General features: G+C 62.3%; 53 protein-coding genes, 1 tRNA gene and 1 pseudogene (1 of these 55 running past the window's edge). 28 read left to right on the top strand and 27 right to left on the bottom strand.

The window, feature by feature from the left end; all coding sequences use genetic code 11:
- The 5 genes from NKH54_RS14175 to NKH54_RS14155 all read right to left on the bottom strand — a co-directional run.
- Nucleotides 1–1,250: the 5' portion of an ABC transporter substrate-binding protein gene (locus NKH54_RS14175; RefSeq protein WP_353028426.1), read on the bottom strand. It extends 391 nt beyond the left edge of the window; only the first 1,250 of its 1,641 coding nucleotides appear in the window; its start codon is at nt 1,248–1,250; the stop codon falls past the left edge of the window.
- Between the two features lie 415 nt (nt 1,251–1,665).
- Nucleotides 1,666–2,652, bottom strand: a complete 987-nt coding sequence (locus NKH54_RS14170) for an alpha/beta hydrolase (protein WP_352535502.1) — start codon at nt 2,650–2,652, stop codon at nt 1,666–1,668.
- A 3-nt stretch (nt 2,653–2,655) separates the two neighbouring features.
- A complete protein-coding gene (locus NKH54_RS14165; protein ID WP_353028425.1) occupies nt 2,656–3,333 on the bottom strand; it encodes an isochorismatase family protein in 678 nt (225 codons plus the stop codon).
- Nucleotides 3,334–3,715: 382 nt separating this feature from the next.
- Complete coding sequence (locus NKH54_RS14160) at nt 3,716–5,020, bottom strand: M24 family metallopeptidase (RefSeq protein WP_353028424.1); 1,305 nt, start codon at nt 5,018–5,020, stop codon at nt 3,716–3,718.
- Nucleotides 5,021–5,340: 320 nt separating this feature from the next.
- Nucleotides 5,341–6,237 carry a GlxA family transcriptional regulator gene (locus NKH54_RS14155; RefSeq protein WP_245265733.1) on the bottom strand — a complete coding sequence of 299 codons (897 nt, stop codon included), beginning with the start codon at nt 6,235–6,237 and terminating at the stop codon, nt 5,341–5,343.
- Between the two features lie 183 nt (nt 6,238–6,420).
- On the opposite strand from NKH54_RS14155, the gene msrC reads away from it, so the two are divergent.
- Complete coding sequence (gene msrC, locus NKH54_RS14150) at nt 6,421–6,918, top strand: free L-methionine (R)-S-oxide reductase MsrC (protein ID WP_023711594.1); 498 nt, start codon at nt 6,421–6,423, stop codon at nt 6,916–6,918.
- Here the strand turns inward: msrC and NKH54_RS14145 are convergent.
- The gene (locus NKH54_RS14145) at nt 6,915–7,949 is read right to left on the bottom strand and encodes a YeiH family protein (RefSeq protein WP_353028542.1); all 1,035 of its coding nucleotides are present in this window, start codon (nt 7,947–7,949) and stop codon (nt 6,915–6,917) included. The genes msrC and NKH54_RS14145 overlap by 4 nt on opposite strands.
- Before the next feature lie 248 nt (nt 7,950–8,197).
- Nucleotides 8,198–10,924, bottom strand: coding sequence for an autotransporter domain-containing protein (locus tag NKH54_RS14140; RefSeq protein WP_353028423.1), 2,727 nt, complete (start codon nt 10,922–10,924; stop codon nt 8,198–8,200).
- A 344-nt stretch (nt 10,925–11,268) separates the two neighbouring features.
- On the opposite strand from NKH54_RS14140, the gene NKH54_RS14135 reads away from it, so the two are divergent.
- The 4 genes from NKH54_RS14135 (at nt 11,269) to NKH54_RS14120 (ending at nt 14,081) form a co-directional block, all read left to right on the top strand.
- Nucleotides 11,269–11,592 carry a hypothetical protein gene (locus NKH54_RS14135; RefSeq protein ID WP_352917106.1) on the top strand — a complete coding sequence of 108 codons (324 nt, stop codon included), beginning with the start codon at nt 11,269–11,271 and terminating at the stop codon, nt 11,590–11,592.
- 72 nt (nt 11,593–11,664) lie between these two features.
- On the top strand, nt 11,665–12,135 hold the full coding sequence (locus tag NKH54_RS14130; protein WP_023705797.1) for a GNAT family N-acetyltransferase: 471 nt from the start codon (nt 11,665–11,667) through the stop codon (nt 12,133–12,135).
- A gap of 13 nt (nt 12,136–12,148) precedes the next feature.
- A complete protein-coding gene (locus NKH54_RS14125; protein ID WP_023705798.1) occupies nt 12,149–12,532 on the top strand; it encodes an ACT domain-containing protein in 384 nt (127 codons plus the stop codon).
- Between the two features lie 115 nt (nt 12,533–12,647).
- The gene (locus NKH54_RS14120; protein ID WP_353028422.1) at nt 12,648–14,081 is read left to right on the top strand and encodes an aldehyde dehydrogenase family protein; all 1,434 of its coding nucleotides are present in this window, start codon (nt 12,648–12,650) and stop codon (nt 14,079–14,081) included.
- A gap of 63 nt (nt 14,082–14,144) precedes the next feature.
- Here the strand turns inward: NKH54_RS14120 and NKH54_RS14115 are convergent, their stop codons facing one another.
- The 4 genes from NKH54_RS14115 to NKH54_RS14100 form a co-directional block, all read right to left on the bottom strand.
- Nucleotides 14,145–15,455 carry an HlyD family type I secretion periplasmic adaptor subunit gene (locus NKH54_RS14115; protein WP_352520888.1) on the bottom strand — a complete coding sequence of 437 codons (1,311 nt, stop codon included), beginning with the start codon at nt 15,453–15,455 and terminating at the stop codon, nt 14,145–14,147.
- A complete protein-coding gene (locus tag NKH54_RS14110; RefSeq protein WP_352813324.1) occupies nt 15,452–17,188 on the bottom strand; it encodes a type I secretion system permease/ATPase in 1,737 nt (578 codons plus the stop codon). The genes NKH54_RS14115 and NKH54_RS14110 overlap by 4 nt, the downstream gene beginning before the upstream one ends.
- A 35-nt stretch (nt 17,189–17,223) precedes the next feature.
- Entirely contained in the window at nt 17,224–17,646 is a 423-nt protein-coding gene (locus tag NKH54_RS14105; RefSeq protein WP_353028421.1) for a hypothetical protein, read from the bottom strand.
- A gap of 72 nt (nt 17,647–17,718) precedes the next feature.
- Entirely contained in the window at nt 17,719–21,060 is a 3,342-nt protein-coding gene (locus NKH54_RS14100; RefSeq protein ID WP_352669754.1) for a M10 family metallopeptidase C-terminal domain-containing protein, read from the bottom strand.
- 502 nt (nt 21,061–21,562) lie between these two features.
- Between NKH54_RS14100 and NKH54_RS14095 the strand changes: the two genes are divergently transcribed.
- Nucleotides 21,563–23,095: a tetratricopeptide repeat protein gene (locus NKH54_RS14095; RefSeq protein ID WP_353028420.1), complete on the top strand. Its 1,533-nt coding sequence runs from the start codon at nt 21,563–21,565 to the stop codon at nt 23,093–23,095.
- An 89-nt stretch (nt 23,096–23,184) separates the two neighbouring features.
- Here NKH54_RS14095 and NKH54_RS14090 read toward each other — a convergent pair whose 3' ends face one another.
- The 6 genes from NKH54_RS14090 to NKH54_RS14065 all read right to left on the bottom strand — a co-directional run bounded on the left by NKH54_RS14090 (nt 23,185) and on the right by NKH54_RS14065 (nt 27,855).
- Nucleotides 23,185–23,649, bottom strand: a complete 465-nt coding sequence (locus tag NKH54_RS14090; RefSeq protein WP_023700593.1) for a hypothetical protein — start codon at nt 23,647–23,649, stop codon at nt 23,185–23,187.
- A gap of 79 nt (nt 23,650–23,728) precedes the next feature.
- Nucleotides 23,729–24,082 (bottom strand): hypothetical protein, encoded by a 354-nt coding sequence (locus NKH54_RS14085; protein WP_353028419.1) that lies wholly within the window; start codon nt 24,080–24,082, stop codon nt 23,729–23,731.
- 434 nt (nt 24,083–24,516) lie between these two features.
- The gene (locus NKH54_RS14080; RefSeq protein WP_353028418.1) at nt 24,517–24,693 is read right to left on the bottom strand and encodes a hypothetical protein; all 177 of its coding nucleotides are present in this window, start codon (nt 24,691–24,693) and stop codon (nt 24,517–24,519) included.
- 568 nt (nt 24,694–25,261) lie between these two features.
- Entirely contained in the window at nt 25,262–25,888 is a 627-nt protein-coding gene (locus NKH54_RS14075; protein WP_353028417.1) for a hypothetical protein, read from the bottom strand.
- 119 nt (nt 25,889–26,007) lie between these two features.
- Entirely contained in the window at nt 26,008–27,147 is a 1,140-nt protein-coding gene (locus NKH54_RS14070) for a tyrosine-type recombinase/integrase (RefSeq protein WP_353028416.1), read from the bottom strand.
- Nucleotides 27,148–27,300: 153 nt separating this feature from the next.
- Nucleotides 27,301–27,855 (bottom strand): hypothetical protein, encoded by a 555-nt coding sequence (locus NKH54_RS14065; protein ID WP_353028415.1) that lies wholly within the window; start codon nt 27,853–27,855, stop codon nt 27,301–27,303.
- A gap of 63 nt (nt 27,856–27,918) precedes the next feature.
- Between NKH54_RS14065 and NKH54_RS14060 the strand changes: the two genes are divergently transcribed.
- The 13 genes and pseudogenes from NKH54_RS14060 to NKH54_RS14000 all read left to right on the top strand — a co-directional run bounded on the left by NKH54_RS14060 (nt 27,919) and on the right by NKH54_RS14000 (nt 34,463).
- The gene (locus NKH54_RS14060; protein ID WP_353028414.1) at nt 27,919–28,164 is read left to right on the top strand and encodes a helix-turn-helix domain-containing protein; all 246 of its coding nucleotides are present in this window, start codon (nt 27,919–27,921) and stop codon (nt 28,162–28,164) included.
- A complete protein-coding gene (locus tag NKH54_RS14055; RefSeq protein ID WP_353028413.1) occupies nt 28,165–28,350 on the top strand; it encodes a hypothetical protein in 186 nt (61 codons plus the stop codon).
- Complete coding sequence (locus NKH54_RS14050; protein WP_353028412.1) at nt 28,350–28,535, top strand: hypothetical protein; 186 nt, start codon at nt 28,350–28,352, stop codon at nt 28,533–28,535. The genes NKH54_RS14055 and NKH54_RS14050 overlap by 1 nt, the downstream gene beginning before the upstream one ends.
- Nucleotides 28,536–28,882: 347 nt before the next feature.
- Nucleotides 28,883–29,053 (top strand): annotated as a pseudogene (locus tag NKH54_RS14045) (hypothetical protein); the annotation flags it as partial.
- A 457-nt stretch (nt 29,054–29,510) separates the two neighbouring features.
- A complete protein-coding gene (locus tag NKH54_RS14040; protein ID WP_353028544.1) occupies nt 29,511–29,666 on the top strand; it encodes a hypothetical protein in 156 nt (51 codons plus the stop codon).
- A 48-nt stretch (nt 29,667–29,714) separates the two neighbouring features.
- Nucleotides 29,715–30,170 (top strand): hypothetical protein, encoded by a 456-nt coding sequence (locus NKH54_RS14035; RefSeq protein WP_353028411.1) that lies wholly within the window; start codon nt 29,715–29,717, stop codon nt 30,168–30,170.
- Nucleotides 30,171–30,245: 75 nt separating this feature from the next.
- The gene (locus NKH54_RS14030) at nt 30,246–31,643 is read left to right on the top strand and encodes an AAA family ATPase (RefSeq protein WP_353028410.1); all 1,398 of its coding nucleotides are present in this window, start codon (nt 30,246–30,248) and stop codon (nt 31,641–31,643) included.
- On the top strand, nt 31,640–32,257 hold the full coding sequence (locus NKH54_RS14025; RefSeq protein ID WP_353028409.1) for a hypothetical protein: 618 nt from the start codon (nt 31,640–31,642) through the stop codon (nt 32,255–32,257). Before NKH54_RS14030 ends, NKH54_RS14025 begins: the two co-directional genes overlap by 4 nt.
- Nucleotides 32,254–32,511 carry a hypothetical protein gene (locus NKH54_RS14020; RefSeq protein WP_353028408.1) on the top strand — a complete coding sequence of 86 codons (258 nt, stop codon included), beginning with the start codon at nt 32,254–32,256 and terminating at the stop codon, nt 32,509–32,511. The genes NKH54_RS14025 and NKH54_RS14020 overlap by 4 nt, the downstream gene beginning before the upstream one ends.
- Nucleotides 32,508–32,993, top strand: a complete 486-nt coding sequence (locus NKH54_RS14015; protein ID WP_353028407.1) for a hypothetical protein — start codon at nt 32,508–32,510, stop codon at nt 32,991–32,993. The genes NKH54_RS14020 and NKH54_RS14015 overlap by 4 nt, the downstream gene beginning before the upstream one ends.
- Nucleotides 32,956–33,219, top strand: a complete 264-nt coding sequence (locus NKH54_RS14010) for a hypothetical protein (RefSeq protein ID WP_353028406.1) — start codon at nt 32,956–32,958, stop codon at nt 33,217–33,219. The genes NKH54_RS14015 and NKH54_RS14010 overlap by 38 nt, the downstream gene beginning before the upstream one ends.
- 1 nt (nt 33,220) lies before the next feature.
- The gene (locus NKH54_RS14005) at nt 33,221–33,961 is read left to right on the top strand and encodes a hypothetical protein (RefSeq protein WP_353028405.1); all 741 of its coding nucleotides are present in this window, start codon (nt 33,221–33,223) and stop codon (nt 33,959–33,961) included.
- Nucleotides 33,962–34,148: 187 nt separating this feature from the next.
- Nucleotides 34,149–34,463, top strand: a complete 315-nt coding sequence (locus NKH54_RS14000) for a hypothetical protein (protein ID WP_353028404.1) — start codon at nt 34,149–34,151, stop codon at nt 34,461–34,463.
- 282 nt (nt 34,464–34,745) lie between these two features.
- On the opposite strand, the gene NKH54_RS13995 is transcribed toward NKH54_RS14000, so the two are convergent.
- The gene (locus NKH54_RS13995; RefSeq protein WP_353028541.1) at nt 34,746–35,279 is read right to left on the bottom strand and encodes a J domain-containing protein; all 534 of its coding nucleotides are present in this window, start codon (nt 35,277–35,279) and stop codon (nt 34,746–34,748) included.
- Between the two features lie 427 nt (nt 35,280–35,706).
- On the opposite strand from NKH54_RS13995, the gene NKH54_RS13990 reads away from it, so the two are divergent.
- On the top strand, nt 35,707–36,219 hold the full coding sequence (locus NKH54_RS13990; RefSeq protein ID WP_353028403.1) for a hypothetical protein: 513 nt from the start codon (nt 35,707–35,709) through the stop codon (nt 36,217–36,219).
- A 547-nt stretch (nt 36,220–36,766) separates the two neighbouring features.
- Here the strand turns inward: NKH54_RS13990 and NKH54_RS13985 are convergent.
- From NKH54_RS13985 to NKH54_RS13975, 3 genes are all read right to left on the bottom strand, one after another.
- Nucleotides 36,767–37,186, bottom strand: coding sequence for a hypothetical protein (locus NKH54_RS13985; protein WP_353028402.1), 420 nt, complete (start codon nt 37,184–37,186; stop codon nt 36,767–36,769).
- A 292-nt stretch (nt 37,187–37,478) separates the two neighbouring features.
- Nucleotides 37,479–37,552 (bottom strand) — tRNA-Gln (locus NKH54_RS13980).
- Nucleotides 37,553–37,699: 147 nt separating this feature from the next.
- Nucleotides 37,700–38,647 carry a lysylphosphatidylglycerol synthase domain-containing protein gene (locus tag NKH54_RS13975; protein WP_353028401.1) on the bottom strand — a complete coding sequence of 316 codons (948 nt, stop codon included), beginning with the start codon at nt 38,645–38,647 and terminating at the stop codon, nt 37,700–37,702.
- A gap of 350 nt (nt 38,648–38,997) precedes the next feature.
- On the opposite strand from NKH54_RS13975, the gene NKH54_RS13970 reads away from it, so the two are divergent.
- On the top strand, nt 38,998–40,341 hold the full coding sequence (locus tag NKH54_RS13970) for a Ppx/GppA phosphatase family protein (protein ID WP_353028400.1): 1,344 nt from the start codon (nt 38,998–39,000) through the stop codon (nt 40,339–40,341).
- A 247-nt stretch (nt 40,342–40,588) separates the two neighbouring features.
- On the top strand, nt 40,589–41,299 hold the full coding sequence (locus NKH54_RS13965) for an RlmE family RNA methyltransferase (protein WP_023694903.1): 711 nt from the start codon (nt 40,589–40,591) through the stop codon (nt 41,297–41,299).
- A 217-nt stretch (nt 41,300–41,516) separates the two neighbouring features.
- Here the strand turns inward: NKH54_RS13965 and NKH54_RS13960 are convergent, their stop codons facing one another.
- The gene (locus tag NKH54_RS13960; protein WP_353028399.1) at nt 41,517–42,938 is read right to left on the bottom strand and encodes an MFS transporter; all 1,422 of its coding nucleotides are present in this window, start codon (nt 42,936–42,938) and stop codon (nt 41,517–41,519) included.
- 109 nt (nt 42,939–43,047) lie between these two features.
- On the bottom strand, nt 43,048–43,248 hold the full coding sequence (locus NKH54_RS13955) for a hypothetical protein (RefSeq protein ID WP_031198005.1): 201 nt from the start codon (nt 43,246–43,248) through the stop codon (nt 43,048–43,050).
- A gap of 56 nt (nt 43,249–43,304) precedes the next feature.
- Here NKH54_RS13955 and guaB point away from each other — a divergent pair, with 56 nt between their 5' ends.
- Genes guaB through NKH54_RS13940 form a run of 3 tightly spaced genes read left to right on the top strand, consistent with a single transcriptional unit; the run spans nt 43,305 to nt 45,838 of the window.
- Nucleotides 43,305–44,807, top strand: a complete 1,503-nt coding sequence (gene guaB / locus NKH54_RS13950) for an IMP dehydrogenase (protein WP_023734161.1) — start codon at nt 43,305–43,307, stop codon at nt 44,805–44,807.
- A gap of 19 nt (nt 44,808–44,826) precedes the next feature.
- On the top strand, nt 44,827–45,396 hold the full coding sequence (locus tag NKH54_RS13945; RefSeq protein ID WP_023749016.1) for a hypothetical protein: 570 nt from the start codon (nt 44,827–44,829) through the stop codon (nt 45,394–45,396).
- Nucleotides 45,397–45,418: 22 nt separating this feature from the next.
- Nucleotides 45,419–45,838: an MAPEG family protein gene (locus tag NKH54_RS13940; RefSeq protein WP_023673032.1), complete on the top strand. Its 420-nt coding sequence runs from the start codon at nt 45,419–45,421 to the stop codon at nt 45,836–45,838.
- Nucleotides 45,839–45,901: 63 nt separating this feature from the next.
- Here NKH54_RS13940 and rnd read toward each other — a convergent pair whose 3' ends face one another.
- From rnd to NKH54_RS13925, 3 genes are all read right to left on the bottom strand, one after another.
- Entirely contained in the window at nt 45,902–47,053 is a 1,152-nt protein-coding gene (gene rnd, locus NKH54_RS13935; RefSeq protein ID WP_023708785.1) for a ribonuclease D, read from the bottom strand.
- A gap of 75 nt (nt 47,054–47,128) precedes the next feature.
- Nucleotides 47,129–48,373 carry an MFS transporter gene (locus tag NKH54_RS13930; protein WP_023750462.1) on the bottom strand — a complete coding sequence of 415 codons (1,245 nt, stop codon included), beginning with the start codon at nt 48,371–48,373 and terminating at the stop codon, nt 47,129–47,131.
- A 206-nt stretch (nt 48,374–48,579) separates the two neighbouring features.
- Nucleotides 48,580–49,785, bottom strand: coding sequence for an MFS transporter (locus NKH54_RS13925; RefSeq protein ID WP_353028398.1), 1,206 nt, complete (start codon nt 49,783–49,785; stop codon nt 48,580–48,582).
- Between the two features lie 107 nt (nt 49,786–49,892).
- Here NKH54_RS13925 and NKH54_RS13920 point away from each other — a divergent pair, with 107 nt between their 5' ends.
- Nucleotides 49,893–50,651: a DeoR/GlpR family DNA-binding transcription regulator gene (locus tag NKH54_RS13920; protein WP_353028397.1), complete on the top strand. Its 759-nt coding sequence runs from the start codon at nt 49,893–49,895 to the stop codon at nt 50,649–50,651.
- A gap of 132 nt (nt 50,652–50,783) precedes the next feature.
- Nucleotides 50,784–52,571, top strand: coding sequence for an aspartate--tRNA ligase (gene aspS / locus NKH54_RS13915; RefSeq protein WP_023819607.1), 1,788 nt, complete (start codon nt 50,784–50,786; stop codon nt 52,569–52,571).
- 230 nt (nt 52,572–52,801) lie between these two features.
- Here the strand turns inward: aspS and NKH54_RS13910 are convergent, their stop codons facing one another.
- On the bottom strand, nt 52,802–53,992 hold the full coding sequence (locus tag NKH54_RS13910; RefSeq protein WP_023697470.1) for an aq_1923 C-terminal domain: 1,191 nt from the start codon (nt 53,990–53,992) through the stop codon (nt 52,802–52,804).
- Nucleotides 53,993–54,396: 404 nt separating this feature from the next.
- Here NKH54_RS13910 and parC point away from each other — a divergent pair, with 404 nt between their 5' ends.
- On the top strand, nt 54,397–56,649 hold the full coding sequence (parC, locus tag NKH54_RS13905) for a DNA topoisomerase IV subunit A (RefSeq protein ID WP_023673024.1): 2,253 nt from the start codon (nt 54,397–54,399) through the stop codon (nt 56,647–56,649).
- The last annotated feature ends 17 nt before the right edge of the window (nt 56,650–56,666 follow it).

Raw genomic sequence — 56,666 nt, 5'->3', positions numbered from 1 at the left:
CGCATCTGCGCGGCGATCGCATCGCCGGTGCTCTTTTGCCATTCGACGTCGACCGAGATCAGCTCGAATTCGTGGTCCGTCTTGCCGGCCTCGGCGAGCAATTTCTTGGCCTGTTCCGTGTCGCGCTTGGCCGGGCCGATATCGGCAAATTCCGGGTGCATCGGGCCGACATGGTGATTGTCGGCAGGCTTCCCGCGGCCGCCGAGGCCGAGCGCCAGCACGGCCGAATTGTCGACCGCAAGCTGGGCGGCGCGGCGCACCTTGACGTCGTCATAAGGCGCGTTGCCGACATTGAAGCGGGCAACGATGGTCGAGCCGGTGGCGATCTCGGAATTCAACAAGCCCATCTGTTCGGTCTGCGACACGGCGTCGGACGCGGTCTCATGGTCGGTGTCGATCTCGCCGGATTCGAACGCCGACAGCATCGCGTTGGGGTCGGAGCCGTAATCGACCCATTTGATGCCGTCGAGGTAGAAGTCGCCCTTCCACCAGGGCTTGTCCTTGCGCTTCACCTCCGCTCTGGACTCGGCATTCCAGCTGACCAGTTCGCAAGGGCCGGTGGTGATTGCGAGCGCCTTCATCGGATCGTCGCCGCCCTCATAGGAGCGGTGCATGATCAGCGCGGGATAGTCGGCCATCCCTGCAATCAGCGAAATGTCGGGTTTCGGCAGATTGAGCTTTACGGTGAAATCGTCGACCTTCTCGATGCCGCCATCGACCGGCTTCTTGGTGTCGGCATTGACCAGCGCGCCCATGCGCGCGGCGACCGAATTGCCGGGGACGGAAGCGTCGCACCAGCGGTTGAGATTGTGGATGACGTCATCGGCGTTGAAGGCGTCGCCATTCGACCAGGCGATGCCCTTGCGCACATGCAGCGTCAGCGTCTTGGCGTCGTCGCTGGTTTCCCAGCTTTCGAGCAGCCACGGCTCGAAGGTGAAGTCGCGGTTCCAGCGCACCAGATATTCGTTGCAATGGCGCGCTACATTGGACATTTCGACGCCGTCGAAAGTACGTGGATCCTTGAAGCCCTTGACGTTCATGGCGACGCGCAAGGTGCCGCCGCGTTTCGGCTCTTCGGCCCGGGCAGGCGAAGGGGAAAGGCCGCCCAGCGCCAGCGCGCCGGCGGCACTGACGCCAAAGCCGGCCATGATGGCGAGATATTCGCGGCGGTTGACACCGCCCTTCCTGAAATCATCGGCAACGGGCTTCGCCTGCGGGTGCAAATTACGGTCGGTCAGCATGAATTTCATCGTCGTTCCCTTTTTTGTTGGGCGCCCCGACGGTCCGCTTCCGCTGGGGGCGGATGCGATCGCCGAGGCGCCGTTGCCTGAGCAGGTGATGATAAAGCGGGCGGACACCGGGAAATGTTCGCTTTTCCGCAATTCTTGTGCACTGCTCCGCAGTGGTAGATGGCCAATCTCCCCCTTGTTGTGGGGGAGATGTCCGGCAGGACAGAGGGGGGCGCTGTCCCGCCATCCCGTCTGCCGACTGGAGTATCATCGCAGATAATCGTTGCGTTGATTTAGGATATTGAAGGGCCGCGATCCTTCGCGCCCCCCCTGGCCTGCCGGCTTTCGTCGTTCGGAAAGCCAAGCAATTGGCTTTCCATCCGCTACGCGGACCACTCCTCAACCCCCACGAGGGGGAGATCAGCGCTTCGCCGCCTCAATATGGCCAGTCGTTCTTGCCGAGCACGGCGACGGCGGCGATGGCTGCAAGCGTGCACACGAACGCCTCGCCGGCGCGCTGAACACTTTTGCGGGCGCGCAGAAAACTGTGCACCAGCCGCGGCTCCTCATACCACCAGGCGCGGCCGCCGGCGGCAACAATGCGGTCGCGATAGGTCTCGCCGTCCGATGACAGTGGATCGCACTGGGCAGTGATGATGACAGTCGGCGGCAGGCCGGAGAAGTCATTGTCGCTCAGCGGCGAAAAAGTCGGGTCGTCGGGCGACTGTGCCGGGGCAGCGCGAATGGTGCGGTAGAACGCGATGTCGCGCAGTGTCAACAGCGGTGCGTCGGCATGTTCGACATAGGAGCCGGCACTCTCGTCGCCGCCGAGGCCGGGATAGATCAGCACCTGGCCGACCGCCCGGCGCAGGTGGCGGCGCGAGGCGTGCGCGACCGCGGCGGCAAGGTTGCCGCCGGCGCTTTCGCCAACGAGCACGATCGGCAGGTCCGTTGTCACCGCCGCCCATTCGAACGCGGTCAGCGCGTCGTCGAAGGCGGCCGGGTGGGGATGTTCCGGCGCCAACCGGTAGTCGGCCGAGACAACGTCGAAACCGGTGCCGGCGCAGATCTCGGCGCAGATGTCGTCATGGCTGTCGAGCCCGCCCAGCACAAAGCCGCCGCCATGATAGTAGACGATGACGGCGCGCACGGGCTTGCCCGCCATCCGATAGTAGCGGATCGGGATGGCGTGTCCTTCATCGGCGGCGATGATGCCGTCGCTGGCCGAAACCCCCTTGGGATAACCCTGATGGAAGGCGCGGCACATCGCATCATAGACCGACCTTTGCTCGGCGATCGGAAGTTCGGCGATTTCGGGCGGGAACCAGTCATTGACCAGGTCGATATACTCCCACAGCGCCGGGTCGAGCAGGGTGGCGTATTTCCCCCGGCTGGCGATCTTGAGCTTGTGGACCGTGCCCATCTCTCAGAGCTCGCCGTAGAGCCGTTCAGCGTTTTCAAAGGTGAAGCGCAGCGGCACCGAGCCCTCGACCCGCCATGCATCGACGGTGTCGCCCGCCATCAGCCGGCACGCGTCTATCGTGTTGGTGACGGCGCCGCCATAGAGCCGGTTGGCAAGGTTGAGGATGGCGGTCTGGTGCATGGCGGCACTGCCGCTGCCGCAGGCATCCTTGACCAGAAGCACACGAAAGCCGGATGCGATCGCGTCCTTCACCGTGGCATCGATGCAGGCCTCGGTCCAGACGCCGGCGACGATCAGCCATTCGATGCCGCGCGCCTTGAGTTCGGTTGCGGCAGGCCCGCCGCCGAAGGCGCTGGCCTGCGTCTTGACCAGCATCGTCTCGCCGGCCGCGGGCGCCACTTCCGGGCAGATTTCCGTCAGCGGATCGCTCTTGTCGGAAAAAGCCGACTTGCCGTCGGCGTCGAGCGGATGGAACGGACGCGCTTTGGCGGTATCGACGACATAGGCCCAGTGATAGAGCGGCACGAAGTTGCGCCGCGCCGCCGCCTGCAGGCGCTGGACGTTGGCCAGCACCTCGCCAAAACCTTCGACCAGATAGCGCTTGTCCTGCCGATGCTCTTCCTGGAGGTCGATGAACGCCGCGGCGACCGTGCCACGTTTGATCGAGATGGGGCTTTTCATGCGGATAGGCCTTGGTTCGCGACCAACGCCGCCGCTCTTCTCGCAAGGGCAGCGCAAGCGGTGGAGATTGGTCGGCGTCCTCCGAACTTCGTCCTCCCAGGGCGAAGCAGCCGCGCAGCGGCGTCGCGGAGACCCTGGGATCCGTTCCGTGACGTCGACCGTGGAGTGCAACTGTGCAGGATCTGCACCGTTGCGGCGCTCTGGAGTCCATGCCGTGACATTGGCCAAGGAATGCGGCGGAGCAGAACTTGCACCGTTGCGGCGCGGATGAGTCCCGGCATGGATCCTAGGGTCTGCGCCGCGTCGCTGCGCTCCTTGCTTCGCCCTAGGATGACGACGGGATTGGCGTTCGCGCTGGTTGCCAAGGGATGCGAAACGACCATCAAACCTGCTTCTCCAGAAACTCATCCTCGTAGGGAAAGCGCGACAGAAGCTCGGTGCCGGTGTCGGTTATCAGGATTTCGTCCTCCAGCTTGACGCCCTCGCGGCCGCCTTTCTCGCCGATATAGCTTTCCACGCTCACCACCATGCCGGGCACGACAACACCGTCGCGGCCATAGGTCTCATAGTCCATGGCATGCGCGATGAACGGCGTCTCGCCATGCATGCCCACGCCATGCATCACCGAGGTATAGCGCTGGTCGACGAAACGGTCCGGGATTTTCCACGCTCTTTCGGCGATCTCGCGAAACGCCATGCCAGGTTTGACAATCGAAATGTTGTGCTGAACCTGGTCGTGCGCCATGCGGTAGAGCGATTTCTGATAGTCGGTCGGCTTGCCAGGCCCGCAGCGGAAGGTGCGCGAAAAATCGGAATAATAGCCATAGCAGCCGATCGTATCGGTATCGAGCGCCAGAAGCTCGCCCGGCCGGATCTTGCGGCCGCTGGCCTCGTTGAACCACGGATTGGTGCGCTGTCCCGAGGTGAGCAACCGCGTCTCGATAAACTCGCCGCCCTGGCGGATCACCTCGCCATACATGATGGCGAACAGCTCGTTTTCGGAGACGCCGGGCTTGATCGCCTCGCGCACGGCGTAGACGGCGGCTTCCGCGCCGGCCATCGATACCTGCAGGCATTTGACTTCCTCGGGTGTTTTCACCGCGCGCACCGCCAGGATTTCGCCCTGACAATCCCTGACGTCGCAGCCGCGCTTTTCCAGCGCCAGCGCCTGCAAATGGCTGCAGCGGTCGAGCCCGAGCTTCATCGAGCCGCCGCCGTGCTTCGTCAAAAGCTCGGCGATCTCGTCGGCGAAGGGGCCGGCGGTTTCGTCGTCGCGGCCCGACACCGAAGACCATACCAGCTTGGACGGGCGCGCCTCGTCGATCGTGTCGAGCACCATCGAGACATGGTAGCTCTGCGGGTATTCGAACAGCACGATCGGCCCGTCGGTCGGGATGAAGAAATACCGCGTCGAGTTGCGCAGGAAATAGCCGAACATGTTGCGCGAGCCGGTGGCATAGCGCTGGTTGTAGGGGTCGAACAAAACGACGCCGCCATAGCCCGCCTCGCGCATCCAGCCGCGCAGTTTCGCCAGCCGCCCTTTGCGCAAGGCGTCGGCATCGATGAAGGACGGCTCGGTGTCCGACAGCCACATGCCGCCGGCCGAGTCAGCCGCAACCGGGTGGCGCATGCGGTCCTTGAAATCCACATCCTCGGTGCTGTCGGGGTCGAAAACGACGATGCTCATGGTGCGCCTCCTGAAGGGCTAGACCATAGCCATGCGCCGAAAAATGTCTGTGCGAGAATCCGCAGATGTCGTGCGAAATGCCGCAAGAAGGGCATGGATACAAAGGGCAATGTTGCGATCCTTCGCGCCCCCTCTGTCCTGCCGGACATCTCCCCCACAAGGAGGGAGATTAGCAGCTTTCGCGTCCCGCTCGCTGCAACGTTGGTGATTGGCGAAAGCCGAGGCGACATCTGATCTCCCCCCGTGTGGGGGAGATGTCCGGCAGGACAGAGGGGGGCGCTGTCCCGCCAGCATCTCACCGCGTTAGCGCGCAGCGCCCTCTAACGCCGCCGCATCGCCTTCGGTGCATGCCCATGCTCTTCGCGAAAAGCCCGGGCAAAACTCGACATCGAGGCGAAGCCGCAGGCCAGCGCCACGTCTCGCACCATCAGCGTCGAATGGGCCAACAGGTCGGCGGCGCGTCGCAGCCGGAGCCGCCGGTAATATCCATTGGGCGAAATGCTGAGCTGGGCGCGGAAATTACGCTCCAGCTTGTCGGAGGAGACGCCGAGCCTTGCCGCCAGTTCCGTCATCCCAAGCCGCGCCTCGACCGCATCCTCCATGAGGGCGATGGCCGACAGCACCAGTTCGTTCTGGACGCCGGTGCGCAGGCGCAGCGGCATCAGCTTGCGGTCGACGCTCGAACGCAAGGGGCTGTGCACGAACCATTCGGCAACGCCCGCCGCGAGCTCGCCGCCATAATCGTTGGTGATGATCTCCAGCATCATGTCCAGGCTGCCGACGCCGCCGGCCGAGGTGAAGCGCTTGCGGTCGATGACGTAGAGATCGCGCCGAAGCTCGATATCCGGGAACGCCTCGGTGAAGGCGGCCTGGCTGGTCCAGTGCAAGGTGCAGGCATGGCCGTCGAGCAAGCCGGCCCTGGCGAGGAAGAAGGCGGCGTCGGCCACCGCGCCGATATGGGCGCCGGCGCGCAGGCTCCTGCGGATCCAGGCAACCGCATCGTCCGCGACAAGCAAGTCCGCGTTGCCGCCGGAGCAGACGACGATGCGGTCGACCTTCGGTGCGCTCGAGGCTGAGAATCCCGGTTGTATGACAACCCCATTGGACGCCTCGACCGTGCCCTGGTCGGCGCCGACGATCACCCAGCGGTAACAATCGCGCTTGGCCAGCACGTTGGCGGCGCGCAATGGCTCGATCACCGAACTGAACGCCATCATCGGAAAGCCGGGAAAGACCAGAACGGCGAAGGTGAGGGGACCTTCGCTCGCTGCGGGTTGCGCCCGGTCGTGTGTTTGGCTGGCACGGTCGGTATTCACAATTGTGTATTTCCTGGGAGCGTCATTGGTGGCAGACAGGAAATGTAACGGGCTTTTTGGCCCGCCGGCAATGGAGACGACGCCATGTTTGCGGCCCAAACCATCGACAGCACCGACAAGCCGGCCTTCTACCGCGAACTGGCCACCCACTTGAAGGCGCTGCTGGAAGGCGAGAGCGACTCCGTCGCTAACGCCGCCAACACATCGGCGCTGATCTTCCAGATGGTGCCCGATCTCAACTGGGCCGGCTTCTATTTCCTGGCGTCGGACGAGGAGCTGGTGCTTGGACCGTTCCAGGGCAAGCCGGCCTGCGTGCGCATCGCCGTCGGCAAGGGCGTGTGCGGCACCGCCATCGATCTCGAAATGTCGATGCTGGTCAAGGATGTGCATGAATTTGCCGGCCACATCGCTTGCGACGCCGACTCGCGCTCGGAACTCGTCGTGCTGCTGAGGGACAATGACGGCGTCTTCGGCCTGATCGACCTCGACAGCCCGACGCCCGGCCGCTTCGACAAGGACGACCAGGCCGGCATCGAGGCGCTTGCCGCGATCTATGTCGCGGCGAGTTCGTTCGAGGATTAAGCGAACTTCACCAGCATCAGGCTGAAGCAGCCGATGAACAGGAAGGCGCAGGAGGCGAGCGCCAGCGGGCGAAGGCCGCGCGAGCGCAGCTGCGAAATGTTGGCCTGCAGACCCATGGCGGCGAGCCCCATGGTCAGCATGATGGTGGTGGCGAACGCCATGGCCGACTTCACTTCGGCCGGCACGGCAAGCAGGCTGTTCAGCGCCACGACGGCGATGAAAGCGGCGACGAACCACGGCATCGGCGGCCGCGCACCGGATTGGTCGCTTGGGCGATCGCCATTGCTCTTGCGGCGCGCCATCAGGCCGAGCGCGATGACCATCGGCGCCAGCAGGGCGACGCGGGTCAGCTTGGCGACGGTGGCGATCTCGCCGGACTGGGCGCCGTTCTGGAAGCCGGCGCCGATGACCTGCGCCACCTCATGGATCGAGACGCCGGCCCACAGGCCGAATGCATGCTGGTCGAGGCCGAGCACCGGCGCCAGCAGCGGGAAGCCGAGCATGGAGACGGTGCCGAACAGCGTGATCGAGGCGACGGCGTAGGTGACATCCTCGTCACGCGCATCGGTGACGATGTTGGTGGCGACGATCGCCGAAGCGCCGCAGATCGAGGTGCCGGCGGCAATCAGCTGCGCCAGCTTGGCGTCGACGCCGAGCAGCCGGCCAAGCGTGATGGTGAAGACGAAGGTGGCGCCAAGGGTGGCTGCCACGATGCCGACGCCGCCGGCGCCGATGGAGACGACCTGGCCAAGCGTCAGCTGGAAGCCGAGCAGCACGACGGCAAAGCGCAGCAGGCGCTTCTGCGAGAATGCAATGCCGGCCTTGGCGTGGGCGGGCGTGCCGAGCACGTTGGAATAGATCATGCCGGCGACGACGGCGAGGATCATCGGGCTGAACAGCGCGAAGCCGGAGACATTATGGGCCGAGAAGGCCACCCCCGTAATCATCGCCACCAGCACGATCCCGGGGATGACGCCATTCCACACGGAACCGAGCCGCTTCCGGCCCACGGCCAGATCGGCGGAAATCATGCTGATCGGAATATCGTTCGCTAGCTGGGCGGCGGAAAACAATGCAATTCTCCACGCAAGTACCTCAGGAGAATGTCATTCCAGAATCGATCTTTCCAACGAATTGTTTTTGTTGAAATGATCGATTTTTGTGAACGTTTAGGGCGGCCGAGGTCAGAATGAGAAAGAGCGGCCGGGCGAAACCTGGAGCCGCCCTAGATCATGATGAATTCCCATCACGATCTAACCCCACTTTTTGGGCTCATGCCCTAGTATTTCATCCCAATTCGCGCGGCGATCGTATGGTCCTGGCTGTCGCTGTTGCTGCCGACCGCGGTGCTGTAGTTCAGCCCGAAGGCAATACCGCCGATTTGCGCATCGACGCCGAGCCCGATTGACAAATAGTCGTTGGAAAAGGCATCTGCGTCCAGCGCGTAGGGCGTGGTGCCGATATCGGCATAGCCGAGGCTGACGCGGCTGGAGCCGGCAAAGTCGTGCGTATACTCAAAGCGCGCGCGCGGTGTGAGCAGACCCCAGCTGGTAGGAATGTTGTTCTCGATGCGCAGGCCAAGGGTGCCCGACAGCGTGTCGACGGTCTGCTTGCCGAAGGTCAGATTATAGATGTCGCCATTCGTCTCGGTGAAGCCGTCAAGCGTGGAGTGGGACCCCGACAGACGTCCATAGGGTGATATCAGAGAGTCCGGCCGGCGAAATTCGTAGCCCGCCGTCAGCGACCCGAAGACCTGGCTTCCGTCGCGCGTTCCAGACGCGAAATCGCCGGTATCGGTCACATAGCGCTCACTGTCGAAATTGAGGGCGCCATAGCCGGCAAGGCCATCGACAAAAAAACCTGGCGCCGGGCGGTAGCTGCTATAGGCGGCGACCGAGATGGCATGGGCGCGGCTTTCGGTGCCGTTGCTCCCGACGTCGGTGACGTCATGGCCATAGCCAAACCCGAGACCGGCGGTGAAGGTCGGGGAAAAGCGGTAGTCGGCACCGACGCTCACGCCGACCAGCGTATGGTCGAGCTTGATGGCTCCATCGTCATCGGTGCCGAAATTGACGTAGCCGCCGCTCCAGAAGGCCAGTTCGCCAAATGGGTTCTCGGCCGGCAGTGACGACGTCTGGGTGTCCACGTCCGTGCCAGTTGAAGACTGTCCGGTCTTGATCGGCGACGCGCCGGTCGAGGTCCTGTCCTGCTTTGCGTTGGCGTTGGGCTGAATGCGCTCCGGATTGGGCGCTCCGTAAGTGGACTGCGACGATGCCGTGGCGATTGCGGCGAGCGCCGGATCGTTCGCCGCATTCTGCTGCTGAGCGTATGCGTCGGGATTGTCCGACGATTGCTGGACGGCAACGCTGAGGCCTATCGAATTGTGGCGCTGGTCGCCCTCATTGTGGAGCTGTTCCAGCCTCTGTCCAAATCCCTGGATCTGAATGTCGGCGAAGTGCTTTGCCGCCTCCACCTGTGCCCGAATCAGGCCGATCACTTCCGGATCGCGGGAGGGGTCGGGCCGTGCCGTGACGTTGATGGTCACGGTTGCCGGAGGTGACGTTCCGTCGGCATTCGAGAGCGTGTAGGTCAGGCTGGTTGTGCCGGCAAAGGTGGCTGCCGCGGCAAACTGCAGGATATAAGCGCCGCCATCGGGCACAATGGAAGCCGTGCCCGCTTCGCTCGGCGGCGGCGAGGCAATCGTGGCGCTGGTAAACGGCCCATTCGTAGCCCCTTGCGTCAGGTCGAGGGACCCGGTCGTTCCGGCCATCACGTCCAGCGTGTGGTCCTGTGCCGACGGCAAGTGGATCTCGACGACCACAGTGTAGTCACGTTGGCCGGTAAAGCCGTTGCTGTCCGTGGCCCGCACCGTAAAATCGTAATTGGCCGCGACAGTGGGTGTGCCAGCCAGTGTACCCCCAGGCGAGAGTGCGAGGCCGGGAGGCACCGAGCCGGAAACCACGCTGAAGGTGTAGGGTGCGGCGCCGCCATTGGGGCTGCTTGCGGTGATGGTCTGGCTGTACGGCGTGCCAATATGTGCATTCGGCAATGTTGCCGGCGAAAACTCCACCGTCACCGTGGTGCAGGACAGGACAAGATTGGTCACGTCGGCTCCCGCCACCGTGCCCGAGGCCGTCGTAACCGTGCATGTCTGGTCGGCCGGCTTGGCAGTAACCTCAACGCTCCAGTTGGAGCCGGTCAGCAGGCCATCCGCAAAGGCAAAGGTGGTATCGCCGACATTCACGTCCCTGGTTTGCGTCCCTGCCGGCGAGCTTGACGTCAATTTCAAACTCACCGTCCCGGTCTGACCGCTCGCCGTGCCGCTGATCACATAGAGCGGCTCATCAAAACAGATCAATGCGGACCCATCGCCTGAATTGACGCCTTCCGCCACCGCAGCCGATTGCAGCGAGCCGGCATCCGATGATCCGCCGCCGCCGCCGCCGCCGGCGCCGTTCCAGTTCTGCTGGCACGAGGTCGTGCCGACGCCTGCGCCGCCACCACCGCCGCCGACAGTAGCCCCGCCACCGCCGCCACCAGCATATCCGGCGCCCAGGAAAGACCCTGAGAAATTTCGTGCAGTTCCGCCTTGGCCATTTGCCTGACCGGCCGTGCCAGGAAAACTATCGCACCCAGCGCCGATCGCGCCACCGGCACCTACAGTGCCACCTTCACCGCCGAAGGGGCCAAGGCCGCCCGAAACATCAGTTCCTGCCGAGCCGGATCCCCCGCTCTTGCCACCGGCGCCACCAGCTATCGAATTTGTAGTGTGCCAGCCCCCGTTGCCACCGCCGCCACCGCCGCCAGCAATTGCCAGGCGGGTTCCGCCCAGCCGCAGGTCGGTCGCCCCGCCACCATTGCCGCCGTCGGGAGTACCGCTCGCGCCACCGGGATTGACCGCGAGCGAGCCACGGCCGCCAACGCCGACAGAAAGGATGTCACCCGGCGCGACAGTCAAGGAACCGCTCACCTGGCCGCCGAGCCCGCCGTCGCCGCCTGGGCTCAATGGGCTGCCCCCGATGGTGCCGGCGCCGCTCTTGCCAACCCCGCCTTGCGCTCCCTTGAGGTATACTGTGGCGGAATGGGTGTTGCCAGGAACCGAGATGGACTGGTCGCCGCCAGTAAAGCTAAAAGCATGAGCTGTCTGTGTGGGACTACAAGACTGCCCGAGCGCTGACGTCGTGCCCGCGAGCGCGTAGACGACCGTCATCGCGCCTAACAAACGTGAGATTGTACGCTTTGCCAGCCCTCGATGCATGGCGCCCCCCCCTCAGCCCGTCCAGTGCTTCTCCGCTTATATTATGATGCCAAGATTAGATCAAATAGAAATTTGAACCAATGGTAGGTTGAATGTCCAACAATATTAGCTGTTGCTGTTTTTTGTACGCGTACGAGAGCCCTACTCGACGGCGCAGCAGTTTAGGCGAGCAACCACCGCGCAAGGTGAAGACTGGCGTTGCCTGGCAGTACACTTATGGCCTTGCCGGCGCCGCCCGCTCTAGCCGCGCGGGTCAACTCGGAGGCTGGGCCAACGCCAAAATCTTGACAGCGCCGCGCTTCCTGCTCCAGCGTGGCGTCATGTTCGTTTTCTCGTTCGCCATCGCCAAGCGACGCCGTTCCTGCACCACGCAGCGCGGCAAGCTGTTTGCGCGACGAAAAGGACCGGCCCAATAAAATTCCGGTTCGTTCGTTCCAGCCCCGCCCGCGACGTCTGCCGGCGGGGTTTTCATGTCTGGAGCCTTTGCCATGTCCAATTCTTCCATCCTGTTTCGGCCGGCCCAACCGGCGGACGCTGCCGCCATCAGGGACATTGTGCGTGCCGCCTATGCCAAATGGGTGCCTCTGATCGGCCGCGAGCCGCTGCCGATGCGCGCCGACTATGACAAGGCGGTCGCCGAACATCCGTTCGATCTCGCCATCGAAAATGGCCGCATCGTCGGCATGATCGAGACCATCCTGGCCGACGATCATCTCTGGATCGAGAATGTCTGCGTCGCGCCACAGGCGCAGGGCAGGGGCATCGGCCGGCTGTTGCTGGAACGGGCGGAGCAGAAGGCGCTGGAGGCCAGCTGCTTCGAGCTGCGCCTGCTGACCAACGGCGCCTTCATGGCCAATGTGTTGTTGTACAAACGGCATGGCTATACGATCGACCGGGAGGAGCCGTTCATGAACGGCATGACGGTCTATATGAGCAAGAAACTGGGTGATGGCCGATAACAGGGAGGATCGGATGGCAGTCAGGGTCCGGTTGAAGCCGCTCACGGGGCGGTATGCGGTTTCGCGCCTCGAAGCAAAAGACAGCATTCCCGGCTGGGCGGACGGGCCGGGCTTCGTCAGCATCACCAGGACAGAGGACGAGCTTTCGGTCGTCTGCCTGCAGGATCGGGTGCCGGACGGGGTGAAGCATGACAGGGACTGGGTCGCCCTGAAACTCCAAGGTCCCTTTGCCTTCGACGAAACCGGCATCGTCCTGTCGGTGATAAAGCCATTGTCGGAAAGCGAACTCGGCATTTTTCTGGTATCCACCTTCGATGGTGACCATCTGCTCGTCAAAGCCAAGGATGAAGCCGCGGCAAGGGGGCTTCTGGTCGCGGCGGGGCACACGCTTCTGTAGCCGTAGGCTCAATCGCCCGCCCTTGCGTTTGACATCGCTCTTGCCCCATCGTTATCCCCGATACGACGATCTGGCGATCGCCCCCATCAATTCAGAATCCCCCGAGGAGAAGCCCGTGTCACACAATCTGCAGTTCTATATCGACGGCGTGTGGGTCGATCCTGTCGTGCCCAGCACACTCGACGTCATCGACCCGTCAAACGAAGATGCTTTCGCGCAGATTTCGCTCGGCTCAAAGGCCGATGTCGACAAGGCGGTTGCGGCCGCCAAGCGCGCCTTCGAGACATTCGGCTTCACTTCGGTCGAGGAGCGCCTCGATATCCTCAACCGCATAATCGAGGTCTACAAGAAGCGCAGCGCCGATCTGGCGCTGGCCGTATCGCGCGAGATGGGCGCGCCGCGCCAGATGGCACTCGACAGCCAGGTCGGCATTGGCCTGGCACATCTGCGGAAGATGGCCGAGGTGCTGAAGTCGTTCGAATTCCGCCACGTCAAGGGCTCGTCGCTGATCGTCAAGGAGCCGATCGGGGTCGTCGGCCTGATCACGCCGTGGAACTGGCCGCTGAACCAGATCACCTGCAAGGTCGGCCCCGCCCTTGCCGCCGGCTGCACCATGGTTCTGAAGCCCTCGGAAATCGCCCCGCTCGACGCCATCATCTTTGCCGAAATCATCGACGAGGCAGGCGTTCCCAAGGGCGTCTTCAACCTCGTCAACGGCGACGGCCCGGGCGTCGGCCAGGCGCTGTCCAGCCATCCCGATGTCGACATGATGTCGTTCACCGGGTCGACCCGCGCCGGCATCCTGGTCGCCAAGGCGGCCGCCGACACGGTCAAGCGCGTGCATCAGGAACTCGGCGGCAAGTCGGCCAACATCCTGTTTCCCGATGTCGATCTCGAAAAGGCCGTCAGCAAGGGCGTCGCCGGCTGCTTCAGCAACTCGGGCCAGTCCTGCAACGCGCCGACCCGCATGTTCGTGCCGCGCGACCGCCATGACGAGGCGACCGGCTACGCCAAGACGGCGGCCGAAAAATTGACCGTCGGCCCGGCCGATGCGGCCGGCACCAAGCTCGGCCCGGTGGTCAGCCAGATCCAGTTCGACAAGATCCAGGACCTGATCCAGGCCGGCATAGATGAAGGCGCCACGCTGGTCGCGGGTGGACCGGGGCGTCCGGCCGAGCTCAACCGCGGCTACTATGTCCGCCCCACCGTGTTCGCCGACGTCACATCAGACATGCGCATCGCACGCGAGGAAATCTTCGGACCGGTGCTGGCGATCATGCCTTACGACACAGTGGAAGAGGCGATCGGCACCGCCAACGACACTGTCTATGGGCTGGCGTCCTACATCCAGGCCAAGGACATCCAGAAGGCCCGCGAAGTCGCCGCCCGAATGCGCACCGGCAACGTCTACATCAACTATCCCCAATGGGACGCCGGCCTGCCCTTCGGCGGCTACAAGCAATCCGGCAACGGTCGCGAATACGCCGAATACGGGCTGGAGGATTTCCTCGAGATCAAGGGCATCGCGGGGTATAAGGCAGCGGAGTAGGGGCTACCCCTTGGGGACCGGCAACCAGCCGGTCCCGAGGCTTCAGCTCTCAAAGGTGCGGCTTCACTCTTCCCGGAAAGCTTTCTGGATCTGATCCGACAGCGGCTTCACCAGATAGGAAAGCATCGTCCGGTCGCCCGTCGGGAAGAACACTTCGGCCGGCATGCCCGGCGCCAGCGCCAGCCCGCGCAGCTTGGCGACCTCCGTTTTCGGCAGCGTCACCCGCGCCACATAGAAGGCTGCTCCGGTGCGCTCTTCGATGGTGAGATCGGCCGAGATCCGCGACAGCGTCCCGGTCAGCTCCGGCGTGGTTTGCCGATTGAACGCCGACAGGCGCAAAATCGCATTCTGGCCCATCGTCACCTGGTCGATATCCTGCGGTGCGATATGCGCTTCAACGGTCAGGTCGTCCGTCACCGGTACGATCTGCATCACCTGTTCGCCGGGGGTGATGACCCCGCCGATCGTATGCACCGCCAACTGCAGCACCACGCCATCCTGCGGGCTGCGCAGATCGATGCGCTTCAACTGGTCCTCGGCCGCTACCTTGCGTTCGACGAACTCGGAGATCTTTCCCTGGGTATCGCGTAAATCGGTCGCGACCTCGCTGCGAAGATCCTGGTCGATCTGGATGATCTGAAGTTCGATCTCGGACGCCTTGCCTTTCACCTGGGCAATTCCCGCGGTCAACTGGCCATGCTCGCCTTCGAGCCGCACCGCGTCCCGTTCCAGCGACGTCATGCGGTCGATCCCTATCAGCTTGCGATGCCAGAGCGACCGCACGCCTTCCAGCTCGATCTGGATCAGCTCGATCTCGCGGCGTTTCGCCTGCAACTGCTCGGTCAGGCCGGCACTCTCCTGCGTCAACTGCGCGATCCGTTCGCGCAATTGCGATCGCTGGCCAGACCGCGCCTGGTGCCGGAAATCGAACAGCGATTGTTCTCCGGCCATCGATGCGGCGACACCGGCTTCGTGGCGCCGCGATGTCAAAACGTCCGGAAAGCTGATCGTGTCCTTGCCGTCACGCTCCGCCTCCAGGCGCGCCAACCGTGCATAAAACTCATCCAGGCCTTTTGAGACGATCGCCAGATTGGCGCGCGTTGTCGTCTCGTCCAGCCGCACCAGAATATCGCCCGCCTTGACCCGGTCGCCTTCACGCACCCTGATCTCGCCGACCACGCCGCCCGTCGGATGCTGAACCTTCTTTACATTGGAATCGACCACCAGCCGGCCAGCTGCGATCACCGCACCCGACATCTTGGTCACTGCCGCCAGGCCGCCAACACCTCCGACAAGCAGCAGACAGGTAGCAACGCCAGCCACGAGATAGCGGCGGACCTGCCGATGATGCAAAGCGGATCTGTCCTCGCTCATGCCGGAACGCCTCTCTCCGTGGCGGCAACGACCTTGAGCGGCGCGGCGGATCGAAAGACCTTGTTCAGCACCTCGTCCTTCGGACCGAAGGCCTGCACATGGCCATTGGCCATCACCAGCACCGTATCGACATTGGCCAGCACACTGGACCGGTGCGCGACGACGATAATGATGCCGCCGCGGTCCCTGATGCCCTGGATGGCGGCGGACAAGGCCACTTCACCCTCCGAGTCGAGATTGGAATTCGGCTCGTCCAGGATGACCAGGAACGGATCGCCATAAAGAGAGCGCGCCAGCGCGACACGCTGGCGTTGCCCCGCCGAGAGCGAGGCGCCGGCTTCGCCAACCTTCGTGTCGTAACCGTCCGCCAGATGCACGACGAGATCATGCACGCCGGCGGCCTTGGCTGCCGCAAGCACCATGTCGGACGACGCATCCGGGTCGAAGCGGGCGATGTTCTGCGCGATCGTTCCGTCGAACAACTGCACATCCTGCGGCAGATAGCCGATGTGTTTGCCCAACTCCTCGGCCGGCCACTGGTCAAGCGTCGCGCCGTCCAGCCGCACGGCGCCGCGCGCCGGCAGCCAGACACCTGCAAGCGTACGCACCAGCGATGATTTGCCGGAAGCACTCGGGCCGATGACCCCCAGGCCTGCTCCCCTGGCCAGTGAAAAACTTGCATCCCACACCACCGGCGTGCGTTCGCCCGGCGGCGCGACACTGACATTCTCGACCGCCAGCGCGCTGACAGGCGCGGGCAGGGTCACGCCGGTTGCGCCTTCCGGCAGCGCGGACAGAAGCTGCTTCAGGCGTGCCCAGCTTTGCCGCGCCGAAATGAAACCCTTCCAATGCGCTATCGCCAGTTCGATCGGAGCCAGCGCCCTGCCCATCATGATCGAGCTTGCGATCATGATGCCGCCGGTCGCCTCTTGCTGGATGACCAGATAGGCCCCGATCGCCAGCATTGCCGACTGCAGCATCAACCGCAGGATCTTGGAAATCGTGCCAAGCGTTCCCGCGACATCGCTGGCTGCCGCATGGGCGTTCAGGTACTCGGCATTGACGGCAGACCACCGCTCGGCGATACGCCCGCCAAAACCCATGGCCTGCATGGCTTCGGCATTGCGCCTTGTCGCCTCGGCCAACGTGCTGCGGACGGCCGCGTGCTGTCCGGCGATCCTTGTCGGGCCGCGGGTCCGGAATTCGGCCAGAAGCGTCAGTGCAAACAGGACAACGGCGCCGGCAAGCGCGGTAACGCCGATCCAGAAATGAAAAATGAAACAGATGCCGATATAGAGCGGCATCCATGGCAGGTCGAACAAAGCGGTCGGTCCGGCACTGCCGATAAAGGAGCGGACCTGATCGAGATCCCGTAGGGGTTGCAGCCCGTCGCCGGAAGGCTTGGCGCGCAGCGGCAGGCGCATCAGCGCCGAATAGACCGACGGGCTCAGCTTTGCGTCCAACCCCTGTCCCAGCCGCACCATAAGGCGAGAGCGGATCAGCTCCAGCACTCCCTGAAACACGAACAATGTTCCCGCAAGCACCGCCAGGCCGACCAGCGTCGGCACGCTGCGACCCGGAACGACGCGGTCATAGACTTGCAACATGAAGAACGAGCCGGTCAGGGTCAGCACGTTGACGACCCCGCTCATCAGGACGATGCCCGAAAACGCACGTCGAAAGGACGCCAGGATTCCGACCAGCGTAAGCGGCGTCGATGGCGTCAGCTGCATGCAGGCTCGCAATCAGGATATGGCATCTCGTCCCTTCAATAGATAACTGCCTTGAGTGTGACATGGACGGGCAAGCCGGCCTGGAACTGCGCGCTGCCCCGCGCCACCAGCCAGCCGTCCGCACGCTCCAGGCGCGCAACGACCTGCAGCGTTGGTGAAGCGGTCGAGCTTGCGGGCAGGGGCAAGGAAAATTCCATGGTCTTTGAGCCGCCCTCGCTCTTGAGGCTGGTTTTGGCGGCGCGGCGTCGCCCACTGTCCTGAATGGCGGGATCCTCAAGATAGATCTCGAGATGACCTTCCGGGATAGCCTTGCCCCCCACAAAGGTGACGGCGCCGCGAATATCTGTTGCGCGAATATCTGGCGCGCGAATATCTGGCGATTGCGCTGCCGCTGCCCCGGTGGCCGCGGCGACTGCCGCAACTCCGGCGGCCATTAACACTGTGCGGCGGTCGGTCATCCCGTCCTCTCCCTTTTCACTGCGCTGGGGTATGCGGGAGGGCAGCCTGACGGCCCCCCTCCCGGCAACGCGTTAGATGACGATGAAGTCTGCAGCCGAAAGGTCCAGATTTGTGTTCAGGTGTGCAAACTGTACGGCTGCTCCCTGTCCGGAACCATCGGCGTCGTAAGACAATATTCCACTGTCGGTGTCGTAGATGATGCGGTCGTCGGCATCATGAGCAGCACCGGCTGCGCTCTTGTAGAATGAGCCCAAAGCAAGGGCGCCGTCGCCGCCAACGCTGGCAAAGATGAGGTTGTCCAGCAGGATCGTATCGTCGGCGACCTTGAAGTCCTTGATCCAGTCGATATTGCCGTTCCCGAGTTCTGTCGAGAATCGGAAATAGTCGTCGCCGGCGCCGCCGGTCAGCGTATCGGCAGCCAGCCCGCCATCCAAAAGGTCGCTGCCGCCGCCGCCGTTGAGCGTATCGGCGCCCGCAACGCCCGGCTGAGCTGGTGCCGGCGGGAATTCGACCGATACGTTCAGCTTGTAAGTCGAGCCCTCCGGCACGGATTCCACCCAGCCATCGCCAGGAGCGGAGTCCGACCATTCGCCCTCCACAATATAGTAGGTTCCGGTTTCCGGAACGATGAAGCTGGTGCTCGAATCGCGGCCGTTGTTGGAACCGGGGTCGTTGCCGCCATCGTCGTTCTGGGCGACGATATTGCCATCGCTGTCCAGCACCCTGACGATGCTGTCATGGACATTGGGGTCGGCAATGCCATCGATGTCGATGGTGATGATCGTGCCGGCGGCCAGGTTGATGCTGTAATATCCGCCGAGGCCGTTTCCGGTGGCATTGACGGTGGTGTGAAGGGTGGTCGTCGAATCGAAGATGTCGGGGTCGGCGGTCAGCGAGAAGTTGTTCGAGATGTCGAAGGCGGTCGAGACCGAATTGTTGGTCGCGTCCGGTCCGAGCGTGGCGTAGCCGGTGCCCATGCCCGGGCGTGGCGGAGCATCGCCCTGATAGGCGAAATCGCCGAGCAGGGTGTCATCGCCGCCGCCGCCGTCGATCTTGTCGGCGCCGCCCTGGCCGGTCAGCACATTGGCCGCGCCATCGCCGGTGAGGTGATCGTTGAAGCCCGAGCCAGCCAGATTTTCGATCGAGATATAGGTGTCGCCGCCGGATTTGCCGCCACCCAGTTTGAGGTTTTGCCCGCTGGCCGCGTCGGCGTAGTCCGCCGTGTCGCTGCCGGCGCCGCCATTCAATATATCGGCGCCGCCACCGCCGGTCAGCGTGTCGTTGCCGGCGCCGCCGGAAAGTTTGTTGGCCTGGGCGTTGCCGATGAGATGGTCGTCGAAGAACGACCCGACAGCGTTTTCGAAGCCGACCAGGATGTCGTGCCGGATAACGGTGCCGCGCCCGACGATCTGCACCGGGCCATCGCCGTCGCCGCCATTGGCCGTGCCATTGGCAAGGTCGATCGTCACACCGGCGGAGCTGCCTTCGTAGACGACCGTATCAATGCCGGCGCCGCCATCCAGATAGTCCTGGCCGGCGCCGCCGATGATCGTGTCGTTGCCGGCTTCACCGTACAGGATGTCGCCGTCATTGCCGCCATCCAGTATGTCGTTGCCGCCGCCGCCGTTGAAATAGTCGCCGCCGCCCCGGCCCCAGAAATGATTTGCCGCCGACGTACCGATGAAACGGTCGATGCGGTCATCGGAGCCGATCAGGTTCTCGATGCTGTAGAAGGTGTCGCCCGTGGCGGTTCCGCCGCTGGCCACGTTCGTCTCGAGGTTGACGAGCAGTTGGAAGGGGCTCTCCTTGCTGAAGTCGACCGTGTCGACGCCGGCGCCGCCCCGGAATATATCGACGCCATCCTGGCCGCTCAGCGTATCGTCGCCGTCGCCGCCGTCGAGGATGTCGTTGCCTTGGCCGCCGAGGATCGTATCGTTGCCGCGGCCGCCATAGAGCGTGTCATTGCCGTCGTCGCTCTCGGTCTGGTCTGGAAGGTCGGCGACATCGATGGTGTTGTTGATGTCGCGGCTGGCGAGCGAGTCGCGGCCGCCGATGATGAGGTCATCGCCGCCCTGGCCGAAGATCGTGTCGTCGCCGGCGCCGCCGTCGAGCGTATTGTTGCCATTGTCGCCGAAGATGACGCTGGTCATCGTGTTGTCGCCGATGGTCGGTGCGGTTTCGGTGCCGCCGTCTCCAGGCTGGAGTGTCGACTCGTCGGCGTAGATGATGTGTTCGACGTTGGCGATTTTCCGGATATTCAAGTTCCGGTTCAGCAGAACGACCGTGTCATTCCCGCCATTCGCTTCCTCGCGCACGATGTCGTCGAGGGAATCGACGAAGTAGGTGTCGTCGCCGCCATTGCCGGCCATGCGGTCGCCGCCGCCGCGGCCATCCAGCACGTTGGCTCCGTCATTGCCAATCAGGACGTCGTCATAGCTGCTGCCGATGCCGTTCTCGATGTAATAGTCGGTGCCATCGGCGTTGTGCCCGGCAAAGATCGACACATTGTTGCTGTGGCCGTTGACGCTGGAGAACTGTCCGGCGCGCAAATCGAGGATCGTGCCGGCCGTCGAGCCGGAGAAGTCGATCGTGTCGGTTCCGCCGGTGTCATGGATGACAAAACCGATATCGTGCTGCATGCCCGAGGAGGTCAGCCGGTAGCCGTCCACGGCACTGCCGAAGCCGTAGACGTTGTCGCCCGTGTTGAGATCGATATGCTGATAGGTGCGCACGCCGTTCTCGTCGACGGTCGAGAAAAACCGGCGGATGACCGCCTCGATGTCGGCCATCATCGGCGTTGACGCCGACCAGCGGCTGGTTTCACCGACATCGATCCCGTCGAAATAGGACATGACGCTGTATTGCTGACGGTCGTAGGTCCAGGTCGCATTGTTCAGATAATTGATCTGTACGCCGCCGGGGCCGCTGTAATTGTAGAGCCCGGGGTGGTTCAGCCCGAACTCATGACCGAATTCATGGATGAAGGAATCGAAGACATAGCCGCCAATATCCGTCTTGTTGACCTCGGTGTCGTGGAAACGCTGGCCGATGCTGACATAGCGGTCGTTGGAATAGGCGCTGCCGTCGTCCTCTTCGCCCAGTTCGGGGCTGACAACCTGCATCCAGTCCGTTGCGCTGTTGTATGGTGCATTGTCGACGATTTCGAACTTCAAAGGGGTGACACTGGCCCACATCTGCAAGGCGCCGATCGCGGCGGCCTTGTATTCGGGATGGTCATTGAGCTCGGAGACATTGATCCTCAGCGTTCCCGCCGCGATCGCCGGCGTTATCGACCGGTCCAGCGCTCCAAGGTAGGTGAGGAAGGCTCCGTAATCTTCGCTTTTGCCGTACGGGTTGTCCGGCGTCTGGTCGTTAACCCACCATTGATCGCTGGTTTGGCTTGGGTTCGGCATCCTTGGGACTCCTTGGTCTCGCAGCCGTGGCAATTACGGCTGTACGGTTTAGCAGTTGCCAACCACCGACAAGCATCGTTTGCGCTTGCCGGTCGAGCCCCGTCCCAGTGCCAACAATGCTATTGGAATCTTCGCTTGTCTAGCCTCTGTTCGCGCTCAGTACATGTGAAGGTTCTTGGGCACGCTTGTACCGGCGGGTTTTGAGATACTGGTTTGGTGTCGACCGTGGTGGCGCTAGGCTATGTCCATACTTCGCCAACAGGCGCACCGGGTTAAGGACTTTCGAGACCAAGTGCATCGCAGGCTACGAGGCGGCTGATTAGGCGTGTATCGGGCAGACTTTCAAGATCGGCCGAAGGCACGCTGTCGCCGATCATGGCGTGCCGACGCGGCTAATCCTTTCGGCAGCCACCAGATCGCGGAGTTGGAACAGGGGATTGGCTAGAGCTGGTTTCTTTGCGGCGATGACTTGCGAAGCACAGAGATTTGTTCGATGAATTGGATGGAGGCCCGCAACTCTTCAAATTGTGCTGGCACAATGTTTGATAGGCGGCAAGTCGAGCGGTCGGTTGGGGAGGGTTCGGGTCTGTTTTGGCTGGCCGGTCTAGTCGTTTTGCTTGGGCTGTGTGTTCCCGCCTTGGCCTCGGGCAACGACTACCAAACCTGTACCGATCACGATGCGGAAGCCGCACGGCGGATCGCGGCTTGCACGCATGTCATGGCGGACGATACCGAATCCTATCGCAGCCATGTCATTGCTTATTCCATGCGCGCAAATGCACTGGCCGACATCGGCGACTACGACCGCGCCATAGCCGACTACGATCAAGCCATCGTCTTTGGACCGGAAGATTCCATCGTCTACAACAATCGAGGCTGGGCCTGGAGCCAGAAGAAGGACTACGGCCGTGCCATCGCCGACTACAGCCGGTCGATTAGCCTCAATCCGAAGGCCCGCACCTACACCAATCGCGGCATAGCCTGGGGATACAAGGGCGATTTCGATCAAGCCATTGCGGACTACAATCAGGCGATAGAAATCGACGCCAATCTCGCCGATATCCACTTCAACCGGCAGGATGCTTACCTCCACAGAGGCAATGCGTGGCTCGATAAGGACAATTATGACCACGCCATTGCCGACTACAACGAGGTCATCAAGCTCGATCCGAAGCAGGCCCTGGCCTATGCCGGCCGGGGTCTGGCCAGGGTGGGTAAGGGCGAGTACGACCAAGCGATCGCCGACGGCGACAAAGCCATCTCGCTGGATCCCAAGAGCGACCTCAGCTACGCCAGCCGGGGCTTGGGCTGGCTTTACAAAAAAGACTATGACCAAGCCATCGCCGACTTCGACCAAGCCATCGGCCTTAATCCGGATTTTTCGCTCGCTTACAGCAACCGGGGATATGCCTGGTGGCGCAAGGGCGATGACGACCGCGCCATCGCCGACCTCGATCATGCTATTCTGCTCGACCCGACTGATGCCGACGCGTTCAACAACCGTGGGCTGGCTTGGCGCAACAAGGCGGCTGACTGCAGGGCTATCGCCGACATCAGCCAGGCCATCCTGCTCGACCCGACGCAGGCTCGACGCTTTCAGGACCGGGGACTCCTGCGCTACTATTCCGGCCCGATAGCCGATGCGCGAGCCGACATGGAACAGGCCGCCAGGCTGGCGCCGGACAACGCCTATCTAGCTATCTGGGCGGATCTCGCCCAACGGCGCAACGGGCTTCCCGGCAGTCTACAGGGGGCGCAAAGCAAGCTCGAGATGACAAAATGGCCGGCGCCGGTGGTGCGCATGCTGCTTGGCGAGTTGACGCCCGAGGCCGTCCTTGCCGCCGCCGATGACCCGGATGCGGCCAAGAAGACCGGGCAAGCCTGCGAGGCGAACTTCTTCACGGCGGAACTTGACCGACTGCAGAAGTACGACGATGAAGCGTTGCGCCTGTATCGCGTGGCGCAACGCGATTGCCCCAAAAACTTCGTCGAATACCACGCGGCGGCCGCAGCGCTACGTGCCTTGTCGCCATAAGGCGGCTCCCGACGGCAGCGCTGGCCTGCCTCAGCGGCTACAAGCAATCCGGCAACGAACGGCCGGGAATACGCCCTTCGCCGTTTCGTTCAGACGCCGGTATGCGCGCTGTTGCCTTTCGCCGGCGGGGCAGGCGGCGGGACCACCGCCTTCGTGCTTTCGCCGGGGGCGTCGACAGGAACGAGGGTTATCAGCGCCGGGTTGGGAAAATGATCGAGCGTGGCGCCGGTCATCGCATCGACCCCGACGCCGATCAGGCCGCCGACCAGAATGTTTCCGGCAAGCCCGGCCGCACCTTTCCCGCCCATCTTGGTGCCGATGTAAAGGCTGCCTGGCTTGTAGCCTTCCTTCTCGGCAAAGGCGGTAAAGCCTTCTTTACGGCTTGCTTCGACAGTGCATGGCGATGCAGGACAGGAATGCCCGAGGGATGTTCGTATTGCCGCGTCCGCCGGCTCTGAATTGATGGACACTTTGTCTGTAGTTCCGCGCACCACCGATGCGCAGCCGGAAACAGCAAGCGCTGCCGCCAAGGCGGCAAGAATACTTGATTTCATTTGAAATTCTCCCCAGGCCAGTCATGACGCAACTTGCATGCGGGCGCAAGGGCACGAGGGCGGAACGCGCAGGCGTGCTTCAGAAACCCGCCCGGCGCGCGAAATGTTCATAGGTCACGCGCCAGGGGTCGCTCTCCGCGCGTCTCTCCTCGCCGATCCAGTGAAAGCTGTCGGCGGTGATCTCGGTGAACCGCCACCGCGCCTGCAGGCCGTGCGAGTCGGCGCCCATCTGGACGATGTCCTTGCCTTCGGCCCGCCCGATCTGGCGCGAGTAATCCTGGTTGAGCGGATCGCTCCAGATAATGTGCCAGCCACCGATCCCGGGATCGAAGACGCGCAAGGTCGTGCCATACATGGTGGACGGGGCAGGGCGCCTGGGCCTGATCCAGATGTCCTGAATGGCGCGGCCTTCGAGCACCCACCAAAGTGACACTCGCCATCCCATTTCTGAATTGTGCCGTCGTTGCGGTGGTGGAGCGTCTCCATGTCCCAACTGCCGATCAACCATCCATACAGGTCCATGTCTTTCGCCCGGTCGGCTGGCGGACCTTCGGATGCGAGAGCGGTAAGAAACGTCGCCATGATTGTCTCCAGGCAAGCCGCGCCGAAACGCTGGGCGTTCCAACCCTTGCACAGTTGCGGGTTCCTGGTCTTGGGAAAAATTGCGGTAATGCTGCTGTGAAGGCAGCCGGCCTTCCGCGTTCGCGCCATACCAAATCTATGCGTGAATGCTAATGTAGCGCCGGCGGGTACCCCAATGCCCGCCTGGCCGGCGCCTCCTCAGGCAATCTCTTGAATGAGCGGCGCCGGCCGCTGATTTGGGCGGCGACCAAATTCCCGCCGGAGGAATATGAGGCGGGTAGGCGATTATTGCTGGGCAGTTTTGGCAGGCATTCCGATATCGGTCTGTATCCCCAGAACGTCCGCTGCCCAATCGCGCAGTTCCGGAGAGGCATCGCCGGATTTCATGATCGACACGGCCAAAGCGGCCATGTCCGCGGGCGGCTTGTTGTTTGAAGCCACATAGGTGAAATAGCCGGCCATGATGGCGCATCCCACCGAAATGACCGGTGGGACGATTTGGAGTGCCGCCAAAGCTATTGCGCGCCAGCGGCCTGATCGGCTGGGTGCCGGAAGCTCATCCTCATCCACAAGGTTAGTCCATTCCACACTGCTCACCAGCCGGGAGAACGTTCTCCGTGAGGATTGTCTACATTAGTTAAAATGCGGATAGATCCGCGTTGGGATGCCGAGGAACCTCGTCAAAGCGCACCGAGGGCAATGCCCACTGCGCTAGGCGAAATAGATCAACAGGGCGAGGAGTCCAAAGACAACGATAGGGCCAACTGGCCAATACCGTACGATCTGATCAGGATATTTCTCGCTCAGGCTAAGCAACCGGTCCCCGTAAGGGAGACGACTAAAGCCTGCCGGGCCGTTCTGTTGCTTGATGTCCCGGAGGATGCGGCGCGATTCCCTGATATCTCTGTCCTCTGGTTCGGCCATTGCAAAAGTCCTCCCTGCCGGGACCGATCTTAGCCTGTTTACGTGAAGTGCCCAACAGCGTCGACCGGATCGCACGCCAGCGGCGCATGACATCATTGGAACCCAATCAATTCTCAGGCGGCGCTTCATCTTCCCAGCCGGCCAGCTCCGGCAGGTCGTCAAGCCAGCTTTTCTCTGTGATCGAGGTTTCGCCGGCCTGCGGCACTTCCTCAGTCGCGTTTTGAATGAGCCAGTCCATCCACGTGCGATAGGCAGCCGGCGCCAATTCGGGCGGCAGCACCTTGGCCTTGGTCAGCATGCGTTTGCGGAAACTGAGTTGCCGGCGCAGTTTGGTCGTCGTGAATTTTATCGCCTTGCCCTGGTATTCCACCGTCCAGCGCCCATCGCCGTGGCTGGTCAGCCTGTCGATGGCAAAACCGGCATCGACCGGCCTGTCCCGCCAGGGAAGCTCGATGGCATTCCGCCTCAGATCGAGAGCCCATCGCCGGTAGTCGGCCCCGGTACGCTGCGGCGGCAGCACGCCAGCCTGTTCGAGGATTTTCCTGCGAAAGGTCGGCTGCTTCTTGATCTGGCCGGTCGTCAGTTCGATGCGGCGCCCACGGAACTCGACATGCCAGCGGATCCTGCCGTTGCCGACATATTTGACTAACCTGTCGATGACGAACTCGTCATCGGCAAGCGTCACGCATCCCTGGCTGATGCGTTCGAGAATGTACTGGCTGTCAGTGGGCATGACGTGCTTTGGCTGGGGAACCTGGATTCGAACCAGGACTAACGGAGTCAGAGTCAGATTGTATCGTTGTTTTCCCTAGCAAAGTTCGCCTCGTGTTGCAGCCGTGTTGCAGTCTTCCGCTACAACAGCAGCCGGGCCTCGATTTCAGCAACAGCCGTCTGATCGGCGGCATCGTCTTCGAACAAATGGCCGTAGGTGTCGAACGTCACCGTGATCGAGCTGTGCCCCATGATGGTCTGGACACGCTTCGGCGATAGCTTCTGTTCGATGAACAGGCTTGCCGCCGCATGACGCAGGGCGTGGAAATTGTACTTGGCGATTTTGAGCGGATCGCCTTCGGCATCGTGCCTTATCGGGTGGAGCCGGAATAGGCCGGCACCGACGAGCATCGGCGTCCAGACGCGCGCAAGGATGTTGTGATGGTCGAGCGGCGTTCCTTCATCTGAGGGGAACACCAAGCCATCGGGACCGTTCGCGACGGAGAGGCGCTGTTGCTTCAGGGCATTGATTGCCATCGGCGCCAGCGGCACGTCGCGCTCACCGGCCGAAGTTTTAGGAAGCCCGAAATCACCCCATGCGTCCACGCGGCCTTTCACCGTGAGAACGCCGCGCTTTAGGTCGACGGCATTCCATCTGAGGCCACGCAGTTCGGAGGCGCGCAAGCCGCTAAATAGCGCCGTTACTATCAGGGCGCGGTGCTTGCCTTGGGCGGCGTCCAGTATCGTCCGCAACTCGGGTTTGGTCGGGATCTCGGGCCGCTTCAACTTTCGCCGATCGTTCGTCTTCACCTTGGCGTCCGAAACCGGATTGGTCGCCGCCAAACCACGCCGCCTTGCTTCAACGAAGATCGCGCCGAGCGAACGCACAACGCGCTTGACCATGGCCGGCGATCGGTCCTTTGCCAGTTCGTCAGCGAAGGCGTGGACGTGCGGCGTGTTGAACTGCGAAAGTTTCCTCGCGCCGATGAGCGGCACGATGTGGAGCTTGACGTGCTGGGCATAGGCGTCCCGCGTCGAGCGCTCCAGGCCTTCGGCGTCGCACCTTTCCAGCCACAACCTCGTTGCCTCCTTGATCGTGATCGACGCGCTGTCAGCCACGTGCACGCCGAGTTGCAGGTCGCGCCGGACCTTGACCAAATATGCGTCGGCGTCCTTGCGCTTGTCGAACTGCTTGGCTCGGCGATTGCCGCCGGCATCGAAATAGTCAGCTAGCCAGCGGATCTCGCCGGAGGGCAGGGTGCGTTTGCGGACCTTAGCCATTCCTATTCCTCGCGTTTCTTTATCGGGCGAATTATCGCCGGTATGTTATTTGAACTCGCGCGAGCCGGGTTCCTTCGGTCGCAACCAAACGCCATTGGGCGCTTCACCCTTGTTCAGTGCCTTCCGAAGAAAGGGCCCGAGGTAAAGCTCATCCTAATATTCAAAGGAGTCGCCGAGAGGTGGCGGGACGTTGGGCACGTCTTCGAGTCGCTGCCCTACGGAGATGCCGAATTCTTCGGAGTTTCGCATAAACCCGAGCATCTCCAGCATTTTTGGTTTTTGCAGCCGTTCGGCAACATTCGCGATGTGTTCGTCAATTGCGGCGGGCACAGCTTCCGCGCCTTGATCCGCCTGAAACAGGGACATGGCAGTATGTATCGCTGACACGATCGCGTTGAACGTGAAGCGATCCTGATGCCACTCCAGCCGGGTTTGTTTTTCCACTTCCATGGCCAAATGGGCGACCAGGTACGAAAGCGCCCTTACGTGATCCGGCCCAAGGATTCGCTGCATCCGCTTGGGTTCGTCGTAACTTTCCCGCAGTCGACGCTCGACAATCTGCGATATCGACTTGCCGGTGCTTGCGCTCTCGGCGTCCAGGTCGGCCCTAAGGTCCGGAGTGATCCGGGTGGAAAATGCTGACGACTTCCCTGCAAATTCGCCTTTGGGTTTCCGCCCTCCGCCAGCGGCGCGCGTGGTCTTCGCCATCAATCTTTCCTTATTTGTCTTAACGAATGCAGCGATATGTAACACACCTGTATTGCACGCGCAATGACGCGGCGTTACCTCATTGGTCATTCAACACCAGCCAATGGAGCCAGTTTCGAAATGAATACCAATACTGAACTTCTCGTTATGTCAGTGCCGGAAGCCGGCGCAAAGCTCGGCCTGAGCCGCAACGGCAGCTATGAAGCCGCCGCTCGTGGCGACATTCCAACTATTCGTATCGGCAAGCTGATCAAGGTGCCGAAGGCGGCCTTCGAACGCATGTTGGCGAGGTCAGGGGAGGCGGCCTGAATGCAGAACGATCTCGAACCCGACATGAAGATCCAGCAGGCCACCGAGTTCCTGGCCGGCCCGTATGAACGGCAGGGCGGACGCGCTGCTGTTCCAGAACTCCGGTCCCGCTTCGGCATCTCGGCCGCAGACGCCATCGAGGCGATCAGGATTGCCCAGGCCATTCGACTGGCGAGGGCTGGCTGATGACCCAGACCACGATCGATAGCGACCTCATCGACAAAGCCCGCTGGTTTTTGACCTACGCAACGTCACAGGGACGGCAGCAAGGCCGCACGCCGTATTTCCTTCTCCTAGACCGGTTTCAACTCGACCACTACGAGGCGGAAACGGTGCTGGCGCGCCTCAAGGCGGAGGGCTTCAGCAAATGAGCTTACAAAATGGAAAGCCGGCCGCGCTGGACACGCGAACCGGCTCCGAAATGTCAACAAGCTTCCCGGCAAGTGATGGTCTGGACAATGCCACATCACGCCGCAATCGGCAAGCAGACAGCGCGCAAACGCGATGGAAGCTGGCGAACCCAAAAGCCGTTTGGGCACAGCAGGCACTCCGCTCGGCAGTCAATCGCGGGCTAGTCATTCAGATGCCTTGCGCACAGTGCGGCGCACTTGTGGCCGAGGCTCATCATAGCGACTACGACAGGCCGCTCGATGTTGATTGGCTCTGCCGGCTGCACCATCGTCGGGAGCATAAGCGCTTGAAATGCGAGGCCAGCTAAATGGCAGCCGCTCCTAAGCAAACCTACTCTCCGGTGCCGACGCGGGCGATCGGTGACAAGACGCTCAACCGCGAAGATTTTCGGGTGCTGATCGCGCTTGCCGCCCACGACCGTTTCGGCGCCAATGGCGTCGGCTGCTATGCCAGCCATCCCCGCCTGGCAACCCTTGTCGGTTGCCATCTCAAAGCCCTGTCGCGGTCGCTGGGCGTGCTCGCCGGCCGCGGCTACATCACCGCCAAACAGCACCCGTTGAACCGCAGGCTCAGGGTCTATTCCATCGTCTATACCGAGTTTGACGCGATCTATCTGAAGGGCGGGATAGGTAGCGGTCCCGTTACCAATGATGACGCTATAGGTAGCGATATCGTTACCCACGACACGCCGACAGGTAACGGTGCCGTTACCGAAATTGCCTCGATAGGTAGCGGCGATTTTGAGAATAGCGAACAGGATCAATCACTTCCTGAGGTAAATATATTAGGTGAAACCTATAATAGATCCCGGGAACCGATTTTAAGATATCCCGTAGAAACGGCGTCATCGACGCAAGCGCCCTTCGAAAAAGTGGCAAGGAACGCAGTGAGCACGGTCAGCGTCGGCGCCATTGCTGGCGATGGCCGAGCGCTCGATGAAGAACGGCGCCGACAAGTCCAGGCTGAAATATTGGTTCGAGTGGCTGGATGGACTTGTCGGCGATCAGGCTACGCTGGACAACAACGATCCGAACTACGGAAGGGCGCGGCGGCTGTTCGAAGAGATCGGGGGCTACCTCGATGCCGCATAGCGTCCAGAAAGTTTCCGGCGAAGAACTTTCCACAGAAGGCGGTGCCCAATGAGCGGCGCCATCGATTCCGCTGCACGTCTGCGCAGGATCCAGGCATGTGTCCGTGAAGGGCGGCCGATCGATCCCGAAGACGCTGTGCCGTTCGGCGAGGCGATCGACGCCTTCTTCGCTGGACACGCCCCTACGCTCGACGCAGCGCTCGGCCTGAAAGCCGCTGGCCCTGGCAAGGCCGACGCGCGCCGCGGCTGGCTCATCAGCGAACGGGACAAGGCGCTGCGGGAACTTGCCCGGCATGTTGCGTCCGATCTCGACGGCGCCGACGCTGAAGGCATCTGGGACATGTTCGAACACCTCGAAGCCTATGCCGGCGGCGAATGGCCAGAGCATCGTACAGCGGCTGTCTGCCCGCACCCGGAAGGCGGCAGGGCGCTAGCTTGGACCATCCTTCGCGGCAACAGCGGCAAAGCGCCGACACGTCGATGGCTGGCTGATTTCTTCGGCTAACGCGCAAATCAGATTTCCGCGTCAGGGCACTTTTCAGGGTTTGGTAGGATGCAGGCAAATCAACGGAGAACCCATATGGACGCCGCGACTCCCGCCGACTTGATCGTCTACAACGACAGCGCCAATCCGGCCGACAGGCTGTCCGCAGTGGCAAAGGCGAAATTCGCCGCGCTGGTAGAGGCCCGCGACGATGCACGCGCGTTGCTGTTGGGGGTGTCGGACAAGCAGCGGAAACTGTTCGAAAAACGCGACGAAGCCGAGACCGAGTTCCGGCGCCTTGAACGTGCCATGGAGCGCGGCGAACTCCAACGCGAGCAGGAGTTGCCCAAGGGCATCATTCGGCGAGGCCCAGACAATCCGCGCCTCGCTGAGGCCAAGGCAAAGTTGGACTTGGCCAGCGAAGAGGTCGACCGGGTGCGCGAACAGTACGAGAAACGCGCCACGGTCTGGCGCGCCCACGCTGCCCTTGTTGACAGGCTTGAGCGCTACCTCAAGGACATTCCTGGCCGGATCGAATTGGCCGAGCCGGTGAAGCCGTCGACGGCAAAGGGCGACAAGCTGCTTGCCGAGATCAAGGCGAGCCGCTCGACCATCTCGAAACTGAAAGCCGACCGTCGCGATATCGAGACTGCTCCGCTGCCATCCAGCGACGCCAAGGCATTTGCCAAGGCATGGGTGGCCGCACAGGCAGCGACAGCCAAGCCGCGCCTCTACGGCATCCTCGACGGTGGCCGTAGCGAGATACAGTTTCCCACGCAATCCATTCAGGTCGAGGCAACTGTAGTGCTCGACTCAGGTGGATTTGGCATGGCGCGCGGCCCCGCCTTTGCGGTTGATGCGGTGGCGCTCCAATGCTGGATGAACCCAGACGCGATGATTGCCGCGCTCGAACGGGACATCAGCCTGATCGCCAACGACGACCGTGCACTCGACGGGGCCACGCGCGCCTACAAGATCAACGAGATCGATGAGCAGTTGCTCGCCACCGAACGCACAGAGGAAGCCCTTGTCGACGCAGCGCTGGCCGAACACCTGCCAGTCGAACGCCGTGCCGATGTTGATCCCCGAGCGGTGCTTGGCCTCGCCGACGATCTGCCCGAGTGCGGGACTGAGTTCAAGAGCATGGTGGCAATCCTTCACCATCATCAAGAGACCGGACGGCTTCGGCTGCCCGGCCTCAACCTATTCGCGCACGTCGTTTCCGGCGGCTGTTGCGCGATAGGCACCGGCGCTGTTCCTTCGGCTGCCGGTGCCGCTCATTCACGAATGGCGCGGTCGCGGACTTCCATCCCGGCGTGCGTCGCGGACGGACGGTCGGATAGGGTTTCCCCGACTTGTCCGTCCGCACCGGCCAGCAACGGCCGGGTCCTTTGGGGCTCAAAACACAGTGAGGGGAATGCGACAGCGTATACCCTCTCCAGGGCCAGCTTCAAAAGTTTCGGTTCCGTTTCCCTTTCGGAGCGGAACCCATGAGCTACAAGACTTTAACGGTCACCGCTGCGGAACTCGGCGATGTGCTTGACCTAACACCCAGGCGCATCCGACAACTCGCCGAGGAAGGCGTTTTCGAACGTGAAGGCCGGGGCAAATACCCGCTTGCCGGATCGGTACAAGCCTACATTACGTCCCAGGAAGCGGACGAATCCGACGAGCTTCGCAAGGAAAAGATCGCGCTCATGCGGGCACAACGGCGCCGCATCGAACTGGACAATCTCGTCCGGGAAAGCACCGCTGCCGATCAGGACTTCCAAGACGTTTTCATCGGGGCAATTTCAATCTGGTGGCACCTGCACGTTCGTCCGATAGCGACCTGGCTGTTCGAGGATCTTCGGCTCAGGGGCGTGAAGGACGACACGCTGATCGCTGGTGATGTCCAGGGCTGGATCGGGCGGCTCCGCTACGATGGCGAGCAGTCGATGCTTTCCGCCGCCGCCAAGGCGAGGAAGAACGGCGTAGCCATCACCGACTATGACACCCTCATCCGAATGATCGGCGCCGAACCATCTGTCGATGACGGCCCGGACGACACGCGCGAAGAGATCACAGCCCGCGCTTTCTGCGAAGCGCTGAAGGACAACCAACCATGACCCAGGAAGAACTAGCCAGAAAGATTAGAAGCCTGAGAGCCGTGCTCTCGCCGGACGATCTGCCGTCTGCTCTTTCGGCACCGCTCAAAGACGCAATTTCACAAGTCTGGCCGGCAATCAGGAAAGCGCAGCGTTCGGGCGATTTCGAGCTCGCCGAGATGTTGGTCCGCCATGCGCTCGACGGCGCCATGCCAATCACAATTGCAATTTTCGAGGCCCGCGTGGCTTCCGCTGCAGGAGACAAGTTCCAATGACCATCCCAAGCCACTTCCCCCAGCACTGGCAAAACGCTCTCGCCAAGGGTGACGCCACCGGCTTCCGCACCAAGGGCGATATGGTGTCGTTCTTCTACAAGGCGCGGTCGGTCACCGCCCTCTATTCTGAAGAGGAACGACACTACCTCTCGCTGGCCGATCGCCATCCCAAGCAGTACCAAGGCGCCTTGAGCCTAGGGCGAGCCGACATGCGAACTGAATACGAGAAGACCGAGGCCGTGAAGCACGCGCCTTTTGTCGGAGCGCCCCAGCCCCCAGCCGCGCCGACGCCGGCCAATCGGCCAAAGGCTGACACTGCCGCCATGTGGGCCGCCGCCATTGAGAAGGTGAATTCGGAATTCAACGGCATTTCGGCCAAGGTCTACGCAAAACGCGACGCAAAGAGAACTGGGAACGCCAATGAGTTCCGACGACCTGGCCGACATGACCGAACTTCACGCCGAGCTTATGCTGCCGGGTGAGACCGGTGGCGGCACCGTGCTCGACGAATATACGGAATTCGCGGACGAAATATTCGCCCTCTGCGACGCCGATGTTGCAAGCCGCACTGCGGCGACAGAGCCGACCCTGGTGAAGCGCTACCTGCACGGTCTGGGCGCGGTCGCAGAATATCACCGCTTGCGCCACAAGAGCTTCCTTGAGGCGCTGAGACGGCTGCAGACCGCCGCTGGCGTAAAGGTCTCTTGAGATGCCGGGCACCGCTGAAGATCCCGTCCGGCTCGGCCCGTTTGAGCGAATCATCTCTGTGCATTGGGGCAACCGCTATTTCGCAATCCAGGTGCGACTGGTCGGCAACTTCCTCGGATACGATCCAATCCCGTGTTCGCCACACGTGCAGACTATCGATCTTAACACCGACGGCCCATGGACCGGCAACGGCCTCAAGACCTACTACGGCGGCTATTACCCGTCCGCCTTTGAGCCAGTCAGCGACGAGGATAAGATCCAGAATGCGCTCATCTACGGTGGCGGCGGCTGGCATGGCATCGCCTGGGGAGGTTACGGCGTCGCCGGCCTGCCCGATTGGCCAACCGGCGGCCAGACCGGATTCGCCAACTGGACCTACGCCAATCCGGCCGATGGTTCTCTCCCGCAATTGCGTGCCGGCTCGGCGCTGGCAACACCTTTCGATATCCCTGTTCCGCTAGAAGGCGGGCCGATCTTCGACGAGGGCCTCGACGTTGCCATGGTGTCAAAAGTCGACACGTTTACGGGTGGCCAGGTCTGCACCGAAATCTTTTTAAATCCTGGCGTGTTCACGCTGTACTCGCTCCGAACCACCGACAGTTCGTCCGAGGTCGAGATGACCTATCCCGCCGATTCCATCACCATCACCTATCACGGCAAAACCTACGAGGCCGTCGCTACCAAGCTGATCAGCACTCAGCGGCTGTGGATACTCTGCGAACGTTCGCCGAGCGGCGACTGATGACCGCCGATCACATCGCCTTCACCGCTGCGAGCATCGTCATTCTGGCGCTGGCTTGGTGGCCGTCCTGACGATGCTTCCGCGTCTTTAGCAAAAGACGAAATTTCTATAAAACCGCCCAATATGAATCTCTGTTAGCTTGTGCTAAATTAGGTAAGGAAAAAATAAAAAAGGGGAGATTAGAACAATGTCTACATCACGTCGTGCACTGCTTTCCATGATGAGTGCAACTTTCGCATACGCTGCCCTTTCTGGCATCGCCTCTGCAAAAGGAGGCGGCGGCAAGGGTGGCAAGGATGGCGCGATGGACACTGGTCCCGGCATAGTTCCAGCCAGCGGAACTAGCGTGAAGCAAGTAAAAACTTTCAAATCTTTCCAGGGCAAGGCATGCAATCGCGACTACAAACGGGTTTGCCCATCAACACCGATCGGTAAATGCGATCTCGTAGGCAGGATCAATCAATTGTCACCTGCCTGTAAGGCCTTCGTGATGGCGCACTGAGAAAAGTCAGACAATACATCTCCGCCTGATGAGGCCGAAGCGCTGGCGGCTGCCATCGTCGCAGCCATCGACCAGATGCAATTGCGCGTAGTGATGAAAGCGCCTTCCCCTCCATGAGCCCCGGCCCATAGAGACCGTTCACCGCTTCCTCGCTTCCAAAGCAGAAGTTCCGAACTACGTGGGTTTGGTAGCCGTGTTAAGTGGCCCGGCACCGTAGCTGGGCTCCGCCAAGTACGCGCCGGGCCTGGCCGGAAGAAACAGTGAGCCCCGGCTCGGTTTGTTTCAGTGGGAAGTATGGTCCAGGAGCCTAATGGTGGGATCGAGGCGTTCAGAGTTGACGCGATCGACACCTTCAGCTGTGATTGCGATCATCCCATCCATTCTAACGATCCAACCTTTCGCCTTCAAATACCAGATATGGAATTCGAGATGTTCTCGCGGACAGTCTGACAAGAGCTCAAGCTCTACATCTCCGATACCAGGATTGCGGACCTCGTGCCGGCGTTTTGTGTAAAGCAGCGAAAGCAGCTTGGATTGGATCTCAGAATCCCGCCCCAAGCCTTTCTTGTTGCTGGCTTCCTCGGTCAACTCGCGACGAAGGCCGGCATGCTCTTTATAGGCCACGTCATATTGCGCCCGCTTGACCGGATCTTTAAGCGTATTATGGGCTTCCACCAATTCGCTGAAGCGGGCTTCATCACCAGTCTGTTGATTGTCTGGATGATAGCGCATCGCAAGATAGCGGAAAACACGCTCCACGGTTTCCGAGTTGGCGTTTGGGCTGATCTCCAGCGTTTCGTACAGGTCTGCGAACATCGAGAAGTCCCCCAGCGCATATACTACGCTATTTCCCCGAGAAAGCATCGCGCCGGTGACGCCCGAAAGCAAGCCCGCTTGAACTCGCGAGCCGACCTTTGGCACCAGCTAGGCAGGCCTTCTGCCGCAGCGGCTCCGTTCCTGCTCTTCGGCCGGCGGTATTTCTTCACCATCTGGACCCTGCCAGCATCGACCGTCAGGCGACCAAGCGCCTGGACGGTTACCCAGGCGCGGCAGCCGGGGGTTAGTAACTTGCCTGGAAGACAAGCCGGATCGCTTTGTTGGGACTGCGATCGGAGGTACTATCGCGGTTGGCGTCTTGCTCTGGATTTGGGTATTTGGCGACATCATTCTCGGGTTGCTGGTCGCACTCTCGCGCGGGAAGAAAGTCACAATCGAGCGGACAGTCGGCTGAAGGGGGAAGTCCATGAAGGTACTTAGTAGCGCATCGATCAAAACCTTCGGCGACACGGCTCCGGGCGAGTTCGTGGCATTTGGCAGAGGATCGAGGAATCTCGGGCTTGTTCTAAAAGAACAGCTTGGTGGGCGGCTCATTGGTATGGTGACCCACGATGAAGAGCCCCACCCTCAAATCGTCTCGGCGGGTCAGAATAATGAGTGCATGTCGTTCGGCAGCGATTGGGCCATCGAGCCCGTACATGGCGATCAATCCTTTCCGACTCTGCACACAACACTGCATAGTCACATTGCCGGGCTGCTTGCTTTGACGAAACAGGGATGGCTGATGAGCTTTGCCACGACGCCGCCCAATCGCGGGCGCTTCCCCATGCAGTGGTGGAGCCTGATCGATCAAAAACTTGTGGACGTGGAATCTGCCGCTCTCTTCAATTCATGGAAGATTTGGGCAAGTCCGGACGATCGAGAGCGCGGGGCGCAAGAACTCTACAGCTATACGGCCAAGGCGCTTCCGCGCGATTGAGCGCCGTCCAGCTCTACATCGCCGCAATCACCGCATCGATGCTCGCCAGCGCGGTCTGACGCTACCGGCAGCGCTACATGTCTTAAGCGGGGGAGCGGCCAGCTGGTCGAGCGTCCAGCCCATTTTGGTAAATGCGCAAGAGTACGTCGCGAGCAGTCTCGGCGCGTTCTCGCGTGCAGCCCATAAGTATTTTTCCGCCCAAGGTTGCGGGCTCGTCGGCAACGTCATCCCATACCATCCAAGCGCCGGCCGGATCGAGAATGCAACTAAATCTATCTGGGCTTTCTTCCATCGATCCCCAATGGATGGGAGCGTTTCATTATTTTAGCAATCACGCAAGTAATGACCGGCGCGACACCACTACCTCTTTTGGTCAAAGTTAATTGCAGTGCAGAGGAAAGCCTAGCGTACTAGTTGAATGGGAATTTATGAAAATGCCCTTCAAGGCTAATGCCTCTTCGGCGCACTGTGCCATGGTAGGGTCGCTGTAAAAAACCAACACGGTGTTGGTTTTGGCCCGTCGCCTCACGGTGGCGGGCTTTTTCCCCTAAGCTAGCGATTTGCGGACTTCCTCCGCGCGCCGCTCCTGCGCTTCACGTAGCATCTCGGCTCTCTCAGATGCCGTTTTGTCGGCGGCGAGCTTCCTCGATTGATCTCCGTCCGGCAACCGCAGAGGTACAGCAAACACGACCCTGCTAACTGACTGCGAGCGACTGTCTTTGCCGCCTTCGGCGCCGAGCCCCCAAACTCTGATAGATCCCTTGCCGCCGACGGATGATTCAGCCGTAACAGCCACATCGAAGTCTACGCGGGCGAACACGCCGTACTCAGGGATCACGGACAGATTGCTGCCCAGAACGACATGTAATGCGGCGTTAACGTTCTTGCCAAGGTCCGTCTCCTGAACCTTCGTTACGCCGGCCAGGATTTGCCGCATTGTCTCAGAGATAAACTCGTCGAGATCCATCGGTTTGCCTCTCTCCCATGTCGGGTCCGTGCGACACGACGTGCCCGATCCTCGCAGTAAAGAGTTGGGACCGCAATTGGCCCCGTGAAGGAGTTCCCTAGCGGCAACCGGCCGAACATTGAGGGAACAAACCGCCAATTTCGTGTTGCAGTGATGTTGCAATGACAACAAGGTACAGGACGGGACATGCCCGGAATACAAGGGTTTGCGCGTTACAGAGCGGGAAAACCCATGCAACACGGTTCGGTCGCGGCCTTGTGCGCTAACTTCCTGATTTGCTTGAGCAATCGTTTGGCTGGGGAACCTGGATTCGAACCAGGACTAACGGAGTCAGAGTCCGTGGGTCTACCGTTAACCTATTCCCCAGCAGGCGCTGTCGCGCTGGTGGGCCGCCGAAGCAGCCGCGCGTGCCTTGTAGCCGCCGCCGGAAAATAGTCAAGCCTAAGCTGCGTTTCAATCACAGCGTTTCATAGGGGCAATTACGCCCGGGTGGCGCGCCGCACCCAATGATCCTCAGCTCTCTGTCCGGCTGTATTGCGAATGCTCGAAGAACAGCACCACGCCGAGCGCGATCAGCAGCGGGATGATCAGGTAGAACAGCCGGAACACCAGAAGTGCCGCCAGCACGCCGACCGGGTCCATATCAGACAGTCCGGCGAGGAACACGACCTCGAACACGCCGAGCCCGCCCGGCGCGTGCGAGATCTGCGCAACCGAGAACGACACCAGGAACACGCCGAGGATGACGAAATAGCCGGGATTGCCGGCAACGGGCAGGGCAAAGAAGATGATCGCCGCCGCCGCCAGAAGCTCGATCGGGCCGATCAGCAATTGCCGCGCCACGATCGGCAGCGCCGGATAGTGCAACTGGAAGCCGGCGATTTTCAGCGGCTTCAGATGCAGCCAGCTGCCGAAGATGTAGGCGCCGACCAGGATCAGCAAAGCGATGCCGGCGGCGATCGCCAGCCCGTGGTGCGGGGCGCCGGAAAAGCGGTCGATGATCGCAGGCTCGAACACCAGCACCAGGCCGCCGACCAGAATGCTGGAGAGCACGAAGGTGATCCAGCAGATCGCCACCAGAATGCCGACATCCTGGCCGGTCAGGCCCCTGGTGCCGTAGGCGCGGTAGCGGATCACGGCGCCCGAAAACACCGAGCCGCCGATATTGTGCGACAGCGCGTAGGTGGTGAAGGAGCAGAAGGTGACGAACAGCCACGACACTCGTCTGCCGATATGCAAGAGCGCGATGTGGTCATAGCCGGCGAGCGAGGCATAGGCGACCACCGAGCTCAGTGCCGCCAGCACCCAGCCGCGCGTCGGGATGGCTGATATGCCGTCCCAGACGTCGTCGATCGAGATGCCGCGCAACTCATGCCACAGCAACAACAGCGACCCGATGACCGCCGCGACACCGATGACCGGCCACAGATAGCGCTTCCAATTCGTGGCCCCCCAATTCATGGAGTTGTCGTCATGTGTTGCTGCCCATCGCCCAGGCGGGCGTTAAAACGTCCGCGATTCACCAATTCCCCCTCATTTCAGAAATGCCTCATTGAAGCCGGCTATTCAACCGGCAAGGGTGAGCAGCCGGTTCGCCAACGGCGAATTCGTCGTGCCAGTGGCAAGATGAAAAGGCTAGCGAACGCCGGGACGCTGCAAAGCAGCGGGGACGTGGCAGGACGCAGCCGGCAAAATTTGGCCCCTTGCTCTTGGTGATCCGGTCCGGCGCTGCTACTCTGGCGGCAACTTAAAATTTTTAAGCGCCTGCTGCGTCCGGTTTTCCGGTTCGCGCGGCGCCGGAAGGAACTGAAGTGGAAGACCACGACACCGGCGCTGGCGCGCCGGAAGTGGGCGTGTCCAGGGCTTCGCCGCCGTCAGGCGGGCCAAGCCCATCCGCCGGGCGGCCCCGCCAGGCGGGGCCTCAGTCCGGTAACGGACAGGCCGGCGAAGCCCAGCATCAGCGAGGCAAGGCGAGAAAGCGGCGCAAGCGCCGGCGTGGGCGCAAGGTTTTTGCGCGCGACGACAGCCCTCTCGCAACGGCCGAAGCGGTTAGTGCGCCGGCCTCAGTCGGCCCGGCCGCTCCAGCGCCGGTGCCTTTGCCCTCGGCGCCACAATCCCGACCGGAACAGCCCATGCATCGTCCGCCGATGCAGGAACTGCCGGTGTTTGCCGCGCTCGATCTCGGCACCAACAATTGCCGGCTTTTGGTCGCGGTGCCGCAGCGCCATGGCCAGTTCCGCGTCATCGACGCCTTCTCGCGCATCGTCAGGCTGGGCGAGGGGCTGACGGCGAATGGGCACCTGAGCCAGGCGGCGATGGACCGCGCCGTCGAGGCGCTGAAGATCTGCGGCGACAAATTGCGCAACCGCAAGATCAGGAAAGCCCGGCTGATCGCCACCGAGGCCTGCCGCACCGCCGACAATGGCGTCGAATTCCTGCAGCGCGTCGAACGAGAGGCGGGGTTGAAGTTGGAAATCATCGACCGCCAGACCGAGGCGCGGCTTGCTGTATCCGGCTGCGGCTCGCTGGTCGAGCGCGACACGCAAGGCGTGGTGCTGTTCGACATTGGCGGCGGCTCGTCCGAAATCGCGCTGATCGACCTCACCGGCCAGCGCTCGCCGCGGCTTGCCAACCACATCGTGTCGTGGACGTCGCTTCCGGTCGGCGTTGTCTCGCTGGCCGAGCGTTTTGGCGGCCGCACGGTGACGCGCGAGATCTTTGCCGCCATGGTCGACGACGTCGCGGTGCGGCTAAAATCCTTTGATGGCCGCGACCGGTTGAGCCACGTGCTGACCAGCCCGAAATTCCATCTGCTGGGCACATCCGGCACGGTGACGACGCTGGCCGGCGTCCATCTCGACCTCGAACGCTACGACCGGCGCCGCGTCGACGGGCTGTGGATGGACCGCGACAGCGTCGACCGCATGGTCGAAAAACTGGTCGGCTGGGATTTCCAGCAGCGCTGCGCCAACCCGTGCATCGGCGCCGACCGTGCCGATCTTGTGCTGGCCGGCTGTGCTATACTCGAAGCCATCCGCGCGGTATGGCCGTCGGAGCGCCTGCGCGTCGCCGACCGGGGCTTACGCGAAGGGATTTTGAGCGAGCTGATGGCCGATGACGGCGTCTGGCGCAACAGTGGGCGGGGCCGAGCATGATCCGCATTGCTTTGGTGAACGGTCGACCCCCACTCCGTCGAGCTTCGCTCGACACCTCTCCCCCGATCGACGGGGTAGAGGAAGGGCGCGAACTTATGCAGACCAGCGCCTTTCCTCTCCCTCCGGAGGGGGGAGAGGTGGCGCCGCGAAGCGGCGACGGAGTGGGGGAAGCCCTTCGCGAAACGCGAAGCCGCCGAAAAACGGCGGCAACTCGGCGAGTGCAAAAACTCAAACAAGAAAATAAGTCATGACAAAGAAGCCGGAAAAGCCGGGCTCCGCCAGTATTCGTGTCCTCAAAACGCGGATCAAGAAGAAGTCGGGCCTGAAAGAATCGTCGCGCCGCTGGCTGCAGCGCCACATCAATGATCCCTATGTCCAGCGCTCCAAGGCCGACGGCTATCGCTCGCGCGCGGCCTACAAGCTGATCGAGATCGATGACAAGCATCATCTGCTGAAACCCGGCATGAAGGTCATCGATCTCGGTGCGGCCCCCGGCGGCTGGTGCCAGGTGGCGGCCGCGAGGACGAAATCGACGGCTGATAATCCACATGTCATCGGCATCGACTATCTCGAAATGGATGCGGTACCGGGTGCGCCGGTGCTGCTGATGGATTTCCTCGACCCGGAAGCGCCGCAAAAGCTCGCCGAGGCGCTGGGCGGCGACCCTGATATCGTGTTGTCCGACATGGCCGCGCCGACGACGGGTCATAAGCGAACCGACCACATCCGCACCATGCATTTGTGTGAGGTGGCCGCCGATTTCGCGCTGTCGGTGCTGAAGCCGGGCGGGCACTTTTTGGCCAAGACGTTTCAAGGCGGCGCCGAAAACGAGCTGCTGTCGATGCTCAAGAAGAACTTCCGCTCGGTGCACCACGTCAAGCCGCCGGCGTCGCGGGATGAGTCGGTGGAACTGTATTTGCTGGCGAAGGATTTTAAGGGCAGAGACGGCACGGCGTGAAAGACGCTTCGTAGCGTTCCGTCCCTCTGTCCTGCCGGACATCTCCCCGCAAGGGAGGAGATTGGCAGGTGCGACCGCCTCGTCATTCCTTCAACCTTGCAAGATTGGCGAAAGCCGCGGTGACATCCGATCTCCCCCTTTGCGGGGGAGATGGCCGGCAGGCCAGAGGGGGGTGTAAAGGATTGCCGACGTCAATGATTTTCGTCACGCCGACCGCCTACTTCCCAGCCGTGCTCACCGGCCCCAGTGTCTTCGGCGTCGTCATCCGGCCATGACCCGACACGGCGTTGCCGGCATCCGGCGCCAGCCGCATGAACGATACCGACGCCGCCGCTGACACGGCCGCCACGATAAAGAAGGCGATGTGGAAATCGCCGAGCGCCAGCGGTCCGCCATGGATCGAGGTCGAGACTTCCAGGATGCCGCCGGCCAGCGCCACGCCGAGCGCGATCGACAACTGCTGGAACACCGCCGTGATCGGCGTTGCCTTGCTGGTGTCTTCGGCCGACACCTCGGCATAGGAGAGCGCGTTGACGCCGGTGAAGAACATCGAGCGGATGAAGCCGCCGACCAGCAATATGGCCAGCATCAGCGCGTAAGGCGTCTCGGGCGTGAACAGGCCGTAGATGGCGATCGATGCGGCCGCGATCAGCGAGCCCCAGATCAGCACCCGGCGGAAGCCGGCGAGCCGGAAGATCAGCGCAGTGACGAACTTCATGCCAATGGCGCCGATGGCCGAGACGAAGGTGATCATGCCCGACTGGAACGGCGTCAGCCCGAAGCCGATCTGGAACATCAGGGGCAACAGGAACGGCACCGCGCCGATACCGATGCGAAACAGCGAGCCGCCGAGCACCGAGGAGCGGAACACCTGGTTGCGGAACAGTTCCAGCGCCAACAGGGGATTCTTGGCGCGCCGCGCATGCAGCAGATAGAGCACGCCGGAAATCAGCCCGACCGCCACGGTGATGAGGCCGGTCGCCGGCGGCAGATAGGGCAGGCTGACCACCGACAGGCCGAAGACGACGCCGGAGGCCGCCAGCCCGCTCAGCACGAAACCGACGAAATCGAGCGGCGGCGTCTCCATCGAGTCGGTTTGCGGCAGGAAGCGCGTCGCCAGCCAGATGCCGATCAGGCCGATCGGCACGTTGATCAGAAAGATCCAGTGCCAGGTGAAATAGGTGGTGATGAAGCCGCCTATCGGTGGTCCCACAAGCGGGCCGACCAGCGCCGGCACCGTCAGCCACGACATGGCGGCAACCAGCTCGCTCTTCGGCGTCGCGCGCACCAGCACCAGGCGGCCGACCGGCGTCATCATGGCGCCGCCTATGCCTTGCAGGAAGCGCGAGACGACGAAGGCCAGCAGTGAATTGGAGATGGCGCAGCAGACCGAGCCGACGATGAACACGCCGATCGCGGCGCGAAAAATGGTCTTGGCGCCAAACCGGTCGGCCATCCAGCCGCTGATCGGAATGAAGATGGCCAGCGACACCAGATAGGCGGTCAGCGCCAGCTTGAGCGCGATCGGGCTGGTGTGGATGTCGATGGCGATCGCCGGCAGCGATGTCGCAATGACGGTCGAATCCATGTTTTCCATGAACAAGGCGACCGCCAGAATGAGAGGAATGATGCGGTTCAACGAACGCGTCCGAACTGGCCAAAAATTGCGTGCCGACCAATCCAGGCAATGAAAAGGCGGGGCAAGCGATACGAACCGGCGGTTATCACGCCTCAGGCGCGATGTCGCATTAATTTGCTGTCACTTTTGTGCGACCGCGCGCGGACAAGAGGCGTTGCTGCGTTTCTGCACAAAGGATGAAACTGGCGAAAATCGACCCTCTCCTGGGCAGGTCCGCCGAATAGGAGATGACCGGCTTTTCATCGGCGCCGCGACGTGTTACCAGCCAGCGCCAATCCTGAAAGGGAAGAAACGAGTCGGCGCTGTCCATTTCGGTCCAGCGCTTTTTTGTATTCTCCCGGCGCTTTTCGTATCCGAGGACTGGCCATGGCAAAAATCATCGAAACGTCCACCGGCGCGCTGGCGCTGACCTTTGACGACGTGCTGTTGCAGCCCGGTCATTCCGAGGTCATGCCCGGTGAGACCGACATCCGCACCCGCATCGCCACCGACATCGACCTCAATGTGCCGATCCTGTCGGCCGCCATGGACACCGTCACCGAGGCGCGGCTCGCCATCGCCATGGCGCAGGCCGGCGGCATCGGCGTCATCCACCGCAATTTCTCGCCGGCCGAACAGGCCGAGCAGGTGCGTCAGGTCAAGAAGTTCGAATCGGGCATGGTCATCAATCCGGTCACCATCGGCCCCGACGCCACGCTCGCCGACGCGCTGGCGCTGATGCGCACCTATTCCATCTCGGGCATTCCGGTGGTCGAGAATGGCGGCACCGGCGGCCAGAAGATCGGCCGCCTCGTCGGCATCCTGACCAACCGCGACGTGCGCTTCGCCTCCGATCCGGGGCAGAAAGTCTACGAATTGATGACCCGTGAGAACCTGATCACGGTCAAGGAGAATGTCGACCAGGACGAGGCCAAGCGGCTGCTGCACCAGCACCGCATCGAAAAGCTCGTCGTCGTGGACAAGTCCGGCAATTGCGTCGGCCTGATCACCGTCAAGGACATCGAGAAGTCGCAGCTCAACCCGCACGCCACCAAGGATGCGCAGGGGCGCCTGCGGGCGGCGGCCGCCACCAGCGTCGGCGATGACGGCTTCGAGCGCGCCGAGCGGTTGATCGATGCCGGTGTCGACCTCCTGGTCATCGACACCGCGCATGGCCATTCGCAGCGCGTGCTCGATGCGGTGACGCGGGCCAAGAAGCTTTCCAATTCCGTCCGCATCCTGGCCGGCAACGTCGCCACCGCCGAAGGCACGCAGGCGCTGATCGACGCCGGCGCCGATGCCGTCAAGGTCGGCATCGGCCCGGGCTCGATCTGCACCACGCGCATCGTCGCCGGCGTCGGCGTGCCGCAGCTTTCGGCGATCATGTCGGCGGTCGAGACGGCGCATAGATCCGGCGTGTCGGTCATCGCCGACGGCGGCATCAAATATTCGGGCGATCTGGCCAAGGCGCTTGCCGCCGGCGCCAGTGCGGCCATGATCGGCTCGCTGCTCGCCGGGACCGATGAAAGCCCGGGCGAGGTCTATCTGCACCAGGGCCGCTCCTTCAAGGCCTATCGCGGCATGGGCTCTGTCGGCGCAATGGCGCGCGGCTCGGCCGATCGCTACTTCCAGGCCGAGGTTCGCGACACGCTGAAACTGGTCCCGGAAGGCATTGAAGGGCAGGTGCCCTACAAGGGACCTGTGTCTGGCGTGCTGCACCAGCTTGCGGGCGGGCTAAAAGCCGCTATGGGTTATGTCGGTGGCCGCGACCTTGCCGATTTTCGCGAACGCGCCACCTTTGTGCGCATATCCAACGCCGGACTTCGTGAAAGCCACGCCCATGACGTCACGATTACCCGCGAAAGCCCGAACTATCCTGGCGGAGCCTGACCGGCAGCCAGAGCGGTACATGCTCTGGCGCCACCAGGCGACGATCGTGCTGCGGCTGGCGCGCCATGCCGGCGCGCTGTGCTTTGCCGCCGCGGCGGTTTTCATCATCATGACGCTGCTGGAATTCTTCTATTTCCGCCGGCTGAGCGGTGGCCTGCCGTCGCTCGACGTGCGCCTTGGCGGGTTCACGCCCGACGAGGGCATGGCCTGGCTGACGGCACTCGGCCGACGCGGCAGCGAGATCATCCTGGTCTGGCACTATTTGACTTTCGATCTTCTCTTCCCGGCGCTGCTGTCGCTCACCATGGTCAGCCTGATCCTGGCAACCGGGCGGCGGCTGAAGAATTTTCGTGCCATGCCGGTGCAGCTTCAGGCGCTGTTCGCGCTGGTCATCGTGCTGCCCTACACATGCGCCGACTACGCCCAGAACATTGCGGTGGCGCGGCTCTTGTCCGATGCGCTGTCGGCCAACCCGGATTCTCTGTCTTTCGCCTCGTCGCTGATCGTCACCAAATTCGCGCTGCTGGCGATCCCCGTCATCGTCATCGCGTTTTTGATCCTTGCCGCCCAGCGGCGTCCACAGGCATGAACGACAGAGCAGGGGCAACGCCATGAGCCAGACCGCGATTTTCTGGCCGATGCTGGCGCAGGTGTTGCTCGTCTATATCGTCTATGTCGTGATGGGCCGGCGCCGCTACGGCGCGGTCAAATCGGGCGAGGCCAAGGTCGGTCAATACAAGGTGCGCACGACCGAGCCCGGGTCGAGCGTCACGGTTGCCAACAATCTCATCAACCAGTTCGAACTGCCGGTGCTGTTTTATGTGCTGTGTCTGGCGCTGCACGCGACCAATGGCGTCAATTATCTGACCCTGGCCTTGATGTGGATTTTCGTGATTTCCCGCTATGGCCACGCCTGGGTCCACCTCACCAGCAACAACCTGCGGTTTCGCAGCCGCGCCTTCTACGTCGGCGCGATCATTCTCTTGCTGGCATGGATATGGTTCGCGCTGCACCTGCTCGGAGCGGTGTAGGGCAGTTGTTTACCCTCCCCCTTGTGGGGAGGGTCGCTCCGCGCAGCGGAGCGGGGTGGGGGTCTACAAATCGAACACCGCGATCTTGCGCTTGTCGAACTTGATGCCGATTTCGCCGCGCACCAGCTTCAGTGCGGCTTCGCCGAACACCGTACGCCGCCATCCCTGCAGCGCCGGCACGTCTGCGGCTTCGCCTTCGGCGGCAATGCGGTCGATGTCATCGCTGGACGCAAGCACTTTCGAGGCGACGCCTTCCTTCTCGGCGACGATCCGCAACAGCACTTTCAGCAGCTCGGAGGCGGCATTGGAGCCCTCGGGCGGCTGAAAGCTCTTGGGCAGCTTCGGCATCTCTTCGCGGGGCAAAGCGAGCGCCGTGTTGACCGCGCCAAGCAATGCGGTAGCCGTCGACGAACGCTCCCAGCCTTTCGGCGTCGTGCGCAGCTTGCCCAACGCTGCCGCATCGCGCGGCGCCTGCTGGGCGACCTCGTATATGGCGTCGTCCTTGAGCACCCGGCCGCGCGGCACGTCACGCTCGCGCGCCTCGCGTTCGCGCCATGCCGCCACCGTCTGCACGATCGCCAGCTCCTGCGGCTTGCGCAGCCGCATCTTCAGCCGCTTCCAGGCGTCTTCGGGGTGCGGATCGTAGGTCTCGCGCGAAGTCAGCACCTCCATTTCCTCGTTCAGCCAATGGGCGCGGTTTTCCCGCTCCAGTTCGGCGCTGAGGTGCTTGTAGACGTCGATCAGATGGGTGACGTCGGCCAGCGCATAATCGAGCTGCTTGTCCGACAGTGGCCGGTGGCGCCAGTCGGTGAAACGCGAGGATTTGTCGAGCCGTGCGCCGGTGATGCGCTGCACCAGCTGATCGTAGGAGACGCTGTCGCCGAAGCCGCACACCATGGCCGCGACCTGGGTGTCGAACACCGGATGCGGCACCAGATCGCCGAGATGGACGATGATTTCAATGTCCTGGCGCGCGGCATGGAAAACCTTGACCACCGCTTCATTGGCCATCAGCCGGAAGAATGGGGCGAGGTTGATGTCGGGCGCCAGCGGGTCGATCAGCGCGGTGACGCCTGGCGCCGCCATCTGGATCAGGCACAGAATCGGCCAGAATGTCGTTTCGCGGATGAATTCGGTGTCGACGGTGACGAAATCCGACTTTTCAAAAGCGGCGAGAACGGACTCGAGCTCATTTTGGGTGGTGATGACGTGCATCAAATCGCTTTTTAGTAACGGGTAAGGTTCTCTTTCAATTTCAGCCATGGGCGCTTTCGTCAAGCCGCCCTTCGGTCAAGTATCAGCCGATCCGTCGGAATCGCCATTTCTGCGCGCCAGCCGCGCGAAGACGGTTGATGTGCGCAGCAGCGCCGTGAAGCGGCTGCGCTTGCCCGCCGGCACGCTGCCGCGCACCTGCATGCGGTAGAGAATGACGGCGATGAGGGTGGCGTAGACGACTGCGCTGAAGACAAACAGGGCGCCCGGTCCGAAATGTTGCATCACTGCGGACGCCGCGAAGGGGCCACCAATGGCGCCGAAGGAATAGAACAGCATCAAGGCGGCATTGATCAGCACGAACTCGCCCTTGTCGGCGCGGTCGTTGGAATGCGCCGCCGACAGCGAATAGAGCGGCATGGCGAAGCTGCCGAAGATGAAGACGATGATCAAATTGAGGGTCGGATCGGCGCCGGCGACGAAGACCAGCGCCAGCGCCGCGAACATGGCGCCGCATGTCGTGGCCAGAAGCACCGCGCGCCGATCCCAGCGGTCGGAGAGGTAGCCCAGCGGATACTGGATGAGGGCGCCGCCGAAGATGCCGACGCTGACGAAGGTGACGACATCGGCGACCGACATGCCGATCTGTTCGGCATAGACCGGCGACAGCGTGCGGAAGGCGCTGTTGGTGACGCCGACGCAGATGCAGCCGAAGCAGCCGAGCGGCGAAATCCGCCAGACGCGGGCGAGATCGAGCTTGACGTCTTCCGGTGGCGTCGGGTTGGAGCGGTCGCCGAGCGACACCGGAACCAGCGACAGCGTGATCATCATCGACATGATGGCGAAGATGGCAAAGCCGCCCGGGCCGAAGATCGGGATCAGGAACTGTGCGCCGGTCACCGAGCCGATATCGACCATGCGGTAGATGGCCAGCACGCGCGCACGATCCTTGTTTTCGACGCCGGAGTTCAGCCAGGCTTCCATCACGGTGAACAGGCCGGCAAAGCAGAAACCGCCGGCAAAGCGCACCGCGCACCACATCACCGGATCGATCACCAGCACCAGGAGCAGCGTACTGGCCGCGGCGATGGCGGCCAGTGCTGAAAACGTCCGGACATGGCCGACTGCCTTGAGGATACGGGTGACGGCCAGGCACCCCAACAGGAAGCCGGCGAAATAGAATGTGCCCATCAGGCCGATGTCGGAGGCGGAAAACCCCTCCTGCGCCCCGCGCAGCGCGATCAGCGTGCCCTGCAGCCCGTTGCCGCCAAGCAGGATGCCGGCGGCGATGAGGAGCGGGATCAGCGGGCGGATGGAGGACATGCGGAACCGTTGCTTAGAGCATGATCCCGAAAAGTGGGAACCGGTTTTCGGAAAAAGATCATGCTTCGACAAAGAGCTGGATGAGTGTGACGATTCGACGAAACGTCATACTCGTCTAGGTGGCTCCACAGTTCTGAACCATCGGTGTGGCCAATGCCAGTGGCTTATCCCGCCGCCAACAGGTGTGTGGCTTCAAGTGCGGCCGTTCAAGCTCCGTCGGCCCTCGCCAAAGCTTCGCTCGCCGGCGCAGGCTTGCCCCGGGCAGCCCTTCGGCCAAGCGAGCCGGCGGTCAGCAGGCTGAGCATGATGAACGGGATGCCGATACCGAAGGCCGAGCGGATGCCCCAATGGTCGGAGACGAAACCGAGCAGCGGCGGGCCGAGCAGGAAGGCGACGAAGGAAATCTGCGACAGCGCCGCGACATTGATCGTCGCGGAGCGGTCCGTCCGCTGGGCTGCCGCCGAGATCGCCAGCGGAAAGAGCACGCTGCTGCCGATGCCAAGTAGCGCAAAGCCCAGCATCGATACGAGCGGGGCAGGCGAGAAGAAGACGAGCAGCACGCCCACCGCCATCGTCGCCAGCAGCACCCGCGCCACGACGCTCGGCGAGTGGCGGTCGACAAAGGAGTCGGCAAAGAAGCGCGTGCTCGCTTGCGAGAATGCAAACAGCGCCACTGTGAAGCCGGCGACGAAAGGGCCCGCATCGAACACGGTGCGCATGTAGATTGCCGACCAGTCGATGCTGGCGCCTTCCATCAGCATCGCCGACAGTGTCACCGCGACGAGGACGAGGATCGGCAGCGTCGGCCGCGCCAGCGTTGGCGCCGTCTCGTCATTGCCGGCGAAGCGGCTCGGCGCCGGTTCGTAACCGCCGAGAAACAGCGCGATTCCTGTCGCCACCATCGGTACGACAATCGCCAGGTGCAGTTGCGGCGAAATGCCGAGATGCGCAAGCGCGGCGCCGAACAGGCCGGCGCCGAAAAAGCCAATACTCCAGAACGAATGCGCCCGGTTCATGATCCGGCGCTTGAGCAGGAATTCGGTTCTGTCGGCCTCGACATTGAGAATGATCTCGACGCTGCCGATCATCAGGCCGACCGGAAACAGCATCAGGAACAGCGCAAGCGGCCCAGGCGCATGCACGGCAATGGCAAAGACAACCGACAAGAGCGGCACCAGCCCGAGCAGCGCGCGGCGGAAGCCGACGCGCTCCAGGATCGGCGCCGCCAGCGTCAGCGCGGTCAAGGTGCCGATCGGCGTCCCGATCAGGCTGAGCCCGAGCGTGCCGTCTCCTATGCCCATGGCATGCTTGATGTCGGGCAGCCGCGGGAAGATTTGGCCCATGGCGAACGAATAGATCGCAAAGCCGGCGTAGACCCGGTGTTGCGGAGCGAGGCGGAGGCCAAAGGTCATGACGATGCTTTCGGGGAAGAGAGCCGGAGATTGTCGTTGATATCCCCTTATCTTGCACAAACATGTAAATCGTGCAAGAACGTGCACAAAGAAAACAGGATCATGCAATGCTGACCGATGAGCGGCATCAAATCATTCGCGATCGCCTGGCCGTCGAGGGAAGGGTGCTGGCCGGCGAGCTGGCAGGCCGCTTCGGCGTTTCGGAAGACACGGTTCGCCGCGACCTCAGGGAGTTGGCCAAGGCCGGGCAGTGCCGCCGCGTCTATGGCGGCGCGGTCGCGGCCGCACCCTTCGCGGCCACGCCGGTCGGCCTGCGCGCCGGCCATGCGGTCGAAGAAAAGACGCGGCTGGCCCGCGCGACCGTGGCACTGCTTTCGCGCGGACAGACCCTGTTCATCGACAGCGGCTCGACCAATGCCGCGATCGCCAGGGCCGTCCCGCGCGACCTCGATCTGACCGTCGCCACCAACTCGCTCGAAATTGCCACTGTCCTGTCAAACCACGCTTTGGTCGAGCTGATTGTGCTTGGGGGACGGTTCGACCGCCACCTCGGCGCCTGCGTCGGCGCCGACACGCTTGCCGCCGTCGCGCAACTTGGCGCGGACCTGTTTGTTCTCGGATCCTGCGGTCTCGATGCGTCGCGCGGCGTCACGGCCTTCGATTCGGCTGAGGCCGAGGTAAAGCGGGCCATGGCCAAGAACAGCGCAGGCATCGTCATCGCTGTAACCAACGACAAGCTGGCCACAGCCGCACCCTACCGGGTTGCCAGGCCAGAGGCGATCCGCCACCTCGTGGTCGAAAAGACCGCGCCGGCCGCGATCCTCGCCGACTTCGAACGCCAGGGCGCTGAAATCCACTTCGCTTGAACAATGGGCCTGCGCCGGATCACCCGACTTGCCTTGACAAATCGGGCCTCCCATGCGCTTTTCGCGCAAATTTTGGACCGGGCTTTGATGCTTCGGCCCGCAACCAGAACACCCCGGAATTTTGACATGACAATGCATCGTTACCGCAGCCATACCTGTGCCCAGTTGAGAAAGAGCGATGTCGGCTCGACCGTTCGCCTATCGGGCTGGGTGCATCGCGTGCGCGACCATGGCGGCCTGCTGTTCATCGATCTGCGCGACCATTACGGCCTGACCCAGATCGTCGCCGATCCGGATTCGCCCGCCTTCAAGGTGGCCGAGACGCTGCGTGGCGAATGGGTGATCCGCGTCGACGGCGAGGTCAAGGCGCGCCTGCCCGACACCACCAACGCCAACCTGCCGACCGGCGAGATCGAGATCTTTGCCCGCGAGATCGAGGTGCTGTCGGCAGCCAAGGAATTGCCGCTGCCGGTGTTCGGCGAGCCCGACTATCCCGAAGACATCCGCCTGAAGTATCGCTTCCTCGACCTGCGCCGCGAGACGCTGCACAGGAACATCGTGGCGCGCACGAAAATCATCGCCGAGATGCGCAAGCGCATGACCGATGTCGGCTTCACCGAATTCTCGACGCCGATCCTGACGGCCTCGTCGCCGGAAGGCGCGCGCGACTTCCTGGTGCCGTCGCGGATCCATCCCGGCACCTTCTACGCGCTGCCGCAGGCGCCGCAGCAGTACAAGCAGCTGATCATGGTTTCGGGCTTCGACCGCTATTTCCAGATCGCGCCCTGCTTCCGCGACGAGGACCCGCGCGCCGACCGCCTGCCCGGCGAATTCTACCAGCTCGACCTCGAGATGAGCTTCGTCGAGCAGGACGACGTGCTGTCGACCATGGAACCGGTGATGCGGGGCGTCTTCGAGACTTTCGCCAACGGCAAGCCGGTGACGCAGACATTCCAGCGCATCCCGTACGATGTCGCGATGCGCAAATACGGCTCCGACAAGCCGGACCTGCGCAACCCGATCGAGATGCAGGCCGTCTCCGACCATTTCCGCGATTCCGGCTTCAAGGTCTTCGCCAACATCCTGGCCAACGATCCGAAGGCCGAAGTGTGGGGCATTCCGGCCAAGACCGGCGGCAGCCGCGCCTTCTGCGACCGCATGAACTCGTGGGCGCAGGGCGAGGGCCAGCCGGGACTGGGTTACATCTTCTGGCGCAAGGAAGGCGACAAGCTTGAAGGCGCCGGTCCGCTGGCCAAGAACATCGGCGAGGAGCGCACCGAGGCGATCCGTCAGCAGCTTGGCCTTGCCGATGGCGACGCCGCCTTCTTTGTCGCCGGCGATCCGAAGAAGTTCGTCACCTTCGCAGGCGCCGCACGCACGCGCGCCGGCGAGGAGCTGAACCTTGTCGACCGCGAGCGTTTTGAACTGTGCTGGATTATCGACTTCCCCTTCTATGAATGGGACGAGGAGGCGAAAGCGATCGATTTTGCCCACAACCCGTTCTCGATGCCGCAAGGTGGTATGGAAGCTCTGACGACCAAGGATCCGCTGGAAATCAAGGCCTTCCAGTACGACATGGTTTGCAACGGCTTCGAGATCGCCTCGGGCGGCATCCGCAACCATCTGCCCGAAACCATGGTCAAGGCATTCGAGATACGCGGCCTCGACCGCCAGACCGTCGAGGAGCGTTTTGGCGGCCTCTATCGCGCCTTCCAGTATGGCGCGCCGCCGCATGGCGGCATGGCGGCCGGCGTCGACCGCGTGGTCATGCTGCTGGTCGGCGCCAAGAACCTGCGAGAGATCACCATGTTCCCGATGAACCAGCAGGCCTACGATTTGTTGATGAACGCGCCCTCGGAGGCGTCGCCGCAGCAGTTGCGTGATCTGTCGCTGCGTGTCGCGGCAGTGAAGAAGGACTGACGGCAGCGTTGCAACTGCCCTTTCTCCCCGTCTCTATTCGGGGAGAAATGTCCGGCAGGACAATGAGGGGCAGCACGCATGCAGGCGATTGGCGAACGGCCTTAGCAGTTGGCGCCTTCTGACAATCGGTTCAGCATCGAACTACAATTTGCAGGCGTTGGCGCCGCCCCTCATCTGCCTGCCGGCACCTTCTCCCCGTATAGTGACGGGGAGAAGGGAGCTAACTTCGATCAGTCTTCGTTGGCCTTGACGTGGACGCCCAGCGTCTTGGTCAGGTCGGCCGGGTTGGACATGGCGCCGGCCATGATCAGCGCGAACGGCACCGCTGCCGGCGGCTCGGCCGAAATCTCGAGGCTCTTCGGATCGTCGAGGTACTTGCTCACCGCAGCCGTCACTTCGGCGGTCAGTTCGGGATTGTTGAGCTGCGCCATGCCGAACGGCACGATCGCCTTGGCCTGGTTGGCGATGTCCTTGCCCGACATGCCCTGCTGCTTGCCGACATATTCAAGCACCTTGCCGGTCAGCGAATCGTCGTCGAAGCGGATCGATGCGCTGTTGAAGGAAAGCTGCTGCAACAGGCCGAGCAGCGCCATGCCTTGTGCCGAATTGTCGGCGCCTTCGGGCTGCGCCGCCATCTTCTTCTGCATCTCCTGCAGCGACTTGACGAAGTCGACCGTGTAGCCGCCGAGGCCGAAGGTCATGCCGAGCGTGCCGGCATTCTCGACCGAGATGTCGTATTTCGACAGGTCCATCTTGCCGTCGCTCGGCTGCCAGGTGCCGCCGATTTCGATATTGCCCGAGATGTTCTGGTAGCCGAGGGCCTCGATGGCTTCCTTGGATTTCGCATCGTCGACCAGGGTCAGGTCGGCGTTGAACTTTTCCGTGGTGGCGGAAAACTCCATCGCCTTGCCGTCGGCCGGCGGCGTGATCTGGACAGCAAGCCCATCCACCGAGAAGGCGGTCTTGTCGGCAACCTTGACCGTCAGGTTTTCGAGTTCGGCCGACTTGTAGATCATCATCGAGCCGAGCGGGCCTGTAGCGCCCTCAGCCGGGATGTTGGCGTCGTGGATGACGAAGGGGGTGAGGTTGAGCGTGACGCCGTCCTTGCTATGCTCGAAGGCCGAAGTCGTGATGGTAGCGACATCGAAGCCGCCATTGGCTTCGGTCACGCCCTCGAGCTTGACGTCGCCGATCGGCAGCGCCTCCTTTTCGGCCGCCGGTTTGACCGACACGCCCTGCAGCACCATGCTGGAATTGTCGCCGGTAACGCCGGTCCAGGTGATATCGACGCCCTGGACGGCAAGTGCGGCCTTCAGTCGGTCGGCAACTGCCGTGTCTTGCGCAAAGGCGGCATTCAGCGGCAGCGTCAGCAAAAAGGTCGAAAAAGCAAGTTTCTTGAGTGTCGAACGTTGGATTGTCATCGCGAGTTCCCTGAGAGAGTCCTGAAAAAGTGTTTTCTCAATTCTACGCCATCACCATTCCGTGACGAACTGGACGGGAAAAAGGCGCCTTCCCGCAGATTTGTCGAAAATCACGGCGAAAGGCAAATCGGAGCGGGAGCCTTCGCCTGATGCGGTGAATATGTCATGAAGGTCGGGCTCCCCTGCGTACCGTCTCCTGCCTTAGAGAGGGCGTGTAACAGATTGATGTTGGTTGGCAACAGCACTGCTACCGTTGCTGTTGCACAGGGACGGCAAGGGGGAACATGAAGTCCGTCACATCCATTGTCGGACCTTGAGCCGCCCTCGTAAGCTCAAAGGCTGCAAAGTGCGGATTTCCGCAGCCCCGCCTTGCCGCGAATCACCCGCTCGGCTAGTCCAGCCGCATGGGAAAAAGGATTTTGCCGCCTGAAAATGGCGGCGGTGACCACATCGAACCGGTCGATCTGAAGAAGGCGCTGGAAGAGCGCTATCTCGCCTATGCGCTCTCGACCATCATGCACCGGGCGCTGCCTGACGTGCGCGACGGGCTGAAGCCTGTGCATCGCCGCATCATGCATGCCATGCGGCTGCTCAGGCTCAACCCCGACCAGGGCTTTGCCAAATGCGCCCGCATTGTCGGCGACGTGATGGGCAAGTTCCATCCGCACGGCGACCAGTCGATCTACGATGCGCTGGTGCGCCTGGCGCAGGATTTCTCCATGCGCTATCCCCTCGTCGACGGGCAGGGCAATTTCGGCAATATCGACGGCGATAACGCCGCCGCCATGCGCTATACCGAGGCGCGCATGACCGAGGTGGCGAGCGATTTGCTTGCCGGCATCACCGAGGACGCCGTCGATTTCCGGCCAACCTACAATGAAGAGGACGAGGAGCCCGTAGTGCTTCCCGGCGCCTTCCCGAATCTGCTCGCCAACGGTTCCTCCGGCATTGCGGTCGGCATGGCTACCTCCATCCCGCCGCACAATGCCGCCGAGCTTTGCGACGCAGCGCTGCAGTTGATCGAGCAGCCGGACGCGCCGGTGACAAAGCTGATGGAGTTCGTCCAGGGGCCGGATTTCCCGACCGGCGGCATCATCGTAGACAGCCGCGCATCCATCCTGGAGGCCTATGAGACCGGCCGCGGCGGTTTTCGCGTGCGCGCCAAATGGGGCCAGGAGGATCAGGGCAGGGGCACCTGGAGCATCGTCGTCACTGAAATCCCCTACGGCATCCAGAAGGCCAGGCTGATCGAGAAGATCGCCGAGCTTTTGATCGCGCGCAAATTGCCGCTGCTCGAGGATGTCAGGGATGAAAGCGCCGAGGACGTCCGCATTGTGCTCGTACCGAAGAGCCGTTCGGTCGATCCCGGCATTCTGATGGAATCGCTGTTCAAGCTGACCGAGCTCGAAAGCCGCTTTCCCCTCAACATGAACGTTTTGTCGCGGGGCAAGGTGCCTAACGTCCTGTCGCTGAAGGGCGTGCTGAAGGAGTGGCTCGACCATCGGCGCGATGTGCTGATCCGCCGCTCGAAGCATCGGCTTGGCGAGATCGAGAAGCGGCTGGAAATCCTTGCCGGCTACCTGATCGCCTATCTCAACATCGACGAGGTCATCAGGATCATCCGCGAGGAGGATGAGCCCAAGCAGGTGATGATGGCCCGTTGGTCGCTCACCGACACCCAGGCCGAAGCCATCCTCAACATGCGGCTGCGGGCCCTGCGCAAGCTGGAAGAGTTCGAGATCCGCAAGGAGTTCGACGGTCTCACCACCGAGAAGAAGCAGATCGAGGCATTGCTCGCATCCGACGCCAAGCAATGGTCGACGATCAAATGGGAAGTCACGCAGGTTCGCGACAAGTTCGGCCCCGAGACCGAACTCGGCAAGCGCCGCACCCAGTTCGCCGACGCGCCGGAGCATGATCTGACCGACATTGCGCACGCCATGATCGAGCGCGAGCCGGTCACCGTGGTGGTCTCGGAAAAGGGCTGGCTGCGGGCGATGAAAGGCCATCTGGCCGACCATTCCACGCTCACCTTCAAGGAAGGCGACAGCCTCAAGCTCGCCTTCCATGCCCAGACCACCGACAAGATCCTGGTCTTCACCACCGGCGGAAAATTCTACACCATCGGCGCCGACCGGCTGCCGGGCGGCCGCGGCCATGGCGAACCGATCCGCATCATCGTCGACATGGACAACGACCAGGACATCGTCACCGCCTTCGTCCACGACCCGAAGCGCAAGCTGCTGCTCGTCTCCTACGATGCCAATGGTTTCGTCGTGCCGGAGGAGGAGGTCGTCGCCAACACCCGAAAGGGCAAGCAGGTGATGAACGTCAAGGCGCCCGACGAGGCCAAGGCCTGCGTCCCGGTGTCAGGCGATCATCTCGCAATTGTCGGCGAGAACCGCAAGATGCTGGTGTTTGCGCTCTCCGAAATTCCCGAGATGGGCCGCGGCAAGGGCGTTCGCCTGCAGAAATACAAGGATGGCGGTCTGCTCGACCTGAAACCCTTCACGCTGGCGAGCGGCCTGTCCTGGCAGGATTCCGCCGACCGCACCTTCGTCAGGTCGCGCGAGGAGCTGGCGGAATGGATCGGCGCGAGAGCGTCGGCCGGTCGCATGGTGCCGAAGGGATTCCCGCGGACGGGGAAATTTGGTTGAAGCTGCTGATCTCCCCC

The organism is Mesorhizobium sp. M1004 (assembly GCF_040318795.1).
Classification (GTDB): Bacteria; Pseudomonadota; Alphaproteobacteria; order Rhizobiales; family Rhizobiaceae; genus Mesorhizobium.
The sequence above is the reverse complement of the archived record's forward strand: the minus strand, read 5'-3'. Positions and strand labels throughout refer to the sequence as shown.

Coding starts and splice junctions, on each gene's coding strand:
- NKH54_RS14170 (WP_352535502.1), bottom strand. CDS start 2,652: ATGGGCACGGTCCACAAGCTCAAGATCGCCAGCCGGGGGAAATACGCC.
- NKH54_RS14165 (WP_353028425.1), bottom strand. CDS start 3,333: ATGAAAAGCCCCATCTCGATCAAACGTGGCACGGTCGCCGCGGCGTTC.
- NKH54_RS14160 (WP_353028424.1), bottom strand. CDS start 5,020: ATGAGCATCGTCGTTTTCGACCCCGACAGCACCGAGGATGTGGATTTC.
- NKH54_RS14155 (WP_245265733.1), bottom strand. CDS start 6,237: ATGATGGCGTTCAGTTCGGTGATCGAGCCATTGCGCGCCGCCAACGTG.
- msrC (WP_023711594.1), top strand. CDS start 6,421: ATGTTTGCGGCCCAAACCATCGACAGCACCGACAAGCCGGCCTTCTAC.
- NKH54_RS14145 (WP_353028542.1), bottom strand. CDS start 7,949: ATGATTTCCGCCGATCTGGCCGTGGGCCGGAAGCGGCTCGGTTCCGTG.
- NKH54_RS14135 (WP_352917106.1), top strand. CDS start 11,269: ATGTCCAACAATATTAGCTGTTGCTGTTTTTTGTACGCGTACGAGAGC.
- NKH54_RS14130 (WP_023705797.1), top strand. CDS start 11,665: ATGTCCAATTCTTCCATCCTGTTTCGGCCGGCCCAACCGGCGGACGCT.
- NKH54_RS14125 (WP_023705798.1), top strand. CDS start 12,149: ATGGCAGTCAGGGTCCGGTTGAAGCCGCTCACGGGGCGGTATGCGGTT.
- NKH54_RS14115 (WP_352520888.1), bottom strand. CDS start 15,455: ATGAGCGAGGACAGATCCGCTTTGCATCATCGGCAGGTCCGCCGCTAT.
- NKH54_RS14110 (WP_352813324.1), bottom strand. CDS start 17,188: ATGCAGCTGACGCCATCGACGCCGCTTACGCTGGTCGGAATCCTGGCG.
- NKH54_RS14105 (WP_353028421.1), bottom strand. CDS start 17,646: ATGACCGACCGCCGCACAGTGTTAATGGCCGCCGGAGTTGCGGCAGTC.
- NKH54_RS14100 (WP_352669754.1), bottom strand. CDS start 21,060: ATGCCGAACCCAAGCCAAACCAGCGATCAATGGTGGGTTAACGACCAG.
- NKH54_RS14095 (WP_353028420.1), top strand. CDS start 21,563: ATGGAGGCCCGCAACTCTTCAAATTGTGCTGGCACAATGTTTGATAGG.
- NKH54_RS14090 (WP_023700593.1), bottom strand. CDS start 23,649: ATGAAATCAAGTATTCTTGCCGCCTTGGCGGCAGCGCTTGCTGTTTCC.
- NKH54_RS14080 (WP_353028418.1), bottom strand. CDS start 24,693: ATGGCCGGCTATTTCACCTATGTGGCTTCAAACAACAAGCCGCCCGCG.
- NKH54_RS14075 (WP_353028417.1), bottom strand. CDS start 25,888: ATGCCCACTGACAGCCAGTACATTCTCGAACGCATCAGCCAGGGATGC.
- NKH54_RS14070 (WP_353028416.1), bottom strand. CDS start 27,147: ATGGCTAAGGTCCGCAAACGCACCCTGCCCTCCGGCGAGATCCGCTGG.
- NKH54_RS14065 (WP_353028415.1), bottom strand. CDS start 27,855: ATGGCGAAGACCACGCGCGCCGCTGGCGGAGGGCGGAAACCCAAAGGC.
- NKH54_RS14060 (WP_353028414.1), top strand. CDS start 27,919: ATGACGCGGCGTTACCTCATTGGTCATTCAACACCAGCCAATGGAGCC.
- NKH54_RS14055 (WP_353028413.1), top strand. CDS start 28,165: ATGCAGAACGATCTCGAACCCGACATGAAGATCCAGCAGGCCACCGAG.
- NKH54_RS14050 (WP_353028412.1), top strand. CDS start 28,350: ATGACCCAGACCACGATCGATAGCGACCTCATCGACAAAGCCCGCTGG.
- NKH54_RS14040 (WP_353028544.1), top strand. CDS start 29,511: ATGAAGAACGGCGCCGACAAGTCCAGGCTGAAATATTGGTTCGAGTGG.
- NKH54_RS14035 (WP_353028411.1), top strand. CDS start 29,715: ATGAGCGGCGCCATCGATTCCGCTGCACGTCTGCGCAGGATCCAGGCA.
- NKH54_RS14030 (WP_353028410.1), top strand. CDS start 30,246: ATGGACGCCGCGACTCCCGCCGACTTGATCGTCTACAACGACAGCGCC.
- NKH54_RS14025 (WP_353028409.1), top strand. CDS start 31,640: ATGAGCTACAAGACTTTAACGGTCACCGCTGCGGAACTCGGCGATGTG.
- NKH54_RS14020 (WP_353028408.1), top strand. CDS start 32,254: ATGACCCAGGAAGAACTAGCCAGAAAGATTAGAAGCCTGAGAGCCGTG.
- NKH54_RS14015 (WP_353028407.1), top strand. CDS start 32,508: ATGACCATCCCAAGCCACTTCCCCCAGCACTGGCAAAACGCTCTCGCC.
- NKH54_RS14010 (WP_353028406.1), top strand. CDS start 32,956: ATGACCGAACTTCACGCCGAGCTTATGCTGCCGGGTGAGACCGGTGGC.
- NKH54_RS14005 (WP_353028405.1), top strand. CDS start 33,221: ATGCCGGGCACCGCTGAAGATCCCGTCCGGCTCGGCCCGTTTGAGCGA.
- NKH54_RS14000 (WP_353028404.1), top strand. CDS start 34,149: ATGTCTACATCACGTCGTGCACTGCTTTCCATGATGAGTGCAACTTTC.
- NKH54_RS13995 (WP_353028541.1), bottom strand. CDS start 35,279: ATGTTCGCAGACCTGTACGAAACGCTGGAGATCAGCCCAAACGCCAAC.
- NKH54_RS13990 (WP_353028403.1), top strand. CDS start 35,707: ATGAAGGTACTTAGTAGCGCATCGATCAAAACCTTCGGCGACACGGCT.
- NKH54_RS13985 (WP_353028402.1), bottom strand. CDS start 37,186: ATGGATCTCGACGAGTTTATCTCTGAGACAATGCGGCAAATCCTGGCC.
- NKH54_RS13975 (WP_353028401.1), bottom strand. CDS start 38,647: ATGAATTGGGGGGCCACGAATTGGAAGCGCTATCTGTGGCCGGTCATC.
- NKH54_RS13965 (WP_023694903.1), top strand. CDS start 40,589: ATGACAAAGAAGCCGGAAAAGCCGGGCTCCGCCAGTATTCGTGTCCTC.
- NKH54_RS13955 (WP_031198005.1), bottom strand. CDS start 43,248: ATGGACAGCGCCGACTCGTTTCTTCCCTTTCAGGATTGGCGCTGGCTG.
- guaB (WP_023734161.1), top strand. CDS start 43,305: ATGGCAAAAATCATCGAAACGTCCACCGGCGCGCTGGCGCTGACCTTT.
- NKH54_RS13945 (WP_023749016.1), top strand. CDS start 44,827: ATGCTCTGGCGCCACCAGGCGACGATCGTGCTGCGGCTGGCGCGCCAT.
- NKH54_RS13940 (WP_023673032.1), top strand. CDS start 45,419: ATGAGCCAGACCGCGATTTTCTGGCCGATGCTGGCGCAGGTGTTGCTC.
- rnd (WP_023708785.1), bottom strand. CDS start 47,053: ATGCACGTCATCACCACCCAAAATGAGCTCGAGTCCGTTCTCGCCGCT.
- NKH54_RS13930 (WP_023750462.1), bottom strand. CDS start 48,373: ATGTCCTCCATCCGCCCGCTGATCCCGCTCCTCATCGCCGCCGGCATC.
- NKH54_RS13925 (WP_353028398.1), bottom strand. CDS start 49,785: ATGACCTTTGGCCTCCGCCTCGCTCCGCAACACCGGGTCTACGCCGGC.
- NKH54_RS13920 (WP_353028397.1), top strand. CDS start 49,893: ATGCTGACCGATGAGCGGCATCAAATCATTCGCGATCGCCTGGCCGTC.
- aspS (WP_023819607.1), top strand. CDS start 50,784: ATGCATCGTTACCGCAGCCATACCTGTGCCCAGTTGAGAAAGAGCGAT.
- NKH54_RS13910 (WP_023697470.1), bottom strand. CDS start 53,992: ATGACAATCCAACGTTCGACACTCAAGAAACTTGCTTTTTCGACCTTT.
- parC (WP_023673024.1), top strand. CDS start 54,397: ATGGGAAAAAGGATTTTGCCGCCTGAAAATGGCGGCGGTGACCACATC.